Origin of the sequence: Pseudorhodoferax sp. LjRoot39, from assembly GCF_964253035.1 — a bacterium.
Classification (GTDB): domain Bacteria; phylum Pseudomonadota; class Gammaproteobacteria; order Burkholderiales; family Burkholderiaceae_C; genus Pseudorhodoferax.
Map to the genome: position 1 here is coordinate 3,279,016 of NZ_CAXUQL020000001.1, position 56,034 is coordinate 3,335,049.

The 56,034-nt window shown below is 69.2% G+C and carries 50 protein-coding genes and 1 pseudogene (2 of these 51 cut by a window edge); 19 read left to right on the forward strand and 32 right to left on the reverse strand.

All coding sequences use genetic code 11. The annotated features are described in order from the left end of the window. From ACSQ4M_RS15330 to ACSQ4M_RS15350, 5 genes are all read left to right on the forward strand, one after another. On the forward strand, positions 1–825 hold the 3' portion of the coding sequence (locus ACSQ4M_RS15330) for an ATP phosphoribosyltransferase regulatory subunit (protein WP_436190309.1). Its footprint begins 324 nt before the window's first position; the window shows 825 of its 1,149 coding nt (coding positions 325–1,149); its start codon lies beyond the left edge, outside the window; its stop codon occupies positions 823–825. A 27-nt stretch (positions 826–852) separates the two neighbouring features. Further along, a complete protein-coding gene (locus ACSQ4M_RS15335; RefSeq protein WP_436190310.1) occupies positions 853–2,196 on the forward strand; it encodes an adenylosuccinate synthase in 1,344 nt (447 codons plus the stop codon). 28 nt (positions 2,197–2,224) lie between these two features. Beyond that, positions 2,225–2,749, forward strand: coding sequence for a phosphoribosyltransferase (locus ACSQ4M_RS15340; RefSeq protein WP_436190311.1), 525 nt, complete (start codon positions 2,225–2,227; stop codon positions 2,747–2,749). Positions 2,750–2,783: 34 nt separating this feature from the next. Beyond that, positions 2,784–4,004: a PLP-dependent transferase gene (locus tag ACSQ4M_RS15345; RefSeq protein WP_436190312.1), complete on the forward strand. Its 1,221-nt coding sequence runs from the start codon at positions 2,784–2,786 to the stop codon at positions 4,002–4,004. Between the two features lie 92 nt (positions 4,005–4,096). After that, positions 4,097–4,282, forward strand: coding sequence for a hypothetical protein (locus ACSQ4M_RS15350; protein ID WP_436190313.1), 186 nt, complete (start codon positions 4,097–4,099; stop codon positions 4,280–4,282). Positions 4,283–4,322: 40 nt separating this feature from the next. Here ACSQ4M_RS15350 and ACSQ4M_RS15355 read toward each other — a convergent pair whose 3' ends face one another. Continuing rightward, positions 4,323–4,970 carry an arylesterase gene (locus tag ACSQ4M_RS15355; protein WP_436190314.1) on the reverse strand — a complete coding sequence of 216 codons (648 nt, stop codon included), beginning with the start codon at positions 4,968–4,970 and terminating at the stop codon, positions 4,323–4,325. Between the two features lie 16 nt (positions 4,971–4,986). Here ACSQ4M_RS15355 and ACSQ4M_RS15360 point away from each other — a divergent pair, with 16 nt between their 5' ends. The 4 genes from ACSQ4M_RS15360 (at position 4,987) to xdp1 (ending at position 10,372) form a co-directional block, all read left to right on the forward strand. Beyond that, positions 4,987–5,670, forward strand: coding sequence for an ABC transporter ATP-binding protein (locus tag ACSQ4M_RS15360; protein ID WP_436190315.1), 684 nt, complete (start codon positions 4,987–4,989; stop codon positions 5,668–5,670). Between the two features lie 34 nt (positions 5,671–5,704). Continuing rightward, positions 5,705–6,442: a 23S rRNA (guanosine(2251)-2'-O)-methyltransferase RlmB gene (gene rlmB / locus ACSQ4M_RS15365; RefSeq protein ID WP_056667161.1), complete on the forward strand. Its 738-nt coding sequence runs from the start codon at positions 5,705–5,707 to the stop codon at positions 6,440–6,442. A gap of 141 nt (positions 6,443–6,583) precedes the next feature. Continuing rightward, positions 6,584–9,409, forward strand: coding sequence for an XrtA/PEP-CTERM system TPR-repeat protein PrsT (gene prsT / locus ACSQ4M_RS15370; protein WP_436190316.1), 2,826 nt, complete (start codon positions 6,584–6,586; stop codon positions 9,407–9,409). 144 nt (positions 9,410–9,553) lie between these two features. After that, positions 9,554–10,372 (forward strand): exosortase-dependent surface protein XDP1, encoded by an 819-nt coding sequence (gene xdp1, locus ACSQ4M_RS15375; protein ID WP_436190317.1) that lies wholly within the window; start codon positions 9,554–9,556, stop codon positions 10,370–10,372. Between the two features lie 71 nt (positions 10,373–10,443). Here the strand turns inward: xdp1 and ACSQ4M_RS15380 are convergent, their stop codons facing one another. Beyond that, on the reverse strand, positions 10,444–11,691 hold the full coding sequence (locus ACSQ4M_RS15380; protein ID WP_436190318.1) for a CaiB/BaiF CoA transferase family protein: 1,248 nt from the start codon (positions 11,689–11,691) through the stop codon (positions 10,444–10,446). Between the two features lie 2 nt (positions 11,692–11,693). Continuing rightward, the gene (locus ACSQ4M_RS15385) at positions 11,694–12,890 is read right to left on the reverse strand and encodes an acyl-CoA dehydrogenase (protein ID WP_436190319.1); all 1,197 of its coding nucleotides are present in this window, start codon (positions 12,888–12,890) and stop codon (positions 11,694–11,696) included. A gap of 157 nt (positions 12,891–13,047) precedes the next feature. Here ACSQ4M_RS15385 and ACSQ4M_RS15390 point away from each other — a divergent pair, with 157 nt between their 5' ends. Further along, positions 13,048–13,956 (forward strand): LysR substrate-binding domain-containing protein, encoded by a 909-nt coding sequence (locus tag ACSQ4M_RS15390; RefSeq protein WP_436190320.1) that lies wholly within the window; start codon positions 13,048–13,050, stop codon positions 13,954–13,956. Between the two features lie 362 nt (positions 13,957–14,318). Here ACSQ4M_RS15390 and ACSQ4M_RS15395 read toward each other — a convergent pair whose 3' ends face one another. Together ACSQ4M_RS15395 and ACSQ4M_RS15400 are read right to left on the reverse strand one after the other, a co-directional pair. Beyond that, entirely contained in the window at positions 14,319–14,651 is a 333-nt protein-coding gene (locus ACSQ4M_RS15395) for a DMT family transporter (RefSeq protein ID WP_436190321.1), read from the reverse strand. Continuing rightward, positions 14,648–15,202 carry a TetR/AcrR family transcriptional regulator gene (locus ACSQ4M_RS15400; RefSeq protein WP_436190322.1) on the reverse strand — a complete coding sequence of 185 codons (555 nt, stop codon included), beginning with the start codon at positions 15,200–15,202 and terminating at the stop codon, positions 14,648–14,650. The genes ACSQ4M_RS15395 and ACSQ4M_RS15400 overlap by 4 nt, the downstream gene beginning before the upstream one ends. Before the next feature lie 137 nt (positions 15,203–15,339). Here ACSQ4M_RS15400 and tssJ point away from each other — a divergent pair, with 137 nt between their 5' ends. The 5 genes from tssJ (at position 15,340) to tagF (ending at position 22,925) form a co-directional block, all read left to right on the forward strand. Continuing rightward, a complete protein-coding gene (gene tssJ / locus ACSQ4M_RS15405; protein ID WP_436190323.1) occupies positions 15,340–15,849 on the forward strand; it encodes a type VI secretion system lipoprotein TssJ in 510 nt (169 codons plus the stop codon). Further along, a complete protein-coding gene (tssK, locus tag ACSQ4M_RS15410; RefSeq protein ID WP_436190324.1) occupies positions 15,846–17,261 on the forward strand; it encodes a type VI secretion system baseplate subunit TssK in 1,416 nt (471 codons plus the stop codon). The genes tssJ and tssK overlap by 4 nt, the downstream gene beginning before the upstream one ends. Before the next feature lie 12 nt (positions 17,262–17,273). Then, entirely contained in the window at positions 17,274–18,617 is a 1,344-nt protein-coding gene (locus ACSQ4M_RS15415; protein ID WP_436190325.1) for a DotU family type VI secretion system protein, read from the forward strand. Continuing rightward, the gene (gene tssM, locus ACSQ4M_RS15420) at positions 18,614–22,159 is read left to right on the forward strand and encodes a type VI secretion system membrane subunit TssM (RefSeq protein ID WP_436190326.1); all 3,546 of its coding nucleotides are present in this window, start codon (positions 18,614–18,616) and stop codon (positions 22,157–22,159) included. Before ACSQ4M_RS15415 ends, tssM begins: the two co-directional genes overlap by 4 nt. 76 nt (positions 22,160–22,235) lie before the next feature. Further along, on the forward strand, positions 22,236–22,925 hold the full coding sequence (gene tagF, locus ACSQ4M_RS15425; protein ID WP_436190327.1) for a type VI secretion system-associated protein TagF: 690 nt from the start codon (positions 22,236–22,238) through the stop codon (positions 22,923–22,925). Between the two features lie 192 nt (positions 22,926–23,117). Here tagF and ACSQ4M_RS15430 read toward each other — a convergent pair whose 3' ends face one another. After that, a complete protein-coding gene (locus ACSQ4M_RS15430) occupies positions 23,118–23,432 on the reverse strand; it encodes an addiction module antidote protein (RefSeq protein WP_436190328.1) in 315 nt (104 codons plus the stop codon). 446 nt (positions 23,433–23,878) lie between these two features. Here ACSQ4M_RS15430 and ACSQ4M_RS15435 point away from each other — a divergent pair, with 446 nt between their 5' ends. Together ACSQ4M_RS15435 and ACSQ4M_RS15440 are read left to right on the forward strand one after the other, a co-directional pair. Continuing rightward, a complete protein-coding gene (locus ACSQ4M_RS15435) occupies positions 23,879–24,967 on the forward strand; it encodes an IS110 family transposase (protein ID WP_436187902.1) in 1,089 nt (362 codons plus the stop codon). 483 nt (positions 24,968–25,450) lie between these two features. Next, positions 25,451–26,539, forward strand: coding sequence for an IS110 family transposase (locus ACSQ4M_RS15440; protein ID WP_436187902.1), 1,089 nt, complete (start codon positions 25,451–25,453; stop codon positions 26,537–26,539). A gap of 322 nt (positions 26,540–26,861) precedes the next feature. Here ACSQ4M_RS15440 and ACSQ4M_RS15445 read toward each other — a convergent pair whose 3' ends face one another. Next, on the reverse strand, positions 26,862–27,419 hold the full coding sequence (locus ACSQ4M_RS15445; protein ID WP_436190329.1) for a hypothetical protein: 558 nt from the start codon (positions 27,417–27,419) through the stop codon (positions 26,862–26,864). Between the two features lie 126 nt (positions 27,420–27,545). Between ACSQ4M_RS15445 and ACSQ4M_RS15450 the strand changes: the two are divergent. Beyond that, positions 27,546–28,563, forward strand: a pseudogene (locus ACSQ4M_RS15450) (IS110 family transposase). Between the two features lie 1,363 nt (positions 28,564–29,926). Here ACSQ4M_RS15450 and ACSQ4M_RS15455 read toward each other — a convergent pair. From ACSQ4M_RS15455 to ACSQ4M_RS15470, 4 genes are all read right to left on the reverse strand, one after another. Next, a complete protein-coding gene (locus ACSQ4M_RS15455) occupies positions 29,927–30,682 on the reverse strand; it encodes a PP2C family protein-serine/threonine phosphatase (protein WP_436190330.1) in 756 nt (251 codons plus the stop codon). 157 nt (positions 30,683–30,839) lie between these two features. After that, on the reverse strand, positions 30,840–32,270 hold the full coding sequence (tagH, locus tag ACSQ4M_RS15460) for a type VI secretion system-associated FHA domain protein TagH (protein ID WP_436190331.1): 1,431 nt from the start codon (positions 32,268–32,270) through the stop codon (positions 30,840–30,842). A 50-nt stretch (positions 32,271–32,320) separates the two neighbouring features. Then, positions 32,321–32,488: a hypothetical protein gene (locus ACSQ4M_RS15465; protein WP_436190332.1), complete on the reverse strand. Its 168-nt coding sequence runs from the start codon at positions 32,486–32,488 to the stop codon at positions 32,321–32,323. Next, on the reverse strand, positions 32,488–33,774 hold the full coding sequence (locus ACSQ4M_RS15470; protein WP_436190333.1) for a TIGR02270 family protein: 1,287 nt from the start codon (positions 33,772–33,774) through the stop codon (positions 32,488–32,490). Before ACSQ4M_RS15470 ends, ACSQ4M_RS15465 begins: the two co-directional genes overlap by 1 nt. A 132-nt stretch (positions 33,775–33,906) precedes the next feature. Between ACSQ4M_RS15470 and ACSQ4M_RS15475 the strand changes: the two genes are divergently transcribed. Continuing rightward, positions 33,907–34,887, forward strand: a complete 981-nt coding sequence (locus ACSQ4M_RS15475) for a LysM peptidoglycan-binding domain-containing protein (protein WP_436190334.1) — start codon at positions 33,907–33,909, stop codon at positions 34,885–34,887. A gap of 196 nt (positions 34,888–35,083) precedes the next feature. On the opposite strand, the gene ACSQ4M_RS15480 is transcribed toward ACSQ4M_RS15475, so the two are convergent. From ACSQ4M_RS15480 to ACSQ4M_RS15580, 21 genes are all read right to left on the reverse strand, one after another. After that, entirely contained in the window at positions 35,084–35,647 is a 564-nt protein-coding gene (locus ACSQ4M_RS15480; RefSeq protein ID WP_436190335.1) for a hypothetical protein, read from the reverse strand. After that, entirely contained in the window at positions 35,644–36,690 is a 1,047-nt protein-coding gene (locus ACSQ4M_RS15485) for a polysaccharide deacetylase family protein (protein WP_436190336.1), read from the reverse strand. The genes ACSQ4M_RS15480 and ACSQ4M_RS15485 overlap by 4 nt, the downstream gene beginning before the upstream one ends. Positions 36,691–36,694: 4 nt before the next feature. Further along, positions 36,695–38,539: a protein kinase domain-containing protein gene (locus ACSQ4M_RS15490; protein WP_436190337.1), complete on the reverse strand. Its 1,845-nt coding sequence runs from the start codon at positions 38,537–38,539 to the stop codon at positions 36,695–36,697. A 45-nt stretch (positions 38,540–38,584) separates the two neighbouring features. Next, positions 38,585–39,058 (reverse strand): GNAT family N-acetyltransferase, encoded by a 474-nt coding sequence (locus ACSQ4M_RS15495; RefSeq protein ID WP_436190338.1) that lies wholly within the window; start codon positions 39,056–39,058, stop codon positions 38,585–38,587. A gap of 133 nt (positions 39,059–39,191) precedes the next feature. Next, positions 39,192–39,926 carry a hypothetical protein gene (locus ACSQ4M_RS15500; protein ID WP_436190339.1) on the reverse strand — a complete coding sequence of 245 codons (735 nt, stop codon included), beginning with the start codon at positions 39,924–39,926 and terminating at the stop codon, positions 39,192–39,194. Continuing rightward, positions 39,923–40,852, reverse strand: a complete 930-nt coding sequence (locus ACSQ4M_RS15505; protein ID WP_436190340.1) for a type VI immunity family protein — start codon at positions 40,850–40,852, stop codon at positions 39,923–39,925. The genes ACSQ4M_RS15500 and ACSQ4M_RS15505 overlap by 4 nt, the downstream gene beginning before the upstream one ends. Positions 40,853–40,877: 25 nt before the next feature. Further along, positions 40,878–41,774 (reverse strand): DUF4150 domain-containing protein, encoded by an 897-nt coding sequence (locus ACSQ4M_RS15510; protein ID WP_436190341.1) that lies wholly within the window; start codon positions 41,772–41,774, stop codon positions 40,878–40,880. A gap of 22 nt (positions 41,775–41,796) precedes the next feature. Beyond that, complete coding sequence (locus ACSQ4M_RS15515) at positions 41,797–42,879, reverse strand: beta-ketoacyl synthase N-terminal-like domain-containing protein (RefSeq protein ID WP_436190342.1); 1,083 nt, start codon at positions 42,877–42,879, stop codon at positions 41,797–41,799. Positions 42,880–42,881: 2 nt separating this feature from the next. Continuing rightward, positions 42,882–43,937, reverse strand: coding sequence for a DUF2169 family type VI secretion system accessory protein (locus ACSQ4M_RS15520; protein WP_436190343.1), 1,056 nt, complete (start codon positions 43,935–43,937; stop codon positions 42,882–42,884). Between the two features lie 17 nt (positions 43,938–43,954). Then, positions 43,955–44,467: a DUF6484 domain-containing protein gene (locus tag ACSQ4M_RS15525; protein ID WP_436190344.1), complete on the reverse strand. Its 513-nt coding sequence runs from the start codon at positions 44,465–44,467 to the stop codon at positions 43,955–43,957. A gap of 11 nt (positions 44,468–44,478) precedes the next feature. Beyond that, positions 44,479–46,767 (reverse strand): type VI secretion system Vgr family protein, encoded by a 2,289-nt coding sequence (locus tag ACSQ4M_RS15530; protein ID WP_436190345.1) that lies wholly within the window; start codon positions 46,765–46,767, stop codon positions 44,479–44,481. After that, positions 46,686–47,003 (reverse strand): contact-dependent growth inhibition system immunity protein, encoded by a 318-nt coding sequence (locus ACSQ4M_RS15535; RefSeq protein ID WP_436190346.1) that lies wholly within the window; start codon positions 47,001–47,003, stop codon positions 46,686–46,688. The genes ACSQ4M_RS15530 and ACSQ4M_RS15535 overlap by 82 nt, the downstream gene beginning before the upstream one ends. Then, positions 46,976–47,545, reverse strand: coding sequence for a hypothetical protein (locus ACSQ4M_RS15540; protein WP_436190347.1), 570 nt, complete (start codon positions 47,543–47,545; stop codon positions 46,976–46,978). The genes ACSQ4M_RS15535 and ACSQ4M_RS15540 overlap by 28 nt, the downstream gene beginning before the upstream one ends. Next, positions 47,542–48,294: a hypothetical protein gene (locus ACSQ4M_RS15545; protein ID WP_436190348.1), complete on the reverse strand. Its 753-nt coding sequence runs from the start codon at positions 48,292–48,294 to the stop codon at positions 47,542–47,544. The genes ACSQ4M_RS15540 and ACSQ4M_RS15545 overlap by 4 nt, the downstream gene beginning before the upstream one ends. Positions 48,295–48,308: 14 nt before the next feature. Next, complete coding sequence (tssH, locus tag ACSQ4M_RS15550) at positions 48,309–50,981, reverse strand: type VI secretion system ATPase TssH (protein ID WP_436190349.1); 2,673 nt, start codon at positions 50,979–50,981, stop codon at positions 48,309–48,311. Then, the gene (gene tssG / locus ACSQ4M_RS15555) at positions 50,974–52,032 is read right to left on the reverse strand and encodes a type VI secretion system baseplate subunit TssG (RefSeq protein WP_436190350.1); all 1,059 of its coding nucleotides are present in this window, start codon (positions 52,030–52,032) and stop codon (positions 50,974–50,976) included. Before tssG ends, tssH begins: the two co-directional genes overlap by 8 nt. Beyond that, a complete protein-coding gene (gene tssF / locus ACSQ4M_RS15560; RefSeq protein ID WP_436190351.1) occupies positions 52,029–53,921 on the reverse strand; it encodes a type VI secretion system baseplate subunit TssF in 1,893 nt (630 codons plus the stop codon). The genes tssG and tssF overlap by 4 nt, the downstream gene beginning before the upstream one ends. A gap of 17 nt (positions 53,922–53,938) precedes the next feature. Next, positions 53,939–54,577: a hypothetical protein gene (locus ACSQ4M_RS15565; protein WP_436190352.1), complete on the reverse strand. Its 639-nt coding sequence runs from the start codon at positions 54,575–54,577 to the stop codon at positions 53,939–53,941. Continuing rightward, positions 54,552–55,076, reverse strand: coding sequence for a type VI secretion system baseplate subunit TssE (gene tssE / locus ACSQ4M_RS15570; protein WP_436190353.1), 525 nt, complete (start codon positions 55,074–55,076; stop codon positions 54,552–54,554). The genes ACSQ4M_RS15565 and tssE overlap by 26 nt, the downstream gene beginning before the upstream one ends. Positions 55,077–55,091: 15 nt before the next feature. Next, positions 55,092–55,598, reverse strand: a complete 507-nt coding sequence (locus tag ACSQ4M_RS15575) for an Hcp family type VI secretion system effector (RefSeq protein WP_436190354.1) — start codon at positions 55,596–55,598, stop codon at positions 55,092–55,094. Positions 55,599–55,790: 192 nt separating this feature from the next. After that, positions 55,791–56,034, reverse strand: the 3' end of a protein-coding gene (locus tag ACSQ4M_RS15580; protein ID WP_436190355.1) for an Hcp family type VI secretion system effector. Its footprint extends 245 nt past the window's final position; the window shows 244 of its 489 coding nt (coding positions 246–489); its start codon lies off the right edge, out of view; it ends in the stop codon at positions 55,791–55,793.

Below are 56,034 nucleotides of genomic sequence, written 5' to 3' on the forward strand. Positions count from 1 at the left end.
CACACCCGCCCCGACCGTGCCTACGCCACGCGCGAGCCGCTGCAGTTCGGGGCCGAGATCTATGGGCACGCGGGCCTGGAAGCCGACTTCGAGGTGCTGCTGCTGGCGCTGGACTGCCTGTTCGCCGCCCAGCTGCGCGACCTCACGGTGGACCTGTCCGACGCGCGCATCGTGCAGGCCTTGCTGGCCGACAGTGCGCTGGCCCCGGCCGAACTCGCCCGCATCCATGCCGCGCTGACGATCAAGGACGCTGGCGAACTGGCGGCGCTGACCGCCAAGCTGCCGGCCGTGGACCGCGAAGGCCTGCAGGCCCTGCTGCAGCTGTACGGCGACGCCAGCGTGCTTGACGAGGCTGAACGCGTGCTGCCGAACCGGCCCGCGCTGCACCATGCCCTGGCCGAGCTCCGCCGCTGCGCGGCTCTGCTGGGCGAGAGCGCCAATGTGCGCGTGGACCTGGCCGACCTGCGCGGCTATGCCTACTACAGCGGCGTGCGTTTCTCGATCTATGCGGCGCATGGCGACGCCCTGGTGCGTGGGGGGCGCTACGACGAGGTCGGCGCCGTGTTCGGCCGCAACCGGCCGGCCGTGGGCTTCAGCCTGGACCTCAAGCAACTCGTCGCGGCCGTGCCGCCGCGTCCGCTGCGCGCCGCCATCCGCGCACCCTGGGGTGAAGACGGCGCCCTGCGCTCTGCGATCGCAGCCTTGCGCCGCGGCGGCGAAACGGTGGTCTGCGCTTTGCCGGGCCACGAAAGTGAAATCGATGAGTTCCATTGCGACCGCGTGCTGACGCACGAGGGTGGCAAATGGGTCGTGCAAGCCATCTGAACCTGCCCAGCTTTGGGCACTCGAGACATGAACACAGGTAATCGCGCGGCCGCCGGTCGCAACGTGGTCGTCGTTGGCACCCAGTGGGGTGACGAAGGCAAGGGCAAGCTGGTCGACTGGCTGACCGAGAGCGCCCAGGGCGTGGTGCGTTTCCAGGGCGGCCATAACGCCGGCCACACGCTGGTCATCAACGGCAAGAAGACGGCGCTGCACTTGATTCCCAGCGGCATCATGCGCCCGGGCGTCAAGTGCTATATCGGCAACGGCGTGGTGCTGTCGGCCCCCAAGCTGCTGGAGGAGATCCAGGGCCTAGAAGCCGCCGGTGTGGAGGTGCGTTCGCGCCTGCGCATCAGCGAGGCCTGCCCGCTGATCCTGCCGTTCCATGCAGCGCTGGACGTGGCGCGTGAGGCCGCGCGCGAGAAGGTCGGCATCGAGAAGATCGGCACCACCGGCCGCGGCATCGGCCCGGCCTACGAGGACAAGATCGCGCGCCGCGCGCTGCGCGTGCAAGACCTCAAGTACCCCGAGCGTTTTGCCGCCAAGCTGCGCGATCTGCTGGCCCTGCACAACTTCGTGCTGACCGAGTTCCTGCATGCCGCGCCGATCGACTACGACCAGGTCTACACCGAGTCCATGCAGCACGCCGAGCAGCTGCGCCCCATGATCGCCGACGTCTCGCGCGAGCTCAATGCGGCGCACCAGGCCGGCGCCAACCTGCTGTTCGAAGGCGCGCAGGGCACGCTGCTGGATGTGGACCACGGCACCTATCCCTACGTCACCTCCAGCAACTGCGTGGCCGGCAATGCCGCCGCCGGTGCCGGTGTCGGCCCTGGCCTCCTGCACTACGTGCTGGGCATCACCAAGGCCTACTGCACGCGCGTCGGCGGTGGCCCGTTCCCTACCGAACTCGAGTGGGAGAAGCCGGGCACGCCGGGCTACCACATGAGCACCGTGGGCGCCGAGAAGGGTGTGACCACGGGCCGTTCGCGCCGGTGTGGCTGGTTCGACGCCGCGCTGCTCAAGCGCTCTGCCCAGGTCAACGGGCTGTCGGGCCTGTGCATCACCAAGCTCGACGTGCTGGATGGCCTGGAAGAACTCAAGCTGTGCACGGGCTACAAGCTCGACGGCGAGCTGATCGACATCCTGCCCATGGGCGCGGACGAGATCGCACGCTGCGAGCCGGTCTACGAGACGCTGCCGGGCTGGACCGAGTCCACCGTGGGCGTGACCGACTACCACGCGCTGCCGGCCGCCGCGCGGCGTTACCTGGAGCGCATCGAGCAGACCACCGGTGTGCCGATCGCGATGGTGTCCACGAGCCCGGACCGCGACCACACCATCCTGATGCACAACCCCTATCAGGCATCCTGAGCCCCAGGTCTGCCCCACGGAGAACCCCATGCTGACCGAAGACGGCAAACACCTGTACGTGAGCTACGACGAGTATCACAACCTGATCGAGAAGCTCGCGATCAAGGTGCACCAGTCGGGCTGGGAGTTCGACAACATCCTGTGCTTGGCACGCGGTGGCATGCGGCCCGGCGACGTTCTGTCGCGCATCTTCGACAAGCCGCTGGCCATCATGTCCACGAGCTCGTACCGCGCCGATGCAGGCACGCGCCAGGGCTCGCTGGACATCGCGCGCTACATCACCACGCCCAAGGGCGAGATCGCCGGCAAGGTGCTGCTGGTCGATGACCTGGCCGACAGCGGCCACACGTTGAACGCCGTGATCAAGCTGCTCAAGACCAGCTACGCACCCATCACCGAGCTGCGCAGCGCTGTCCTGTGGACCAAGGGCGTCTCACTGTTCACGCCCGACTACTCCGTCGAATTCCTGCCCACCAACCCCTGGATCCATCAGCCGTTCGAAGGCTATGACACCATGGGCCCTGCGCAGCTGCTGGAGAAGTGGAAGGTCTGATCGCGCGCTGGAGGGCGGCGGCTAACATGGCCGCATGCCTTGCTCCACCACCGATCTGATCCACCACCCCTACGTCCCGCCGGTAGAGTTCGCCGCGCCGCAGCCCGGCGTGTTCAAGGCCTCCACCGTCATCTTTCCGAACGTGGCGGCCATGCGCAGCCGCGAGTGGCGGGACAAGTCCGCCTACACCTACGGCCTGCACGGCACGCCGACGACCTTCATCCTGGAGGAGCGCCTGGCCGCCATCGAGGGTGGCCTGCAGTGTCTGCTTGTGCCCAGCGGCCTGGCGGCCATCGCCAACGTGGCGCTGTCGCTGCTGCGCAGCGGCGACGAGGTGCTGATTCCGGACAATGCCTACGGGCCCAACAAGACGCTGGCGCGCGGCGAGTTGCAGGCCTGGGGCATCACGCACCGCTTCTACGATCCCATGGACCCGGGTGACCTGGCGGCCAAGATCGGGGAGCGCACCCGGCTGGTCTGGCTGGAGGCTGCCGGCTCGGTGACGCTGGAGTTTCCCGACCTTGTGGAGCAGGTGCGGATCTGCCGCGCGCGTGGTGTCACGGCTGCACTGGACAACACCTGGGGCGCCGGCCTGGCCTTCGATCCCTTCGACCTCGGCACGCTGGACGCGCCACTGGCCGTCGACATCTCGGTGCATGCGCTGACCAAGTACCCGAGTGGTGGCGGCGACGTGCTGATGGGCAGCATCGTCACGCGCGACGATGTGCTGCACCAGCGGCTCAAGATGACCCATATGCGGCTGGGACTGGGTGTTGGCGTCAACGATGCCGAAACGGTGCTCCGCTCGCTGCCGAGCATGGCCTTGCGTTACCGGGCGCACGATGCGTCGGCACGCGCGCTGGCCAACTGGTGCCATGGGCGGCCGGAATTCGTGCAGGTGCTGCATCCGGCACTCGCGGGTTCACCGGGCCATGCACACTGGGCCGCGCTGTGCGCGCGCGGCGAACCTGCCCGGCTTGGGCGCGCAGCCGGCTTGTTCAGCGTGATCATCGACCCGCGCTATACGCAGGTGCAGGTCGACGCCTTCTGCGATGCGCTGCGCCTGTTCAAGCTGGGGTACAGCTGGGGTGGCCCGATGAGCCTGGTCGTGCCGTACGAGCTGACGCAGATGCGTGCCCAGTGGACGGCCCATTTGGCCCAGGGCACATTGGTCCGTTTCTCCACGGGCTTGGAGGATGCCTGCGACCTGCAGGCCGATCTGGAGCAGGCGGCGGTCGCGGCATTCGCTGCCTGATCGTGTACATGTCAGGCGCAAAAAAACTCCGTATTCACGCGCCTCCCCGCTTGGGGTAGAGTGACACGATCCAACCCACCAGCGAGCACACATTGGCAACTCCCAATTACGGATACGAGAAGCGGCAAAAGGAATTGGCCAAGAAGCGCAAGAAGGAAGACAAGCTCAAGGCCAAGGCCGAACGCAAGCTGCATGGCCCAGGAGAGGATGGCGAGGCGCCGGCTGAAGAGTCCGCAGAGACCGAGGCCGGAGCCACGCCGCCTGCCCAGGACGCCTGACCGGGGCAAGCACCGCCGGTGCGGCACCGGCTTTCGGTTTTCAGCGCAGCTGCTTGCGCAACTCGGGCCAGACGTTGTCCAGCATGGCCGCCTGCGCCTCTTCACGCGGATGGATGCGGTCGGCCTGGAACAGTGCCGCCGCATTGGCCCCGTCGGCCACCCCCTTGAGCAGAAACGGCACCAGCCCGGCCTTGTGCTCGCGCGCCACATCTTCGAACAGCGTGCTGAACTGGCGCCCGTAGTCGGCGCCATAGTTGGGGGGCATCTGCATGCCCACGATCAGCACCTTGGCGCCGGCCTGCTGCGCTGCCTGGGTCATGGCCGCCAGGTTGTCGGCCGTGTTCTTGAGCGGCAGGCCGCGCAGTGCGTCGTTGCCACCCAATTCCAGCACCACGTGGGTGGGCTGGTAGGCCTTGAGCAGGGGCGCCAGGCGGGCGCGGCCACCCGAGGTGGTGTCCCCGCTGATGCTGGCGTTGCGCACCTCGGCCGCGATCTTCTGCCCGGCCAGCCGCTGCTCCAGCAATGCCACCCAGCCTGTGCCCCGCTTGAGGCCGTACTCGGCCGACAGGCTGTCGCCGACCACGAGGATGCGCGCGGCGCTGGCGGTGGCCGCCTTGGCGCTCTGCGCCCACGATGGCCCGGCCAGCAAGGGGATGTACAGGCCCGCGATAAAGTGTCGTCGTCTCAAACCAAGAAGCCTTTCAATGTCCCAATCCCCCGGTGCCGCGCTGGTGTCTGTCCAGCATGTGTTCAAGTCGGTGGCCGACTCGACGGGCACGCTCGACATTCTGCGCGATATCGATTTCGCCCTGGCTGCGCGGGAAACCGCGGCCATCGTCGGAGCCTCTGGTTCGGGCAAGAGCACCTTGCTGTCCATCATCGCGGGCCTGGACACGCCGACGCGTGGCACGGTCCGGATCGCCGGCCACGACCTGTTCGCACTCGACGAAGACCGGCGCGCGGCGCTGCGGGCCCAGCAAGTCGGTTTCGTGTTTCAGAGCTTCCAGTTGATGGGCAACCTGACCGCGCTGGAGAACGTCATGCTGCCGCTGGAACTGGCGGCACGGCGCGACGCGCGCCAGGCCGCCACCGAGATGCTCGCGCGGGTCGGGCTGTCGGAGCGGCTGTCGCACTACCCGAAGGTTCTGTCCGGCGGCGAGCAGCAGCGCGTGGCCCTGGCACGCGCCTTCGTCGTGCAGCCGGCCGTGTTTCTGGCCGACGAGCCGACCGGCAGCCTGGACTTCGCGACAGGCGAGAAGGTCATGGAGCTGATGTTCGAGCTCAACCGTGAACTCGGCACGACGCTGGTGCTCGTCACACACGACCGGGGGATCGCCGCGCGCTGTGAGCGACGCATCACGATCGAGGCCGGTCGCATCGCGGCCTGAAGGCACTCGGAGGGCGCGCCGATAATCGGCCCCTATGTCAGCCCCCAAAGTTTTGTTTGGCTTCCACGCGGTCAGCGTGCGCCTGAAGACCGCTCCGCAGTCCATCGTCGAGATCTACTACGAACCGACCCGGCGCGACGCGCGCATGCGCCAGTTCCTCGACCGCGCCCGCGAAGCCGGCGCGCGCCTGATTGAGGCCGATGGCTTGCGGCTTGCCAAACTGGCAGGCAGCCACGGCCACCAGGGCGTCGCCGCCCGCGTGCAACCGCTGCCGCAGCAACACTCGCTGGACGAGTTCCTCGACGGACTGGACGGACCGCCCCTGCTGCTGGTGCTGGACGGCGTGACCGATCCGCACAACCTGGGCGCTTGCCTGCGCGTGGCCGACGGCGCAGGCGCCCACGCCGTCATCGCACCCAAGGACCACGCCGCCGGCATCAACGCCACGGTCGCCAAGGTCGCCAGCGGAGCGGCGGAGACGGTTCCCTACTTCATGGTCACCAATCTGGCGCGCACCCTGGGTGAACTGAAGGAGCGCGGCATCTGGTGCATCGGCACCAGCGGGGACGCGGACAAGACGCTGTACCAGACGGACCTGGTCGGCCCGGTGGCCCTGGTGTTGGGGGCCGAAGGCGAGGGCATGCGGCAGCTGACGCGCAAGACCTGCGATGCGCTGGTCCGCATCCCGATGCAAGGCGGGGTGGAAAGCCTCAACGTCTCGGTGGCCAGCGGGGTTTGCTTGTACGAGGCGTTGCGCCAGCGCGGCATTTGACGCGTTGCCACCGCCAGTTGCCGTGAAATCGGCAACAAAGGATGGCTGAATTTGCTTGATTTTTAAGCGGAAGCAGGGCTTCCCGTTACAGTTCGCCGCATTTTCCGCTCACGTCGGCCTCGCGCGGCCGGCGCATCCGCCATGTACCCGCACTTGCCCGTCCTGCGCAGCTCCTCGCGCGCCCTGTGCCTGACCCTGTTGTTGGCTGCCACCTGCGCTGGTGCGGTCGACGGCAAGGCCGGGCGTTACTACGAAGACGCGCTCAACCGATATGAGCAACGCGATGTGCCCGGCGCCATCATCCAGCTCAAGAACGCGTTGCAGATCGACAAGAACATGCTGCCTGTGCAGCTGTTGCTGGGCAAGGCGCTGCTGGCCAATGGCGAGGTGGCCGCTGCGGAGGTCGCCTTTGCCGAAGCACTGCGGCTGGGGGTGGACCGGGCCGAAGTCGTCCTGCCGATGGCGCGCGCCTACCTGGCCCAGGGCAAGCACCGCCAGGTGCTCGAGCAGCCGGCCTTCGCCGTGGGCGGCCTGCCCGTGCGCACGCAGATCGAGCTGTGGGTGCTGCGTTCGTCCGCCATGTCCGATCTTGGCGATGCACGCGGTGCCCTGCATGCCGTCGAGCAGGCGCGCGCGCTGGATGCGCGGGCGCCGGATTCGTGGCTGGCCGAGGTGCCGGTGCGGATCCGCGGACGCCAGTTCGCCGAGGCCGCTGCGGCGGCCGACCGTGCGCTGGCCCTGGCGCCGCAACTGGCGGAGGCGCGCTACCAGCGCGGCTCGGTCTACCACGTCCTTGGCGACATGCGCGCTGCGATCGCGGCCTACGACCAGGTACTGGCCCTGGAGGCCGATCATCTGGAAGCACGCGTCGCGCGGGCCGGGCTGTACCTGGACATGCGGCGCCATGCCGACGCGGCCACCGACTTGGCGCACCTGCAGCGGCTGTTCGACAAGGAGCCGCGCGCCGCCTACCTGCGCGCGCTGCTGGCCGAGCGCGAAGGCAAGATGGCGCAGGCCAAAGAGCATCTGGCCCAGGTGACGGCGCTGCTGGATCCGGTTCCGGTGGAGTCCATCCAGTACCGCTCGCAGCTGCTGCTGCTCAACGGGCTGGCCCACCTGGGCCTGGGCGAGGCCGAAAAGGCCCAGGCTTACTTCGAGTCTCTGCAGCGGGTCCAGGGCGGGACGCCGGCCTCCAAGCTGCTGGCGCAACTGCAGATACAGCGTGGCGAGACCGAACGCGGCATCGGTACGCTGGAGGCCTATGTGCGGACTGCACCCGGGGACAAGCAGGCGCTGATGCAACTGGCGGGCGCCTACATGGCGCAAGGCAGGAACGCCCAAGCCATCACGCTGATGCAGGAGGCATTGCGCGGGGAGGACCGGCCCGACCTGCGCGCCGCCCTGGGCATGGGCCTGATCGGCAGCGGCCATACCGGCCAGGGCGTGAACGAACTGGAAGCCGCGCTGCGCAAGGACCCGGGCCAGGCCCAGGCCGGCACCGTACTGGTGGGCCTGTACCTGCGGGCCGGGCAGGGCGCCAAGGCGGCCAAGGTGGCCCAGGACCTGGTCAAGCGCGCCCCGGACAACGCGGTATTCCAGGATCTGCTGGGCATGGCGCAGGCACAGACCGGTGACACGCAAGCGGCCAAAGCCGCATTCGAGCGCGCCATGCAGCTGGATGCGGCCTTGACGGCCCCCAAGCTCCACATGGCGCGCCTGGAGATCGGCACGCGCCAGTACGACGCGGCCGCCAAGCGGCTGCAGGCACTGCTGGCCGGCGACGAGAAGAACATGGACGTCCTGCTCGAACTGGCCTTGCTGGCCGAGCGGCGCGGCCAGCTGCCGCAGATGGAGGAATGGCTGCGCAAGGCCGAAGACCATGCGGGCCCGTCGGAACTGCGTCCGGGCCAGGCGCTGGTGGACCTGTACCTGCGCCAGCGCAAGCCCGGCCCGGCGCTGGAGGCGGCGCGGCGTGTCTATGCCAAGGCACCGCCGGACGACCTGCCGACCCAGATCGCCTACGGGCGGGCCCAGGCAGCCAACGGCGAGCGCATGGGTGCCCGTGCGGCCTACACGGCGGCCTCGCGGCAGGCCGATGCCAATGCGCCGCTGCAGGTGCGCATCGCTTCGTTGCAACTGGCCGTCCAGCACGTCGAGGGCGCGGCCTACAGCCTGGACAAGGCCTTGACGGCGCGGCCAGACTTTCTACCGGCCCAGGCGTTGATGGTGGACGTGGACATCCTGCGCAAGGACCTGGCCGGGGCGGAGCGCCGCGCCCGGCGGATCGTCGAGCAGCATCCCAAGCTCGCCGTTGGCTACAGCCTGCAGGGCGATGCCGCCATGGCGCGCGGGCAGCAGGGCGCTGCCATCGAGTTGTACCGGCGCGCACACCAGACCGAACCCTCCACCGACACATTCCTGCGGCTGTCCGACGTGCTGTGGACTGTCGAGGGTGGCAAGCCCGCGGTGCAGTTCGCCGAGCAATGGTCGCGTCAACGGCCGGGGGATGCGCAAGCGCAGCGGGCGCTCGCCGATGCCTATGCCCGTGCTGGCCAGTTCGCCCATGCGCGGACCGCCTACGAGGCCTTGATCAAAGCCGCGCCGCAGGATGCGGAGCTGCTGAACAACCTGGCCAATGTGCTGCTGCGCCTGAAGGACCCCGGCGCGGTGGCCGTCGCCGAGCGCGCCCTGGCATTGTTGCCGACCGATGCCAGCGTGCTGGACACGCTCGGCTGGGCGCTGTTCCAGGCGGGTGGCGACAAGCAGCGTGAGCGCGCGCTGGGCCTGTTGCGCGATGCCCGCCTGCGTGCGCCGGCAAACCCCACCATCCGCTACCACCTCGCGGCGGTGCTGGCCCAATCGGGCCGCACGGCGGAAGCCCGTGCCGAAGCGCGGGGCGCGCTGGATGCGGGAGAGTCGTTCGAATACCGGACAGAAGTGCAACAGTTGCTCCAAACCCTGCGCTGATTTGTCGGATTTTTATGCATCCAAATGTTTCGTTCACAGTGTGTTATGGCCAACGCATTGATTTGTAAAGAAATTTTTTGTTGGCACGGATTTGGCTTACAAGTTCGCGAATATTGTTTCGAATTCGACCGGAGGACCTTTCAGATGAGCAAGAACAAGCTGCTGCCGCTGTTGACAGGGGTGGCATTGACGGTGATGGCTGGTGGCGCATGGGCCGATTGGTCGTTCAACAACAAGTACCAGTCCAGCAACGTGGCCACCGACCAGGGTGTCACGGCTACGGCCACGGCTTACTACATCGCCAACAGCAGCGGCAACGCCTTCGTGGCGAAGACCGACAAGGTGTCGGCCACGAACACCAAGCTCACCTTCAATGGCACCTCGGGCCTGGGCGTGTCGTCGAACGGCGAGAGCGGCAGCCCCAACCACGCCGTGGACAACACGGCGCGCACGGACATGGTCCTGTTCAGCTTCAGTGGCCTCGTCGAGCTGGACTATGTGTCGCTGGGCTGGACCAGCAACAGCAACGGCTCCAGCACCAGCAACAGCCGCGACGCCGACTTCAGCGTGCTGCGTTACAAGTACCTGGATCTGCCCACGACCAAAGACAACACGCCCTACACCATCGTCGGCAAGACCTGGGAAACGCTGATGACCGAGGGCTGGGAACTGGTCTCCGACGTCGATGGCAAGGACGCCAAGAAGTACGCTGTGAACGGCCAGGACAACACCCAGGTCGAGGACAAGGTCTCCAGCTGGTGGATCGTCAGTGCGTTCAACACCGGCTTCGGCGGCAACAGCGGCCTGTCCGGTGGCAACGACTTCTTCAAGCTGGCCAGCCTGTCCGGCACGGTGCATGAGCGTCCGACCACCGAAGTCCCGGAGCCCACCTCGCTGGCGTTGCTGGGCCTGGCTGCGCTGGGCCTGGCGGCCACGCGCCGGCGCATCCAGCGCAAGGCCTGAGCGGCGGGAGGCTCAGACAAGGAAAAAACGGCGCCCCGCGGGGCGCCGTTTTTCTTTTGGAAGCGGTATCTTCAGACCGTGCCGCTGGCGCGCAGGGCAGCGATGTCGCCGTCCTGCAGGCCCAGTTCGCGCAGGACCTCGTCCGTGTGCTGCCCCAGTGCCGGCGGTGCGTTGCGCAGCACCGGCGGATGCTCCGACAGCCGCAGGGGGCTGGCTACGCCGGCCACCGCCGCGATGCCGTCGCCCGCGTCGCGCGGCAGATCCAGGCGCAGGCCGCGCGCCACCACGTGGGGATCGGCAAAGGCCTGGCCGATGTCGTTGATCGGGCCGCAGGGCACGGCCTTGTCTTCCAGCAGCGCCACCCACTGCGCCGTGCTGCGCTGGCGCGTGAGCTCTTCCATGGCAGGTATCAGCGTCGTGCGGTGGTGCACGCGTGCCGTGTTGGTGGCAAAGCGCGCGTCGCGCGACCACTCTGGCCGGCCCGCCGCCTCGCACCAGCGCGCGAACTGGCCGTCGTTGCCGATGGCCAGCAGCATGGCGCCATCCGCCGTCGGAAAGTCCTGGTAGGGCGCCAGGCTCGGGTGTGAGTTGCCCTGGCGCTGCGGCACCTTGCCGGTGTTGAGGTAGCCGGCCGCCTGGTTGGCCAGGATGGCCATGCCCACGTCCAGCAGGGCCATGTCGACGTGCTGGCCACGGCCCGTCTGCTCGCGCGCGCGCAAGGCCGCCAGCACGGCGGTGGACGCGTAGACGCCCGTGAACAGGTCGGTCAACGCGACCCCGACGCGCACACCGCCGCCGCCGGGCTCGCCATCGGCGCGGCCGGTGATGCTCATCATGCCGCTGGACGCCTGGATCAGCAGGTCGTAGCCCGCACGCTCGGCGTAGGGGCCGGTCTGGCCAAAGCCCGTCACCGAACAGTAGACCAGCCGCGGGTTCAGCGCCGACAGGCTGGCGTAGTCCAGCCCGTACTTGGCTAGGCCGCCCACCTTGAAGTTCTCCACCAGCACATCGGCCTGCTCGGCCAGTTGCCGGATCAGGGCCTGGCCTTGCGGCTTGGACATGTCGATGGTGACGGAGCGCTTGTTGCGGTTGCAGGCGGCGAAGTAGCTGGCCTGGTCGGTGTCCTGGCCCTGCGCATCCTGCAGGAAGGGCGGCCCCCAGTGGCGCGTGTCGTCGCCGGCACCCGGCAGCTCGACCTTGACCACGTCGGCACCCAGGTCGGCCAGGATCTGAGTGCACCAGGGTCCGGCCAGCACGCGCGACAGGTCCAGCACCTTGACGCCGGCCAGCGCGCCGGCTGCAGGAGATGCCTCAGCCATGTTCAGTTGGCGAAGGCCGCGATGCCGGTCTGCGCGCGCCCCAGGATCAGCGCATGCACGTCGTGCGTGCCCTCGTAGGTGTTGACCACTTCCAGGTTCACCAGGTGGCGTGCCACGCCGAACTCATCGGAGATGCCGTTGCCGCCCAGCATGTCGCGCGCCAGGCGCGCGATGTCCAGTGCCTTGCCGCAGTTGTTGCGCTTGATCAGCGAGGTGATCTCCACCACGTTCTGGTGCTCGTCCTTGATGCGGCCCACGCGCAGCGCGGCCTGCAGGCCCAGCGCGATCTCGGTCTGCATGTCGGCCAGCTTCTTCTGCACCAGCTGGTTGGCGGCCAGCGGGCGGCCGAACTGCTTGCGGTCCAACGTGTACTGCAGCGCCGTGTGCCAGCAGAACTCGGCCGCTCCCATCGCGCCCCAGGCGATGCCGAAGCGCGCGCTGTTCAGGCAGGTGAACGGGCCCTTCAGGCCCTGGACTTCGGGGAAGGCGTTCTCTTCGGGCACGAACACATCGTCCATGACGATCTCACCCGTGATGGAAGCACGCAGACCCACCTTGCCGTGGATCGCGGGTGCGGTCAGGCCCTTCATGCCCTTTTCCAGCACGAAGCCGCGGATCGGGCCGAGTTGGCCGCCAGCGGACACTTCCTTGGCCCAGACCACGAACACGTCGGCGATCGGCGAGTTGGTGATCCACATCTTGCTGCCCTTGAGCTTGTAGCCGCCGTCCACCTTGTAGGCGCGCGTGGCCATGGAGCCGGGGTCCGAGCCGTGGTCGGGTTCGGTCAGGCCGAAGCAGCCGATGAACTCACCGCTGGCAAGCTTGGGCAGGTACTTCTGCTTCTGCGCTTCGGTGCCGAATTCGTTGATCGGCACCATCACCAGGGAGGACTGCACCGAGGCCATGGAGCGGAAGCCCGAGTCCACGCGTTCGACTTCGCGCGCCACCAGGCCGTAGCTCACGTAGTTCAGGCCGGCGCCGCCATACTGCGTGGGGATCGTGGGGCCAAGCAGGCCCAGTTCACCCATCTCGCGAAAGATCGAGGTGTCCACCGACTCGTTGCGGAACATGGACTGCACGCGCGGCATCAGCCGGTCCTGGCAGTAGGCACGTGCCGCGTCGCGGATCATGCGCTCGTCCTCGGTCAGTTGCTGGTCGAGCAGAAAGGGGTCTTGCCAGTCGAAGCGCGTGGTGGCCATGGGGTCTCCTCAAGGGGCTGATTGCAAAGGCGCCCATCCTAGCCGCGGCTGAGGGGGGGCGGCAAACGATGATTCTTGATCGAGATATGAGGTCGAAGAATATTTAGCTGCTTTCTCGGCGGTTTGGTGCGCTCTAAATGTGTATATTTCGAATACTTTGCGCCGCAAGCTCCCGTCTACCCAGGCCCTGGTCTGTTTCGAGGCGGCCGCCCGCCACGAAAGCTATACGCGCGCCGCACAGGAACTCGCGCTGACCCAGGGCGCCGTGTCGCGGCAGATCGCCGCGCTGGAGGCGTTCGTGGGCATCGTGCTGTTCCGCCGCACGCGCCATGGGGTGGCCCTGACCGACAGCGGACGCGACTACGCGCGCCAGGTGGCACGGCGGCTCGATGCGCTCGAGCTGGACACCGTGAACGCCATGGCGCGCCAGCACAGCGGCAACTCGCTGGCGCTGGCGGCCGTGGCCACGTTCGCCACGCGCTGGCTGATCCCGCGCCTGCCGGCCCTGGCCCAGCGGCACCCGCAGATCACCGTCAACATCGAGACGCGCACGCGGCCCTTCCTGTTCAGCGACGACGGCTTCGATGCGGCGTTGTACGCCGGCACCCCGGAGCAGGTGCAGAACTGGCCCGGCACCAGTGCCGTGCTGCTCATGAGCGAGGAGGTGCTGCCGGTCTGCAGCGCAGCCTTGCTGCAGGGCCGCAGCGCGCTCACGCCCGCGCAGGTCGCTGAACTGCCGCTGCTGCAGCAGAGCACCCGCCCGGACGCCTGGCGACTGTGGTTCGAGGCCATGGGCGTACAGGCTGCGCACTGGCAGAGCGGGCCACGCTACGAGCTGTTCTCGATGTCGGCCACGGCCGCTGCGCACGGGCTCGGTGTGGCGCTGGTGCCGCGCATGCTCGTCGCCCAGGATCTGGCGCGTGGCGACCTCGTGCTGGCCTGCGACCGTGCCCTGCGCGGCAGCCGCGGCTACTACCTGGTCAGCCCCGAGCGGCGCGATCCGCCCGCCGCGTTGGCGCTGTTCCGCGATTGGTTGATGGAGTGCGCGCAAGCCAACGCGGGCTGAGCCACGCAAGCTCGGGTTTTCCCAGGTGTCGAAGCCACTTACACAGATGGCCCCGCCTTGCAAGTGATCTGTTTCACGCTGTCCGCGCTCGTGTGCAACTTCTTGATTTTTCGTGATTTATTTGGTGGGAGAGTAACTGGCTCGCAGATTGCTATGTGGCATGCATGCTGGAAGTCATCGTTATTTTGTATGTAATTTTCCTGGCGGTCGGGCTTCGCAAGATCCCATGACGGCGCGCAGCACTCGCTCGCGCGCCTGCGCGGCCGGGTCGTAGAGCCGTTGCGCCAGGAAAGCAAGGGAGCAGGCTGGCGGCGACTACGGCCGTGAACGCCTGCATTTCGTCCATGCTGGTCTTCATGGCCTCAGTGGCCCGTGGTCGCAGAGAACAGGTTGATCACCAGCACGCCGGCGACGATCAGGCCCATGCCCGCCAGCGCGGGTGCATCCAGCCGCTGACCGAACAGCACGAAAGCCACCACCGCCGTGATTACGATGCCCACGCCGGACCAGATCGCGTAGGCCACTCCCACCGGCATGCTGCGCAGCACCAGCGACAGGCAGTAGAACGAGGCGGCATAGCCCAGCGCCGTCGCCAGCGCGGGCCCTGGCCGCGTGAAGCTGTCCGAGGCCTTGAGCATCGCCGTGGCGAACACCTCCAGCACGATGGCCGCGCCGAGGAACAGGTAGGTCGTCATGCCTTGGCCGCCTCGCTGCGCGCGAGCAGCGCATCCTGCAGGGCCTGGCGCTCCCTGGCCGACAGTTTGTAGATGCCCAGCAGGTCGGACAGCCACAGGCCGTCCGCCGCCAGCCGCACGATGAGGTCCTGCGTGCCTTCGGCGTTGTCGCGCCGGCAGCTGCCGACCCAGTCGCTCCACTGGCGCGCCAGCGGCCGCTCGACCACGCAGGCCGCGAGCACGGCGCGCCAGCGGCGCGTCACATGGCGCCGCGTGCCTGCGCGCACGGTGGCGCGCAGGTAGCTGGCGGCCCCCAGCGGGCTGCCGCCATGGCGCGCGGCATCGCGGCCCAGGTCGTCCAGGAATTCGGCCTGCGTGCTGTTCCACAGGGCCTGCAGCAAGGCCTCGCGCGTGCCGAAGTGGTGCTGCACTGCGCCCTTGGTCACGCCGGCTGCTTCGGCCACGCTGCCGATGGACAGCGGCGCGCCCTCGGTCAGGAGATCGGCGGCGGCCGCGAGGATGCGGGCGTGCACCTCGACCGGGGCGCGGGTGCGTTTGCGGAGATCGTCCATGGTGCTTTCGAAGAATACGAGTGTATTTTAATGAAGCGCTGATCGGCCGTGCGGCGCGCCTGCGATGACCTTCGTCATGCGTCTGCCCAGGGTCGGCTGGCTATGCTGGCCGCCAGGGTTTCCCTTGGGGGATACGGATGCGCACCGCAGGAAATCGATCGGGATGTTCGACACACCGCAGCCACCCGCTCGGCTGGCTGGTCCGCGTTGCCGCGCTGCTGGCCCTGCTGTCGGCCTGCGGCGGTCCGCCCAAGGTGCCGCCCACCACCGTGGCCGGCAGTGTGGTAGCGGTGGCCGGCGTCAACCCCAGCGTGAGCGGGCGACCCTCGCCGCTGCTGCTGCGCGTCTACGAGCTCAAGACGGCCACCGTGTTCGCCGCCGCCGACTTCGTCTCGCTGTACCAGCGCGACCAGGCCGAGCTGGGCGCCGACCTGGTCGGGCGCGAGGAGATCATGCTGGCGCCGGGCGAAAGCCGCCCCATCAACCGCACGCTGGCACCCGAGACCCGCTTCCTCGCCGTGTTCGCCGCCTACCGCGATGTCGAGCATGCGCGCTGGCGCGCCGTGCTGGCCGTGCGGCCCGGCCAGGCCCAGCGCGTCACGATCCGCGCGAGCGAACTGGCGGTGACGGCCGAGTTGGCGCCATGAGCGCGCAGCCCGACGAAGGGGGCGGCCTTGGCCCGGTTCCCGCGCCCGGCGCGCCGCTGCCGGCCGCCGACAAGGTGGTCTGGACCCAGGGCATGTTCCTGCTCCCGCACCACTTCCAGCAGGAGACGCGCTACCTCGAGACCCTGGTCGACCGCCGCGTGCGCCTGCTGGGCGTGCACGGCTGGGGTTTCAGCGAACTCGTGCTCGACGAGTCGCTGCTGCCCCAGGGCCAGTTGGGCCTGGTGCGCGCCCAGGGCGTGCTACCCGACGGCACGCCGTTCTGCATCCCGCAGGCCGACGCGGCGCCGCTGCCGCTCGCATTGCCCAGCGACGTGCAGAACGAACTCGTCTACCTGGCCGCACCGCTGGCGCGCGATGGTGTCGACGAGGTCGACTTCGACGCGGCCGACACCGGCGCAGCCGACCGCCCGCAGCACCGCTACCGCATCGCCGACCATGCGCTGCGCGACCGCACCAGCGCCGGCGACGATCCGGAGCCCGTGCAGACCGCCGCGCTGTGCCTGCGCCTGGTGCGTGCACGCGAACTCGGTGACGGCCAGGCGGCCCTCGGCGTGGCCCGCGTCGCCGAGCGGCGCAGCGACCGCCAGCTCGTGCTCGACCGCGCCTACACCGCCCCGCAAACACGCCTGGACGCCAGCGGCCAGCTCTCGGCCATGGCCACGCTGCTGCACGGTTTGATCCGCCAGCGCGCCGAGGCCCTGGCCGGCCGCATGGGCCAGCTCGGCCATGGCGTCTCCGAGCTCAGCGATTTCCTGATGCTGCAGACGCTGAACCGCGCCGACCCGCTGTTCCGCCAGCACGCCCGCGCACCCCATGCCCACCCGGAGCAACTGCACCGCGACTGCCTGCAGCTGGCCGGCGAACTGGCGACCTTCGCCACCACCAGCTCCGCCGCGCGCCAGCCGCGCGAGTACCCGCTCTACCAGCACGAGGACCTGCAGGCCAGCTTCGCGCCGCTGCTCGACGCGCTGCGCGGCATGCTGTCCACCGTGCTGCAGCGCCATGCCGAGCAGATCGCGCTGACCGACCGCACGCACGGCGTGCGCACCGCCGTGCTGGCCGATGCCGAGATGCTGCGCAGCGCCAGCCTGGTGCTGGCCGTCAACGCGCAGCTGCCGGCCGAGCAGCTGCGCCTGCGCTTTCCGGCGCAGTCCAAGCTCGGGCCGGTGGACCGCATCCGCGACCTCGTCAACCTGCAACTGCCCGGCGTCGCGCTGCGGCCGCTGCCGGTGGCGCCGCGGCAGCTGCCCTTCCATGCCGGCCACCACTACTTCGAACTCGACCGCGGCGGCGAACTCTGGAAGCAGCTCGAACGCAGCGGCAGCCTGGCGCTGCACGTGGCGGGCGACTTCCCCGGCCTGGAGCTCGAGCTCTGGGCCATCCGGACCTGACGGGCCGACACCATGGATCGCCCGATCGACGACCCCTTCGCCGCGCTCGACGAGCAGCACACCTTCGTCAAGCCGCGCCCGGGCGGCGGGCCTGCGCCGCGCCCGTCCGCCAACCCCATCCCGGCTGCGGCCGCCGAGAGCGAGACCGCCGCACCCGCGCCGGGCCTGAACCCACTCGTCACGCTGGCCAACCGCTTGCTGCTGCTGGTGCCCGCGCTGCGCGCCACGCAGCGCGTGGACGACCCGGCCGCGCTGCGCCAGGCGCTGGCCCAGGGCATCCGCGACTTCTGCGCCGATGCGGCCACCGCCGGCATCGCGCCGGAGCGCGTGATGGCCGCGCGCTACGTGCTGTGCACCATGCTCGACGAGGCCGCGGCCGACACGCCCTGGGGTGGCAACGGCGCCTGGGCGCAGTACAGCCTGCTGGCCATGTTCCACAACGAGACGCGTGGCGGCGAAAAGGTGTTCCAGCTCATGGCCCGGCTGGCCGAGCAGCCGGCCGCCAACCGCGACCTGCTGGAACTCGTCTACGCCGCGCTGGCGCTCGGCTTCGAGGGCCGTTACCGTGTCGTCGACAACGGCGCCGCGCAACTCGAGGCGGTGCGCGACCGGCTCGCGCAGATCGTTCGCAAGGAGCGGGGCGACCATGCCCAGGCGCTGGCTGCGCACTGGCAGGTGGAGCCGCTTGCGCAGCGCCGCTTCTCGGGCTGGCTGCCGCTGGGCGCCACGGCCGCCGCTGCCGCGCTGCTGCTGGCCCTCGTGTACTCGGGCCTGTCGCTGTCGCTGGCCGAGCGCTCCGACCGCGTGTTCGGCCAGATCCAGGCGCTGCGCCTGACGCCGCCCGTCACGGCGCCGCCGCCACCCGCGCCCGTGCCGCGCCTGGCGCAGTTGCTGCAGCCCGACGTGAAGGGCGGCCTGGTGGCCGTGCGCGACGAGGTCGACCGCAGCGTCGTCACCTTGCGTGGCGATGGCCTGTTCGCGCCGGCCAGCGCCACGCCGGCCGCCGGTCAGGAGGCGCTGCTCGGCCGCGTCGCCACGGCGCTCAAGCAGCTGCCCGGCACCGTGCTCGTCACGGGCCACAGCGACAGCAGCCCGATCCGCACGGCGCGCTTTCCGTCCAACTGGCACCTCTCGCAGGAGCGCGCCGAGGCCGTGCAGGCGCGCCTCGTGGCCGACGGCCTGCCGGCCGAGCGCGTGCGCGCCGAAGGCCGGGCCGACGCCGAGCCGCTGGTGCCCAACGACAGCGCCAGCAACCGCGCGCTGAACCGCCGCGTGGAGATCACGCTGATGGTGCTGGGCCGTGCACCGGTCGCCGCGACGGCCGCCGCGCCTGCCGCCTCGGGAGCCACGCGATGAAGAAGCTGCTGGGCTGGATCTTCAACCGCTGGCTGCTGCTGGCCTTGCTGCTCGTCGCGTTGTCGCTCGTGCTCTGGATCGCCGGGCCGCTGCTGGCCATCGGCGAGGTCCGGCCGCTGGAGACCGCGCGCGCGCGCGCCATCGCCATCGTGGTCTTGCTGGTGCTGGTGGCGCTGCGCATCGCCTGGGGCCGCTGGCGCGCCAGGCGCGGCAACGCCGCCGTGGTGCAGCAGCTGATCCAGCCAACCGCGGCGGGCCCCCAGGAGAGCGCCGACATGGCGGCCGTGCGCCAGCAGTTCGAGCGCGCGTTGCACGGCCTGGAGCAGGCGCGCTTCGGCCCGCGCGGCACGCTCAAGGGCTGGGCCGCGCGGCTGGGCGGACGGCACCTGTACGAGCTGCCCTGGTACCTCATCATCGGCGCGCCGGGCTCGGGCAAGACCACCGCGCTGCGCTACAGCGGGCTGCACTTCCCGCTGGCCGAGCTGCTGGGCAAGGAGGCGCTGCGCGGCGTCGGCGGCACGCGGCATTGCGACTGGTGGTTCACCGACCGCGCCGTGCTGATCGACACCGCCGGCCGCTTCACCACCCAAGACAGCGACCCCGACAACGACCAAGCCACCTGGAACGGCTTCCTGCAGATGCTGCGCCGCACGCGCACCCGCCAGCCCGTCAACGGCGTGCTGGTCACGGTCTCGGTCAGCGACCTGCTGGCGCGCCCCGCGGCCGAGCGCGCCCAGCATGCGCAGACCGTGCGTGCGCGGCTGCAGGAACTGCATGGCCAGCTCGGCATGGCCTTCCCGATCTACCTGATGGTCACCAAGGCCGACCTGCTGGCCGGCTTCATGGACTACTTCGCGGCGCTGGACAAGGAGCAGCGCAACACGCCCTGGGGCTTCAGCTTCGCGCGGGGCAACCAGGCGCCGCTGGCTGGCATGCCGGCCGAGTTCGATGCGCTGCAGCAGCGCCTGGTCGACGGCCTGGTCGCGCGGCTGCAGGCCGAGCGCGACCCGGGCCGGCGTGCGCGCATCTACGGCTTCCCGGTGCAGTTCGCAGCGCTGCGCGAGGTGCTGCAGGAGTTCGCCGAAGGCGTGTTCGCGCCCTCGGTGCTGGAAGCCAGGCCACTGCTGCGCGGCATCTACTTCGTCAGCGGCACGCAGGAGGGCGCGCCCATCGACCGCGCGTTGGGCGCCGTGGCGCGCCGCTTTCGGCTGGAGCAGGCGCTGGTGCCGCCGCAGCAGGCCAGCGGGCGCAGCTACTTCCTGCAGCGCCTGCTGGAGGAGGTGGTCTTCGCCGAGGCCGGCCTGGCGGGCCTGCGCGGCGGCGCCGAGCGTCGGCGCCGCTGGGCGCTGGCGGCCGGCTACGGTGCCGTGGGCCTGGCCACGGCCGGCCTGCTCGCGGCCTGGACCCTGAGCTGGCTGGACAACCGCCGCTACGTCGATGCTGTTGCCGCGCGCGCCGGCCCGGTGCAGCAGCTGCTGGCCGCCACGCCCGACCGCGCCACGCCCGACCTGCTGCCGCTGCTGCCCGCCCTGGAGGCCACGCACGCTTTGGCCCAGCCCGAGGCCGCGCCGGGCGGCTTCGGCCTGTCGCAGCAACGCAAGCTCGACAGCGCCGCCCAGGCCGCCTATGCACGCATGCTGACCGACGCGCTGCTGCCGCGCCTGGCCCTGCGCATCGAGGAGCAGTTGCGCCAGGGCGTGGGCGCGCCCGAGGTGCAGTACGAGGCGCTCAAGGTCTACGCCATGCTGCATGCGCCGCAGCACTTCTCGGCCGAGGCCTTGCGCCGCCATGTCGAGGCCGACTGGCAGGCCACGCGCCGCGAACTCACGCCCGCCCAGCGCGAGCAGCTGCAGCGCCACCTGGACGCGCTGCTGGCCCAGGGCGGCGTGGCCTCGCCGCTGCAGGCCGACAACGCGCTCGTCACCGCCACGCGCGCCCAGCTGGCCAGCCTGCCGCTGCCCCAGCGCGTCTACAACCGGCTGCGCAACCAGGGCCTGGGCCAGGAGTTCGCGCCGTTCACGGTGGCGCGCGCGGCCGGCCCCAATGCCGCGCTGGTGTTCACGCGGGCCAGCGGCGCGCCGCTGACACAGGGCGTGCCCGGGCTGTACACGCGCGATGGCTATCTGCGCGGCTTCCAGCGCGAGGTCGGCCAGGTGGCCGACCAACTGGCGGCCGAGCAACCCTGGGTGCTGGGCGTGGCCGACGAGCCGCGCGACGCCGCCGCCCGCGTGCGTGCCAACGCGCCGCTGGTGGACGACGTGCGCCGCCTGTACCTGAGCGACTACGCCGCCACCTGGGAGGCCTTCATCGCCGACATCAAGCTGCTGCCCATGGGCCAGCTCGCGCAGTCGGTCCAGATGTCGCGCCTGCTGTCGGCCTCCGACAGCCCGCTGGCGCCGCTGCTCAAGGCGATCTCGCGCGAGACCACGCTGGCCAGCGGCGGCGGCGCGGTCGAGACGGCCGAGCAGCGCGCCCAGGACATGGTGCGCCAGGGGCGCGAGAAGCTGGCCGGCGTGCTGGGTTCGGGCGGCGCGGCGCCGGTGGCGGGCGCGCCCTCGCTCGAAGAGCAGCTGGTCGACGCGCGCTTCGCCGGCCTGCGCCACTTCGTCACCGCGCCAGCCGGTGGCCGCGCGCCGCTGGACGACACGCTGGCCCTGGTGGCCGAGGTCAACCTCTTGCTCAACGCCGCACAAACGGCGCTGCAGGGCGGGGCGGCGCCACCGCCGTCGCCGCTGCCCAACCGCGTCAAGGCCGAGGCCGCGCGCATGCCGCAGCCGCTGCGCACCATGATGGAGACGCTGTCGCAGAGCAGCGCCAACATCGCCCAGGGCCTGCTGCGCCAGACGCTGGCGCAGGAGGTGCGCTCGCAGGTCAGCGAGTTCTGCCAGCAGGCCGTCGCCGGCCGCTACCCGCTGGTGCCGGGCTCCGCGCGCGACGTGACCCAGGCCGACTTCGCCGCGCTGTTCGGCCCTGGCGGCAAGATCGACCAGCTGTTCCAGCAGAAGCTGGCGCCCTATGTGGACACCAGCACGCGGCCCTGGCGCTTTCGCGCGGTGGAAGGCACGCCGCTGGGCGCCGACGGTGGCCAGTTGCCGCAGTTCCAGCGCGCCGCCGCGATCCGCGAGACCTTCTTCCCCGGTGCCGGTGCGCCCGCGCTGCGGCTGGACTTCAAGCCCATCGAGATGGACGCCTCGATCCAGCAGTTCATCCTCGATGTGGACGGCCAGATCGTGCGCTACGCCCATGGTCCGCAGATCCCGAGCTCGGTGCAGTGGCCCGGCCCGCGCGGCAGCTCCGAGGTGCGCGTGCAGCTGAGCCCGCCCAGCGCGAGCGGCGCCTCGGGCCTGGTGGATGGGGGCCCCTGGGCGCTGTTCCGGCTGTTCGACCGCGTGCAGATCGACCCCACCGGCGCGCCCGAGCGCTTTCGCGCCACCTTCGACATCGGCGGCCGCAAGGCCGTGTTCGAGGTCACCACGAGCAGCGTGCGCAACCCGTTCCGGCTGCGCGAGCTGCGCGAGTTCGGCTGTCCGGCGGGGCTGTGATGCGCGCCGCGCCGGGCCGCCCCAAGCAAGCGCGCTCCCGCTCGGCGGGACAGGCCGCAGGCCGAAGGGTGCCGTCATGAACCTGGAACCCGACACCATCACCATGCCGGCCGTGGCCGTGGCCGCGCCACCGGCCTGGTACGGCAAGCTCTCCATGCTGGGCGACTTCGCCCAGCGCCGGTTGCCGCAGGAGGTGGCCCAGGCCTGCGACCGCTGGCTGGCCGCCACCATGCACGCGCTGCCCCAGGTGTTGGGCGAGCGCTGGCCCTGGGCCTACCTGGAGGCGCCGCTGCTGCGCTTCGCCTGCGGGCCCGGCGTGCTGTCGGCGCAGTGGTGGTTCGGCGTGCTGATGCCCAGCTGCGACAAGGTGGGACGCTACTTTCCGCTCTGGGTGGGGCAGGGCACGGCGCAGCCGCCGCGCGATGCCATGGGCCTGGCCGGCCTCGTGGCCTGGTACGAGGCGCTGGCGCGTGCGGCCGTGCGCACGCTCGAAGACGGCGCCACCGTGGCGGGTTTCGAGGCCGAGCTGTCCGTCCTGCCGCCCTGGTCCGCAGCGATCGGCCAGCCCGCGGCCGCGTCGGTGTTGCCCGACGCCCTGGCCTCGCTGGCGGCCGATATGCTGGTGGCCCGGCTGCACGGTTGCACGCTGTGGTGGCCTGCGGTGCGCCAGGCCGCGCACCCGGTGCAGCTGCAGCTGGCCCAGGGCCTGCCCGGGGCCGAGGTGCTGGCACAGCTGCTGCTGGCGGAGCAGCCTGCAGGCCGCTGAGCGCCGGCCCTCATGTTGGGTGATACGGAATGTGAGTGGTGCAAGGCCCAGGGCTGCACGGAAAAACGAGAGAAAAGAAACGGGGCTTCGTCGAGCGAGCCGACTTGTCGAACCGCCCACTGCGGACCCGCACGGTGGTTAGGGTGGGGGCTGGGAGTTAGAAACTCCCGGCTACCCGATTCGGCATCATGCTTACGCCGCCGCCGCGTGCAACTTGACCCCAAGTGCCCGCGCGACCTTCAACACGGTGGCAAAACTGGGGTTTCCCTCCGCGCTAAGGGCTCGGTACAGACTCTCTCGGCTCAGTCCGGCATCCTTCGCAACCTGCGTCATGCCCCTTGCCCGTGCAATGTTGCCCAGGGCTCGTGCAATGCCGGCGGCGTCTTCAGGCGCTTCCTCCAACCAAGCATCGAGATATGCGGCCATCTCTTCAGGTGTCCGCAGATGTTCGGCCACGTCATAAGACGACGTCTTTGTCTTCTGCGAGCGCATGGAGACCTTGGGCATCACTACTCCTTGTAATTGCGCGCGAGCAAGATGGCTCTCGCGATGTCTTTCTGCTGTCGACTTGTCGCCTCCGATGAGCAGCAGGAGGAGGCGAGAGCCTCTTTGCGAGTAGTAGACCCTGTATCCGGGACCCACATCGATCTTCAATTCGGAAACGCCATCCGTGAGGTCGCGATGCTGGGCCGGGATTCCCATCGATCAGGCGATCAACACGGACAAGGATGCGCGCCCTGCCCGCACGGTCCTTGAAGGCATCGATCCAATCTCGGTACTCGTCCGTCTTCTCGACGCGCATAGCCAAGTGTAGCCCATGAGCTACGGAATCTCAACCCAGCGTACCTGCTGATGCTGAACGAATACGAAGGGACTTCCCCAATCCCAGCACGGTGTCCAGGCACCAAGATTGACTCGCGGAAGTTCAATCTGAAACAGGAAAGGGGAAGTCCATGGCAGAGATTACACGGGCGCCGGTGGCGCGGGTAGGGGTCGATCTGTCCAAGCGGGTCTACCAGGTTCACGCGGTCGATGCGATTGGGCGCGTGGTCGTAGCCCGCGCGTTGCCGCCGGACCGCTTCTTCTCTTGGTGCGCGGAGTTGCCGGCCGGTTGCATCGTGGCGATGGAGACCTGCGGTGGCGCACACCATGTGGCCCGCCGGTTGCGCGTGCTGGGCCTGGATGCGCGGCTGATCGCAGGCCACTTCGTCACGCCCTACCGCATGGCTGGCAAGAGCGGCAAGAACGACGCCAATGATGCCGCTGCCATCTGCGAGGCCGCAGCTCGCCCGCACATGCGCTTCGTGCCGGTCAAGACGGCCGAGCAGCAAGGCCAGCTTGCCGTGCACCGGCTGCGCGAAGGTTTCAAGGAAGAGCGCACAGCGTTGATCAACCGCATCCGCGGCCTGTTGACCGAGTTCGGGCTGGTCTTCGCGCAAGGTCCGGACGCGCTGCGCCTGGTGCTGGCCAGCGTGATCGAGGACGCCAGCAACGAGTTGCCCGGCGTGGCACGGTTGGCGCTGCAACGCGCGCATCTGCACTGGATCGACGTCGACCTGCAGATTGCCTGGTGCGACGAGCGCATTGCCGCCCACGTGCGCGCCGATGCGCGGGCGGCCAAGGCAGCCACTCTGCTGGGCATCGGTCCGACCACGGCGTCGGCGCTGGTTGCCAGCGTGGGCAACTTTGGCCAGTTTGCCAACGCGCGGCAGTTCGGCGCCTGGCTCGGCTTGGTGCCCAGCCAGAACTCCACCGGCGGCAAAGCCAGGCTCGGGGGCATCACCAAACGCGGCGACGACTACTTGCGCACGCTGCTGATCCAGGGCGCCAAGTCGGCCGTGATGAGCGCGGCCAAACGCAGCGACCGCATCAGCCAGTGGCTGGTGCAACTGAAAGAGCGCGTGGGCTGGCAAAAGGCCGTGGTGGCGCTGGCCAACAAGAACGCGCGCATTCTGTGGGCGGTGCTCACGCGCGACGGTGCATTCGACCCCGACCATGTGCCCCAAATACCGGCGGCGCGGCAGAAGCCGCAACTGGCATGAACTGATTCTCTGAGTTGGACGTGCGATAGCAGATAACCACCACAGGTCAGACCGGCAGCAGGTGAGCTCGATAACTCGTCCGTGCTTCAAGCACGACGAATGAATGGAGTCCTGCTGAGCGGTTCGTATCTGGGGCCTCGGACCAACTGGCCGACAAAAGCCCGCCTGTAGATGTGCAGTCTGTCCTTTTGCGGTGGCTTCTGAGTTCATCGTGCGTCCGCGATCAATGAATGCGAATACCGTTTATCAGGAAGAAAACCTATGAGCCGCTGTTGACGAAAGGGGAAGTCCCTGTAGTCCGAGTTAACCGGAGCAGTGGGGTATGGCGGCGTTTGGGCCACAATGAAATGAAGGCCCAAACAACGGCATGCCTCACTGCTTTCGGTTGAACGAATACGAAGGGACTTCCCCAATCCCAGCACGGTGTCCAGGCACCAAGATTGACTCGCGGAAGTTCAATCTGAAACAGGAAAGGGGAAGTCCATGGCAGAGATTACACGGGCGCCGGTGGCGCGGGTAGGGGTCGATCTGTCCAAGCGGGTCTACCAGGTTCACGCGGTCGATGCGATTGGGCGCGTGGTCGTAGCCCGCGCGTTGCCGCCGGACCGCTTCTTCTCTTGGTGCGCGGAGTTGCCGGCCGGTTGCATCGTGGCGATGGAGACCTGCGGTGGCGCACACCATGTGGCCCGCCGGTTGCGCGTGCTGGGCCTGGATGCGCGGCTGATCGCAGGCCACTTCGTCACGCCCTACCGCATGGCTGGCAAGAGCGGCAAGAACGACGCCAATGATGCCGCTGCCATCTGCGAGGCCGCAGCTCGCCCGCACATGCGCTTCGTGCCGGTCAAGACGGCCGAGCAGCAAGGCCAGCTTGCCGTGCACCGGCTGCGCGAAGGTTTCAAGGAAGAGCGCACAGCGTTGATCAACCGCATCCGCGGCCTGTTGACCGAGTTCGGGCTGGTCTTCGCGCAAGGTCCGGACGCGCTGCGCCTGGTGCTGGCCAGCGTGATCGAGGACGCCAGCAACGAGTTGCCCGGCGTGGCACGGTTGGCGCTGCAACGCGCGCATCTGCACTGGATCGACGTCGACCTGCAGATTGCCTGGTGCGACGAGCGCATTGCCGCCCACGTGCGCGCCGATGCGCGGGCGGCCAAGGCAGCCACTCTGCTGGGCATCGGTCCGACCACGGCGTCGGCGCTGGTTGCCAGCGTGGGCAACTTTGGCCAGTTTGCCAACGCGCGGCAGTTCGGCGCCTGGCTCGGCTTGGTGCCCAGCCAGAACTCCACCGGCGGCAAAGCCAGGCTCGGGGGCATCACCAAACGCGGCGACGACTACTTGCGCACGCTGCTGATCCAGGGCGCCAAGTCGGCCGTGATGAGCGCGGCCAAACGCAGCGACCGCATCAGCCAGTGGCTGGTGCAACTGAAAGAGCGCGTGGGCTGGCAAAAGGCCGTGGTGGCGCTGGCCAACAAGAACGCGCGCATTCTGTGGGCGGTGCTCACGCGCGACGGTGCATTCGACCCCGACCATGTGCCCCAAATACCGGCGGCGCGGCAGAAGCCGCAACTGGCATGAACTGATTCTCTGAGTTGGACGTGCGATAGCAGATAACCACCACAGGTCAGACCGGCAGCAGGTGAGCTCGATAACTCGTCCGTGCTTCAAGCACGACGAATGAATGGAGTCCTGCTGAGCGGTTCGTATCTGGGGCCTCGGACCAACTGGCCGACAAAAGCCCGCCTGTAGATGTGCAGTCTGTCCTTTTGCGGTGGCTTCTGAGTTCATCGTGCGTCCGCGATCAATGAATGCGAATACCGTTTATCAGGAAGAAAACCTATGAGCCGCTGTTGACGAAAGGGGAAGTCCCTGTAGAATGGTTAGGCCGCTCGGTCGCAAATCATTCACTTTCCGAAACCGGCGGAAGAAACTCTCTCCACTTTGTCCATGTGTTCTCGTCAACTTGCGAGATAGACACCATATCGGCATATATAACAAACGTGTAGAAGGCTGCAAGTATTGCGTAGAAATATCGACTGCCGCTCCCTCCTAGACTTGCCCATAAGTGGAATCTTGAAATAAGGGAAACAATGGCCAATGCGCCGATCACAATAAACCACCAGTCATCCAAGTATGTCAGCGGTATAGCAAAGATTGCCGCAAATAAAGTTCTAGCGAGCACCAAAAATACTTTGTCGCCCAGCCATTCCGAAAATGTATCTGTTTTCATCGCACCAAAGAGTACGGGTGTGATTACGACAGATAGAGCAAAGACCAAACAAATATTGAAAATGGGCGATTCAGGGGCATGGATGAAAACAATGGGTAGGGTTCCAAGGAGAACAGATATGACCATTCCAAGAATCCCTGCTGGTTCCATGGGTGTGCGGGGATCAACGAGCGCGACTCGTAACAGGAGAAATAGTGCAAGCGGCAGCGTCGCGAAAAAGAGATGCATGCTAAAGACGGCCTAACGAATGAAAGGGACTTCCCCGTCCCGAACTAGCCGCATTGCGGCGAATGGCAACGCAGTGCCACGATGGGAAGTGCGATCTCTCATCAACTCATTCGGAAGGGGAAGTCCATGGCTATTCTGACCGTCGGTATTGATCTCGCCAAGAACGTATTCGCGGTGCATGGCATCAACGAGGCGGGCAAGCCAAAGCTTGTTCGCCCGGCCGTGGCGCGCGAGAAGCTGCACGGGTTGATCGCCGCACTGCCGCCGTGCGTGATCGGCGTGGAGGCGTGCTCGGGCGCGCACCATTGGGCACGGCTGTTTTCCGCCAGCGGCCACACCGTGCGCCTGATCGCGCCGAAGTTCGTCACGCCCTATCGCATGAGCGGGCGACGCGGCAAGAAACGATGCGGCCGATGCCGCTGCGATCTGCGAGGCGGTGCAGCGCCCACACATGCGCTTTGTGCCGGTCAAGAACCTGGCGCAGCAGTCCCAGTTGATGCTGCACCGTGCGCGCCAGGGATTCGTGGAGCAGCGCACGGCCACCCTCAACCGCATCCGCGGCCTGCTGTCGGAGTTCGGCATCGTGCTGCCGCTCAAGGCGGCCACCGTGCGCCGGCGTGCCTGCGAGTGCCTGGAGGACCTGCCCGGTTGGGCCAACACAGTGATTGGCGATCTGCTCAGCGAAGTCAGCCACCTGGACGAGCGCGTCACGCAGTACGACCAGCACATTCGGCAGGAGGCACGCGCCGACACCCGCGCCAAACGACTCATGCAGCTCGGTGGTGTGGGAGAAACGACCGCCACCTGTCTGCTGGCCATGATCGGCAACGGCCACGAGTTCGACTGCGGACGCCAGTTCGACGCCTGGCTTGGCCTGGTGCCTGGACAGTACAGCTCGGGCGGCAAGGCGCGGCTCGGACGCATCACCAAGGCCGGTGATCCCTACCTGCGCAGCTTGCTGGTGATGGGTGCCAGGGCCGTATTGGCGGCAGCGAAGAACAAGACCGATTCGATCAGCCGCTGGGCGCTGGCGGTGCAAGAGCGCCGCGGCTACTGGAAAGCCGTGGTGGCCATCGCGGCCAAGAACGCGCGCATGGCCTGGGCGGTGCTCAGGCGAGGAGAAGACTTCGCGTTGCCGGCATGAGCACGCCGACACCAAGCGCCAACCACAGAGAGTTTTGAAACCGACCGCCGCGTGACGGCAAGCGTTGATGTCGACAGGTTTGGACCTGCGCGGGAAGTGACCGATCAATTCGATGGCAGCATCTGCGTCGCCGACTAACGAATGGGTCTCCCGCGTGCGTCCTTCATCAGGGTCCGCAGCCATTGAACGGCTGCATCGATGACCGGTTGTAGTCTGGCCAGTCCGCACCTTGTTGACCTCAGTGTTTCTGCTGCGTCCGGCAGTCAGTGATCAGGAGAAAACCTATATCCCGCTGCGCGGGCCGAGACGATTTTTGCTTGACGAATGGGGATGCCCTTGTAGAAGAATTGAGCATCTTCCAACGGCAGTCCAAGAATTGCGGTCGGAAGCCAGTCGTCATTCAGAGCACCCCCATACGCCTCGAATACGAAGAGTAGATGGGTCAGCACCTGGCCCAGGCGCAGCGCGTCGCCATGCTCTTTGACGTCGAAATTCAGCGGGCGGCGAAGCTGTCCATTGCAATACGAAGGGGCTTGCAGATGGGTTAGACCAACCGGCCCTGTTGTACATAGATTTCATGCCAAAGAGATATTTTTTCAGAATCATTAAATCTGACCAAGAGCATGGCGAAGAAATTTTCAGCGGCGTGGTCAGATTTGCAGATCTGGACTTGCATTGAGAAAACTACGGATTCCTCGTCGGCCACAGTATGTGTAACTTGATACCGAATGGAGTCCATAGTGCTTTTCATTCCATCCAGGAACTCCTTGTATGTTCTACGGGTCGCCTCGTACCTTCGGCCGTTCGGCTCCACAATAAATTGATCTGCAAAGCACTCTCCAACGAGCGCCTCTGTGAGAACTGAATCTCTATTGAGATATGTCTGATTCCATTCCAGCACAGCGTGCGCGAGTTGGATGTTTCGTTCTTTTTTCGTCTGCATAATTAAGCTGCTAAAGTGGCCCAACTTTAATGTATCTGGATCGTTAAGAATTTCCGCCCAACATTTGAGCATGCGCCCCTACCGCGCGGCAACCGCTTCCGAGCGCGGTGCGCGCGCCGAACAGCGCCGCGTTGGCGGCCTGGTGAACGGGGCACCGTTCGTGGTGCTCCTGGACCAGCGGCAGCCGTTCGACTGGCGCTCTACCTGCAGTGGCCTCACCTGGTCACTGCATTTCGAGCCAAACCCACGGGACGTGCGGCAGTGGCGTGTGTTCCACGACGGGGCCTGTGGATGTGCGCCGGCCTGGCGCGCGCGTGGCGGGAGAGTGCACCTGCGCTGGCACGGCGCCATTGGCGCCGCCCAGAAGCCCTCCCATGACCTGGAGGCGGGACTTCTTCCCTTGTTCTGCCATCCAACACCTCAGGCGGCTGCCGCCTCGACGATCCATACCGCGATGGCGCTGTAGTTGTCCTGGTCGCGCCGGCCCTGTGCCACGATGGCATCGCGCATGGCCGCCAGCCAGGCCTGCGGCGAGTCGGCGTCCACCAGGCTGGCGACGATGCCGGCATCGCCCACGCTGGCCCACCAGCCGTCACTGCACAGCAGGAACACGTCGCCGCTGGCCAGCGGCTGCTCGGCCGTGGTGTGCGGCTGCAGCTCGCCGTCGATGCCCAAGGCGGCCGCCAGGTGGTGCTTGTGCGGGTGGTGCCGGGCCTGCTCTGGCGTCAGCACGCCCGCGTCGATGAGGCCTTGCACCAGCGTGTCGTCGCGCGTCACCTGGTCGATGCTGTCCCCGCGCAGCCGGTACAGCCGGGAATCGCCCACATGGCTCCACAGCGCGACGCCGCGGCGCGGGTCCAGGCACAGCGCCACCACGGTGGTGTGCATGGGCGCTTGCGTGCGCCGGCCCCCGCGCACCTCGGCATGGGCGGCCAGCACCGCATCGTTCAGCAGTTCGGGCCGCCAGGGCAGCGTGGCGTCGCCCAGGCCGGCCTGCAGGCTGCCGACGGCGCGGCGCGCGGCTTCTGCGCCATCGGCATGCCCGCCCGCGCCATCGGCCAGCACGGCAAACCAGGCCGGGCCGTTGTCGCGCATGAGCACCACGTCCTCGTTGATGGCGCGTGTTCCCTGTTCGCTGCAGGCCGCCACCTGCAGGCGCAAGGCCGGTGCCGTCATGGGTGCACCTTTCGGCCTGCGGCCTGTCCCGCCGGGCGGGAGCGAGCTTGCTTGGGGCGGCCCGGCGCGGCAGACGTGGCCCCCACGCTCCCCGCTACGCGAGGTTCGCTGCCCCCCGAGGGGGCGCGAGCTTGCTTGGGGCGGCCCGGCGCGGCGCTCATTGCTTGTCGCCGGCATGCCGGGCCAGGCGCTGCAGCTGCTCCTCGTAGGCCTCCAGGAAGGCCTTGCCGAACAGCGCGTGGAAGTCCTCGCGGGCCTCCTCGCGCAGTGCCTCGAAGTGGCGCAGGTACAGCTCCCAGAGCCGCGCCTTGCGGTTCTGCGGCAGCACGCTGTCGAGCACCGAACGGCCACTGAGCTTGGATTCCAGCACGGTGGGCTCGAAGCGGGCCAGCACGCCCTCCAGTGCGGCGCGGGTGCCGGCCATGCTGCCGATGGTGTGGCCCACCAGGTCCTGCATGGCGTCGTGCATGGCCTCGCCCGCGGGCAGGAAGCCGCGCAGCGGCGGGCGCAGCAACTGCTCCAGCACCGACTGCGCGTCCGGCGAGAACTTGAGCGGGTTGTTGTCGCGCGCGCGGATCATGGTCACGTTGGCGCGCAGCTCCTGGCGCGTGGCCGCGCGCACGGCCAGCATCTGCAGGGTGCCGTCGACAGCGGCGCGCAGCAGTTCGCCGACCAGCTGCATGCGCGCGGTGCCGCTGCCCTGGGCCGGGTCGGGTCGGATGCCGGCGCCGGCGCAGAAGGCGGCCCAGAGCGGGTCGTCACCGTCCAAGACGGCCGGCGACGGTGCGAGCACCGGCACAGCCCTCGGCACCGGAGCTGGGGCCGGCTCCGGTGCCGACACGGGGCGTGGCACGAAGGGCGTCTGCAGCAGCGGGGCATGGTCTGGCTGCGTGGCCGGCGCGGGGGCCAGCCGCGGCGTGGTGTCGGTGGCGCCGGCCATGAAGCCGGCCATCGCATCGTGCGTGGGCGTGCCTGGCGACAGGCCGAACATCTCGTCGAGCGAGCGGCCTTCGCCGGCGGGCAGCAGGTCGCCGAAGGGGTCGTTGGCGGTCGCTGCCGGCGTGGGCGCCGCTGGGCGAGCGCTGTCGGCGCGCGCGGCGAAGGGGTCGAAGTCGTCGGGCAGCAGCGCGGCTGCCGGCACCGCGCGCGCGGGCGGTGTCCAGGGCGGCGCTGTGCCGCCGCCGAGCAGGTCCGCGAAGGGATTGCCCGCGCCGACCGGCATGGCCGGCGCGGCCGGCCGCAACAGCGTGGCGCCCGCATCGGGCTCCAGGCCGGCCACCACCTCCAGCCGGTAGCCGCCGATGCGTACCTCGTCGCGTGCCTGCAGCGGCGCCGACTCGCCCTGCAGCAGTGGCTGGCCCGCGACCACGATGGGGTTGGCGCTGCCGATGTTGCGGATCAGGAAGCCGCCCTGCGGCCGGGCCTGGATCTCGGCCTGCTGGCGCGAGATGTGGCGCTCGGGGTCGGGCAGGGCCAGCGTGTTGTGGTCGGCCCGGCCGATGGTGCCTCCGCGGTCGTCGAACTGCGCCGTGATGGGCTGGGTCAGCGGCAGTTCGTTCAGCGACACCGCGCGCAGGGTCAGGGTCATGGTGATGCGCTCCTTCGGCCCGGCCATGGTGGGGCCGCGGGGCGCCAGGCTCAATGTCCGAAAGTCATGGCCAGCCAGGCGGCGACGGCGCCGAACACCAGCGCCAGCCAGGCCCAGGTGCGCACCGCCCCGTCGGCGCGCCGCAACCGCAGCGCGCGCAAGGCCGCCGCGACGAGGAAGGCGCAGGCCAGCAGTGCGAACACCAGACCGGTGTGCATCAGCCACCGCGGCCGGGCAAGCCGAGCAGGCGGCGTTGCCGCCAGGTCGGCGCCGCCACGTTGAACAAGGCCTGGCCCGGCTGCGCCAGCACCAGTTGCTGGCCCGCGAGTGCGCGCTGGCGCTGCGAACCCGTGCGCAGCACCTGGCCCAGGTGCTCGGCGGTGGGCGCTGCGCCGACGAAGCAGCGCGTGGCACCCGCCAAGGTGCCGGCCTGCGCCTGCCACCAGCGCTGCACGCGCGCCGGGTCGGGCCAGGGCAGGTTCTCGTCGTCGTCGAGCGCCACGTTGTCGTCGTCCGGATCGTCGTTGGGGCCGGTGGCAAGGTCCGCGGGCGCAGGCCGTTCCAGGTCCAGCGCCGCGAGGTCGGCGCCGGTGATGGTGCAGAAGGCCTCGCCGGCCACGCGCGCCAGCGCCACGTCTTCCATGCGTTCGATGAGCCAGGGCACGAGCCGCGCATCGCCGAGCCAGCCGATGGCGCGCACGGCCTCACGCGGCGCCACGGGCATCAGCTGGCGCAGCTGCGCGCGTGCCTGTTCGGGCGGCAGCGCTTGCACGGCCAGCGGGCGCAGCAGGTCGCAGGCGGCGGGCGTGGCGAAGGCGGCCTGTTCGAGGGCGCGCAATGCCGCGCCACGGTCGCCGAGCAGGCAGGCCGCATGGGCGGCGGCTGCGTCCTGGGGGGCGGACTCCAGCGCGGCCAGCACCAGCGGCAGCAGGTCGCAGCGCCCCAGCGCCGCCGCCGTGCGCAGCGCGGCCAGGCGCAGCACTGGATCGTCCGCGCGCAGGGCCGCGGCCAGCGCCGGGCCGGGGTCGACACGGTGCAGCCGGCAGGCATCCAGGCCCAGCGCGCGTTGCCATGGCGACGTGGCGGCCAGCAGCGCCCGCACGGGCTCGCGCAGCAAGGGCGCGCTGGTCCAGCCCAGCGCCGAGACGATGCCGCGCCAGGCCTCGGGTGCGGCAGGCGCGAGCGCCAGCACGCGCTGCTGCATGGCGCTGTCCTGCGCCTGCAGCGCGGCGGCGAAGGCCGCGAAGACCTCGCCGCAGCCGGGCTGCTCCAGCGCCGCCTGCGCACGCGCGAGGCCGTAGGCACCGGCCACGGCCAGCCCGTCCAGGTGGGCGTCCAGCCGCTCGTCGAGCCGGCCGAGCTGCAGCAGCCGCACATGCGGTGCGCGCACCAGCACCGAGCGCACGTGGCGCAGGTGCAGCGCATCGTCCGCATGCTGCTGCACGATGGCCGGGATCGGTGGACGCTGCAGCGCCCGCAACGGGGTCGTGGGCTCAGCCTGCATGCGGATGGGAGCGAAGGGCGCTTGCACCGGGACATGCTGCGCGGGGCGCCGGCCCCGGGCAATGTCCGAAAGTCACCTGCGCAATGCGCGCGCCGCTCCCATACTGCAGGCGTCGCATCGAGAGCGTCTTCCATGCCGAAACCATCCCTGGTCTTCGTGGCGGTGCTGGTGCTGCTGGCCGGCTGCGCCACACCGCCTCCACCGGCACCCGCGCAGGTGCCCACCATGCCGGCGCCGCCGCCACCGCCGCCCGAGCCCGAGCCCACGCCGCCGCGCGCGCCGCAGCGCCCGGCCACGGCGGCGGAGGCGGCGCAGGCGCAGAAGATCGCGCGCGCCGTGATCGACCTGCTGGAGGCCGGCAAGGAGGACGAGGCGCGCGCCGAACTCGAACGCGCCCTGGCGCTGGACTTCAACAACAAGCTGGCCGTCAACCTGATGCGCCAGATCACCATGGACCCGGCTGAACTGGGCCGCGAGTCCTTCAACTACACGGTGCGGCCCAGCGACACGCTGTCGCGCATCGCCCAGCGCTTCCTCAACGACCTCTACGCCTTCTATATCCTGGCACGCTACAACGGCATCGCGGTGCCCAAGCAGATCAGCAGCGGGCAGGTGCTGCGCATCCCGGGCAAGCCGCCCGCGGGCGGCACCGCTGCGGTGCCCGAGCCCGCGACACGACCGCCTGCACCCGCGCCCAGCCGGGCCGCCGCAGCCCCCGCGCCTGTCCCGGCCGAGCCGCCCGCAGCCGCGCCCGCACCGGTGCCGCCGCCCCCGCCGGCACCGGCACCCGCGCCCGAGCCCTCGCCGGGCGAGCAGGCCCTGCGCAGCGCAGAGGCGGCCGAGCGCGCAGGCCAACTGGAGCGTGCGCTGACGGAATACGAACGTGCGGCAACGCTCGACCAGCCCGGTGCCAAGGCCCGTGCGGAGGCCGTGCGCAAGCGCCTCGTCGAACGCCACAGCCTGGCCGCGCGCTCGGCCTTCGCGCGTCAGGACCTGGCAGGCGCCGTCCGCGGCTGGGACCGCGTGCTCGGGCTCGAACCGGCGAACGAGACCGCGCGGCTGGAGCGGCAAAAGGCCCTGCAGCTGCAGGAGCGGGCCGACAAGCTGAAATGAAACCACCCCCGTTTTGACTTCTCACTTCGTGTAGAAGTCCCATCCCCCCTCAAGGGGGCGCACCCGGCGGCCTGGCAGAGCCAGTTCCGCGGCTGCGCTGGCATGGCCTGCTCCGCGGCCTTCTGAACCGCTGCTTGCGAGCCGGTTTCGTGCACTGCGGGTGGCGTGCAGTGCCTTCGATGGGCAACCGAGGTGCTCAGTGCGCCTCGCCCCTGGCTCCTGCCGCAGGCCTGGGGGGCGGCCGCCGCGGCGGCGGCGCCTCTAGTCCGTCGCGCCGCTGGATCGTGAGCCGCGAGGGCTTGCCCAGGTACAGGCGCCGGTTGCGCTCGCGCTCGAGCGCGCGCAAGGCGTCCGCCGCCTGCGCATGGTCGGGCTGCAGCGCCAGCGCGCGCAGGTAGTGGGTGGCGGCCTGGTCCGCCGCGCCGCGCCGCTGGGCCGCTTCCGCGCGCTCGAGTTGCTCGGCCACGGCGGCGGCGATGCGCTGGCGCAGTGCGGCGGCGCGTTCGCGGTAGGGCGCGTGCGCGGGACGCAGCACCACCAGCACCTCCCAGGTCCAGGCCGCGTCGGCCCACTGGCCCTCGTCTTCCAGCTGCAGCGCGCGCACGCGCTGCAGCCCTTCGAAGCGGCCGATGGCCTGCTCCTGCTGGCCGGGAGACGGGGCGGCTGCAGGGGCCTCGGCCGGGCCGGAGGAGGGTGGGCTGGTGCAGCCGGAAAGCACCAGCACGCAGGCGGCCAGCAAGGGTGCGGACGCTGCCCTCATGGCTGCGCGCCGATGCGCCGGCTGGTCTGCAGGCGGGCCCGGAACGCCTCCATGTCGTGGTCGCCGAAAATCATGGTCCGGCGCAGCATGAGGGGCTGGGCGAAGAACGGGTTGCCGCCCGGCGTGACGGTGACGGCCAGGGTGTAGTGCTGGCGCGCCAGCAGCTCCAGCACCTGCTCGTTGGCATCGCCGAACGGGTAGGCGTAGTGCTGCACCGGCGTGGGAAGGCGCTGCTGCAGCAGTTCGCGCGGCACGCGGATCTCCTGGTCCAGGCTCTGGCGGTAGCGCTCGTCGCTCTCGCCGGCCTGGCGCTCGATCAGGTTGCGGTGCGTCTTGGAATGCACCTGCACGTCGACCAGGCCCGAGGCCGCCAGTTCCTGCAACTGCGGCCAGCCCACGGCGAGCCCGGCGCCGATGAAGTCGGTGTAGACGAACAGCGTGGCCGGCAGGCCGAGCCGGCGCAGCACCGGCCAGGCATGCTGGTGGAACGAGGCGTAGCCGTCGTCCACGGTGACGACCACGGCGCGCGGCGGCAGCGCGGCCCGGCCCGCGAGGTAGTCGCCCAGTTGCGCGAGCCGCACCACGCGGTAGCCGTTGTCCACCAGCCATTGCATCTGCTCGGCAAAGCGCGTGGGCGTGACCGACATGCGCCCGCCGCCACTGCCGAAGCGGTGGTAGCACAGCACGGGAACGGTCTGGTAGCTGTCGCTGGCGATGCCGCCCGGGTTGGGGGCCTGCAGCGGCACCACCAGCGGCATGCCGGGCTGGGGCTGCGCGATGCCGCCGTTGGCCGCGGCGATCTGCCAGTCCTGCTCCGCGCTGCCCAGCCATTGCGCGGCGATGCTGCGCAGCGTGTCGCCGCTGCGCGGCAGGTAGACCAGCAAGCGCTCGCCACGCGCGAGCACGCCGTCCTGCGACGCCTGCGTCGGGGCCACTGGCGCGGGTGCGGTCGCCGGCGGTGCCGGCTGCGGCGTGCCGCAGGCCGCCAGCAGCGCAGGCACCAGGACCACAGCGGCGCGCAGCGGGCAGGGCAGCAGCCACATGCCGTCAGCCCGCTTGTTCGCTTGCGGGCGAGGCCTCGGCGGGCGGCGGCGCGGCGCGCCCCTGCAGCGCCTGGGCCATGCGGTCGAAGGCCGCGTAGAGCTGGCCGAACTCGTCCTTGCGCTGCTCGCGGATGCGGAAGTCCAGCCGCCCCGCGGTGATCTCGTCCATGGCCTCGCCGACCAGCCGGATCGGCCGCGCGAACCAGGTTCCCACCAGGTACATGGCCAGCGCCACGGCCGCCACCGTGACCAGCGCCAGCACCGCCATCAGCCATTGCGACTGGCGCGCCACCGCGGCCAGCGCGCGCTCGGGCAGGCCCAGCACGACCTGGCCCACGGCCTTGCCCTGGAAGGTGATGGGCGCGGCGAAGCCCAGCACGGTCTCGCCGCCAGCCTCATAGCGCGTGCGCTGCACGCCGCCGGCCTCGCCCAGCGCCTCGCCACTGGGTGCATGCCAGGGCTGGCCCACCAGTTCGGGCCGGCTCGCGGCACGCACCACACCGCCGCGGTCGGTCACGGTGATGCTCTCGAAGTCGCGCGTCTGCATGAGGTTCTGCAGCGCCACGTCGACGACCACCCAGTCCTCGGACAGCGCCGGCACCGCGTTCTGCGCCGCGATGAAGCGCGTCAGCGCCGCGCCGGAGTCGCCCACCTGCGCCATCAGCGCGGCCTGCTGGCGCTGCACGATCAGCGAGGCCGTGATGGCCATCACCACGGCCACGATCAAGGCCATCAGGCCGGCCCACTTGAGCCGCAGCGGCACGCCGCGCGCCTGCGTGCCTTCGCCCGCGCGCGCCTGCTCGTCGATCTCCGCCAGCACGCGCTGCAGCGCCTCGGCCAGCGCGGCGCCGCTCTGGTGGCGCCGCTCGGGCGCCTTGGCCAGGCAGCGGTCGACCACGCGGCGCAGCGCGGGCGGTACTTCGGGGCGCAGCTTCTCGATCGGCGTCGGGTCTTCCTTGGAGATCTTGAGCGCCAGCGTGACCACGCTGTCGCCCTGGAACGGGCGCTGCCCGGTCAGCATCTGGTAGAGCACGATGCCGGCCGTGAACAGGTCCGAGCGGCCATCGATCTTGCCGCCCTGCATCTGCTCGGGCGACATGTACTGCGGCGTGCCCAGCACGTCGCCCACGCGCGTGCGCTGCTCGCCCGCCGAGGTGGCCGCCATGTGGGCGATGCCGAAGTCCATCACCTTGATGGTCTGCCCGCCGTGCAGCCGCGCGATGTTGCCGGGCTTGATGTCGCGGTGCACGATGCCGCGCTGGTGCGCATAGTCCAGCGCCTGCGCCAGCTGGATGCCCATGACCACCACGTCGCGCACCGGCAGCGGCTGGCCGCCTTGCAGCAGGTCGGCCAGCGGATCGCCGTCCAGCAGTTCCATGGCCATGTAGGGCCGGCCGTCGATCTCGCCCACGTCGTGCACGGTCACGATGTGCGGGTGCGACAGGCCGCCGGCCGCACGTGCCTCGCGCAGGAAGCGCGCGCGGTACTCCTCGTCCTCGCACAGCGAGGCGTGCAGGAACTTGATTGCCACGTCGCGGCCGATGTCCGGGTCGTGCGCGCGGAAGACCGTGGCCATGCCGCCGCGGCCGAGCTTGGCGAGGATCTGGTAGCGGCCGACCTGGCGCACCTCGAGGTCGGCGGCATGGGCGCTGCCGCCGGGCAGGGTCAGGCCGCTGCCGCGGGTGTGGGTGTTGGTCTGGGTGTGCAGCCGGGTGTGGGTCGGCGGTGTGCGTGGGCCGGCCGTGCGCGGGGCGATGCGGGTGGCGTCGGCGTCGAGCGGCGCGGCCTGTGCGTCCGCATCAGGCGGGGCGGACACGTGCAGGGTCTCGTCGCGGGAGGCTTCGGGCATGGGGCCATGCTGAACGCGGTGCGGTGCGGCGGCAATGAACGAAAGTCATGGCGCAGTGGGTGACGCGCGCAGCAGGCCGGCGTAGATGCCGGGTGTGGAGTTCGGGATCTCGATGGCGCCGGCCACGCGGCGGAAGAAGTCGGGCGCGCCGACGGCGCCAGCCACCGCATAGCCGTAGCCCATGGCGCGCATGTCGTGCAGGCAGGCCAGCAGCAGGGCGGCGCCGATGCCGCCGCGACGGGCGCTGTCCAGCACGCCGATGGGGCCGACGAAGCCGCGGGCGGTGGCGTCGTGAGCGCAGAAGCCCACGGGTTCGCAGGGGAGGCCTCGGGTGGCGACGAAGAGCGTCAGAGGGCGGTTGGCAAGGGCGAAACGGGCCTCGCTGGCCCAGGCCAGTGAGAAATGATGCGCGACCCAGGAAGCGATCAGGTCGTGTTCCGGACCGATGGGCTTGCGGATCTGCAAGTCCGGCAGGGCGGGCGCCGCGGGCAGCGTCGGAAGGGCGATCAGCATGTCCATGTGGCAGCCTGGAGGTTGGGTGCGCGCGGTCAGGCGCCGGTTTTGCGCCATCGAAACGGCAGCACCAGCGTGACTGTCGGTTGCGCTGAGCAGCAAGCGACAGCCGCCATCGCACGGGCGATTTTCGGGGGCATCACGCCAGCGTGACCCGCTCGATCTGCAGGACCCGCCCGTGCAAGCCGTGCAGCGCGTTGAGCAGGCATTGCGTGCCAGCCCTGCTCATGCGCAGCCGCTCGTGAAAGAAGCGTATCTCGCCTTCCAGCGACAGCGGAGCCTCGGTGATGAGCACCTGCGCATCGGCCAGCTCTGCCTCGTCAGTGCTGAAGGCGCCCAACTGCCCCAGAGTCACCCATGCGGCCCAGACCTCACGGACGCGCCGGTGTGCCTCGGCAGGGGCAGGCTCGGCCAGTTCGATCTCCAGGACCATTGAACGGCTGCCTTCGCGCCAGTCGTCGACGGGAAACGGCGGTGGCGTCAGCCCCCCTGGCGCATGGCCCCGCGCGTCGAAGGCGTCGTCGGCCACACAGTGCACCCCCGCGATGGCAGCCTGGTCAAGGCTGAAGCGGCTCAGTGCCTTGAGCAGCACGCCCAGCACGCCGGGATCGGCTTGGACTTCGGCGAAGCGCACGGTCCAGTGGCCATCGGCCGCCACTGCCACCGGGTCCTGCATGAAGCCGGCCGGAGCAGGCTTCAGACGGGTACCCGCGAACCCGCCCCAATGCCCGAACACGGCAAAGGCCGAAGCCAGGGCGGCAAGTGCCTGGGCAGTCTCGGCGGCGGCGTGCGGAGCCGCGAAGTCGATGTGCACCTCGATGAGGCCGGACGCCGCCACCGACGCCATTTGTAGCGGAAAAGGCTGCTTGGTCACGCCGGATTCCAGTCGCGCGCCGGCATGGTGTCGAAACGCGCGAGCCAGGGACCAGGTTCGAACTCCGGGTCGCCCAGGCCGGTCAGCCGCACGCGGGTCGGCTGCAGCAGGCGTGCGCAGTCCGGCATCAGCCCCACGTCGGGCGCCTGTCGATTGACGTCGCCCACGGGCGGCCGCAACGCGTTGCGAATGAAGCAGCCGCCGCCCGCCAACTCGCGCACGTCCGCGCCGGGCAGCGCCGCCGCGATGTGCCCGATGCCGCCCAGGCGTTGGGCCAGGCCGCTGCCCAGGAGGTTGATCCAGTGTGCCCAGGCCGTGCGGCCCCGCAGGTACTTCTGGACGTTCTGGTAGCAGGGATCGAAAGCCAGGTACCGTGGCAGCAGGCGGTTGACATGTTCCGTGGCCGTTCCCTCCGTCCAGGACGTTCGCTTGAAGGTGAGCCCCGCATTGCCCGATTCGATGGGAAACAGCGCCGCCAGGCGCAGCAGGAAGTCGCAGAAGGCGTCGATGCCGACCTGGTCCGCGAAGGCCGCCGGAAAGTCGAGTCGGAGCAGGTTGTCGCTGGCCGGACCGTGTTCGACCACGGTGAAGTCCGTCGCATACAAGAGCAAGCCGAAATCGCCCACCCAGCCTTGGGGGTCTGCGTCGTACTCAAGCCATGCTGCCGCGAGCTCGGCAGGAAACTGGCGCAACTGCTTGAGGTCCTTGGCCAGCTTGCGCGCGGTCAGCGGTCGCAACTCGCCGTTGTTGCCCACGCAGACCTTGAGTGCTTGTGCGCCGACGAACCGGATGTACGCGTCGATGGCATCGGCGGCATGGGGGCCGAGCCGATGCACCGGCATGTCGCTGTAGAGGAACACGCTCAGCGTCGGCCTGGCCAGGCAGTGGCCCTTGCGGGTCGTGGCTATCAGATGGTCGAGGTTCATGGCCTGGCTTGTCGTCCCTGGGATGCTAGCAATTGGTGTTCGATATCTTGCGGGGCGGAAATCTCTCGGGATCCTTGCCCCAGCGACGCGTGAGATTTTCGTAGGCCGTCTTCTGCGAGGTCCCGTTTCGCTTGCGGCCCCAGGCCGGCTCGCCTGGATACGTGGACGACGGGCACTTGAACTTGAAGTCGAAGATCTGTTCCGGGTTGCCGCCGGCATCGAAGGACACGGCATCCGGCCAGTCCGTGCCGCTCCGCACCGAACGGTACGTCTTCTTGCGCTCGAAGGGCAGCATCACCGGCGGCCTGTCGGCCGTCCAGCCGGCTTCGTTGCCGAGGGTCGGCTTCTCCCCCTTCCCGTTGTGCTGCTGGATCTTCTTGTCCACGCACGTGTGCTTGCGATCGCCCAGCGCCATGCAGTCGGTTTCATTGGGAGTCTTGCGGTCTTCCTCTTCATCGCAATCGCACACCATCTTCTGCAAGGCTTCCTCCGCAGCGGTGATGGGTACGGGCAGGCCGCCCGCACCCATCATGTCGGCTGTGTTCTCGTGGTTCTGGAACTTCTTGTCCGTGAGGCGGCAGGCATTCTTTCCCTCCATCTTCACGTCGAAGGAGTAGAGGAGCCAGGTCGATTCCTTCTTGAACGTGCTGGACTTGACACCGCCCGCCACACCGGGCTCGTCGCCCTGGCTCAGGGAGAATTCGGAGCCCTTGATGGCAACCATGTTTCCGCCGTCGGCCTTGACTGTGGTCGTGCCGTTGGCCAGGCTGCTGGACATGGAGACGTTCGGATAGGGCAGCGGGATGGGCCCGCCCGGTGATGGCGTCTTGCACACGTCGGGCATCGTTGCCATCGAGAAATGGCCGCTGCCTTTGTGGACGAGGGAGTTGACCGTGCCGTTGACCTTGACCGTGACGGGCATCGGATCGCTCCCTGGTCCACCGTCACGCGGCCTGTTGCCGTGCGGCCTGTGCGCAGGCGCACGTGGCCGCGATCAGCACTGCAGCCCGTTCGCCGCTTTCAGAGCTGCCCCAGATGAAAGCCAGGGGGCCGCGCGCATAGCGCTTGGCCTTGGCCGCACAGGCCAGGACCAGGTGCAGAACTCCGCCGGCCGCTGCCACGTCGCCCCAGCAGTCGGCAGGCGCCACGAAGTCACTGGCCGATGCGAAATGCCCGTTGAGGCGAAGCGCCGTGAAGCCGTACTCGTCGGCGCGGTAGGGCTCCCCATTCATGTCGCAGTAGACATCGGTAACGCGGCGACCTGCGGGCAGTGCCACCAACGCCTGGCCGCAAGCCTGTGTCAGACCCTCGCCCAGGCACACCGTCTCGGTGTTGATGCGCCTGGGCTCGCTGGCCGCGCCGGTGCCCAGCACGGTGGCCAGCGGCGGCAGCCCGCACGCGCGGGCCACGGATTCGCGCATCAGAACGATGGCGCCGCTCGCCTCTCCCGGAATGAAACCCCAGGCATGGTTGAGCAGGCCGGCGCCATGGAGCTGGTCACGGGCCTCCAGGGCTTCCAACGTTTCGGGTTCGAGGTGGCTGTCCACGCCTGCGATGAGGTAGGCATCCAGCTCGCCGCGGCGCAGTGTGGCGCAGGCCGCGTCGACGCCCAGCAGCGCAGAGGCATGCCCTGCCGCGAACACCGACTGCGTCTGGAACGCATGCGCATGCCGTCGCGCAATGCCCTGCAGCAGTTGCTCCGGCCATTGCGTGGCAACGCCGGCCCGCGGACAGGACACCGCCAGGGCCAGTCCAACGCGCGGCGGCGTGCGGTCGCGGGCGGACAGTGGCAGCAAGGCTTCAGCGAGGCTCGGGTGCAGCAAGGCCTCCAGGCGGTCCACGCCCTGCAGCGTCGGATCGATCGATGGCGACATGGCCACACGCATCGGCTGGCCTGCCGTGTCGACCATGTAGGGGTGGTGCGTGAAGGCGCTGATGCCCGCACGCACGGCCGCTGCCGTCGACCAGGCGTCGTTGCCCAGCGGGGTGCTGGCACCCATGGCGACGATGCAGATGGTTTCACCCATGTTCAGGCACGTCCTTCCGCGGCCTCCACACCGACGGGCCGCGCGGCGTTCAGCGACATCTTGAGCGTCACGACGGTGCAGTCCAGCTTGTGTACCTTGAAGTGGCAGGGCAATGCGCTGTGCCAGACCAGCGACATGCGGGGAAAGTCCGGCTCCAGGATCACCGTGTGCAGGCGCCGGTTCCTGTGGATCTCTCGACTGCCATCGGTAAAGCGGGTTTCGAAGCCGAGATGGATGCGCGGCAGTCGGAAGTGCATGTCGGCGCCACCCGGTGCCATGCGCAGCACCGCCGCAGACTCGCCGCCGTGCAGGAACTCGGGCGCTTGCTGATCGGCCGGCGCGCACTGGAAGAACCGGTCGTCGAGGTCTTCCGCGAGCAGCGGCTGCCGGGTCTTCAACCAGCGCTCGTCGTGCGTGCCGGCAAAGCCCACACGTGGCTGCCAATGGCTGGCCACCGCGCCGAAGCCGGCAGGAGCCGGACGGTCGCGCCACGAGCGGATCAGGTCGCCGGCGTGTTCCACATTGGGCAAGGCAAGCCCCGCAGCATTGCCACCCGACACGGCGAAGCCGGTGCCCACGGGGTTGCGCCACTCCCAGTCCTTGTCTGACCTGTCGGACTGACGGTCCACGCCGCCATAGGCGCGTTCGTACACCAGCGGCATCTTCACGAAAGGCTCCGCGGCACTGGCTCCGGTGGCGCCCCAGTGCCGATTCCCGATGACACGCAGCATCTTCTGCGCGGGGCCGACCTGGAAGCCCACATCCAGCTCCGTGACCGGCAGGCCGCCCGGCGCATGCGCGTGGCCCACCACGATGATGTCGGTGGTGCGCTTGGTCAGCACCAGGTCGTTCTCGTACTTGATGCTGCTCTGGCCCGGCTCGCCGTGGTGCTCGGCCACGCGCAGCACGGGTGGCTGTACCGGACTCACGGCGGTGTTGCCGTCCGGCAGGATGTCGAAGGTCGCCTTCACAGCCACCAGCCACATCTCCGACCCGTCGCGGTCGCGCACCCAGCCGCGGTCGGCGGCGAAGGGCGTCTGGTTGTCGACCTGCCACATGATCTTGCGAGAGCACCTCAGTTGATGTCGATCGCGGCGCCCTTGATCTTGTTGTAGCCCCTGGAGCGGCTCAAGATGTAGTTGCCCTGGATGATGACCTTTCCCGCGCGGGTCAGCGTGATGCTGGCATCGCCGCACCGCAGGACGATCTCTCGCTCCGCCTCGATGAGGTGACGCTCACCGTCCGCCACCATGGTGACGCCGCTCTCCGGTGCTGTCTTCGCTTCCCGCAACGCGCGCGCCTCCACCACGCCGACGACAACGGGTGACTGCAGGTTCCCCTCGGCGAACAGCACCAAGACCTCCCGCCCCACCATGGCTCGCCGCAGCGGCACGATGCTGCGTGCAGCCACCACTTGACCAGGGCACGCCGAGAGGCCGACCAGCATCGGCTGATCCAGTTGGTCGAAGCCTTGCAGGCGTCCAATGGCAGGCGCCGGATGGGCGGTGGCGTGGCGGGTTGACCAGCCTAGGTCGTCGACCAGTTCTTCTGCCGCGAGGCGGACGCTGGGGTCTTGCAGGCGGTCCATGTGGATGTCCCCTAGTTCAGCCCGATCTTCGAGCCCTTGACCACCACGTCCCCGCTCGCCTTCACATTGATCTTCCCCGAGCCACTGACCGTGATGTCCTTGCCCTTGATGGCGATCGTGCCGTCCTTCTTCATCGTGATGCTGGCGCTGCCGGTCTTCAACGTGATGGAGTCGCCCGCGTCGATCACGATGTTCTTGCCCGCCTTGAGTGCATCGTCGTCGCCCACCGACACGCTGCGCCCCTTGCCGACCTTCGTGCTCTGCGCGCCGCCCACCTGCACGCTGCGGTCCGAGCCCACGTCAGTGCTCTGCTTGGCGCCCACGCTGGTCGACTGGTTCGCCCCCACCGTGATCGTCTGCGCCGCACCCACCGCCACCACCTGCATCGCGCCGATCGCGATCTCTTGCGCCGCACCGATGGCAATCGTCTCGTTCACGCCCACCGTGTGCGTGCGCTGCAGTGCCACGGTGGCGGTCTCGCTGGCGCCCACGGTGATGGTCCGGTTCGAGCCGATGGAAATCGTCTCGTTGGCGCCCACGGTCTCGGTGCGGTTGGCGCCGACCGTGATGGTCTCGTTGCTGCCCACGGTCTCGGTGCGGTTCACGCCGATGGAAATCGTTTCGTTGTTGCCGACCTGCTCGCTGCGGTCCACGCCGATGGTGATGGTCTCGTTGTTGTCCACCGTCTCCGTGCGGTCGTGCTTCACATGCACCGTCTCGTCGTGGTCGATGGTCTTGGTGCGGTCGTGCCCCACCCAGTGCGTCTCGTCGTTCTCGACCTCGATGTCCTGGTTCTTCTCGGCATGCAGCCAGACCTGCTCGCTGCCCTTCTTGTCCTCGAAGCGCAGCGCGTTCGCGTTGGCCGCGCTGCCGCCCTTGCTGGAGCGCGTGAGGATGCCGCTCTGCGTGGCGTTGGCCGGCAGTTCCCAGGGCGGCATCTGCTCGGCGTTGTAGACACGGCCGGTGATGAGCGGCTGGTCCGGGTCGCCCTCCAGGAAGTCGACCACCACCTCCTGGCCGATGCGCGGGATGTGGATGGCACCGTAGTTCTTGCCGGCCCAGGGGTGCGACACACGCACCCAGCACGAACTCTTCTCGTCCTTCCTGCCCAGCCGGTCCCAATGGAACTGCAGTTTCACGCGGCCGTACTTGTCGGTGAACAGTTCCTCGCCACTGGGGCCGGTGACCACCGCCGTCTGCGGCCCCTGCACGAAGGGCTTGGGCGTGCGGCGCGGCGGGCGGAACTGCTGGCCCGCGGGGATGGCGGAGAACTCGCACTGCCAGCTGCCGGCACCGCCGCCGCCATCGCCGGTCTCGTAGGCATCGTTGCGCGCATGCACCGTCGTCTGCGTGACCAGGTACTCGGCATTCTGGTTCTCGCGCGGATGGCGCTCCAGCGTGAGCAGGCGGCCGGCCTCGATGCCGTGCGCGTTGCTGCTTGCGTGCGCAGTCTCGTAGCGGGTCTGCCGCTCGTCCAGCCGGGCCTCGGCCCACTGCGTGCCGTCGGCCGACTGCACGTAGTCGCCCTGCCAGTCGTACTGCTCCAGCGCGCCGATCTTGTAGGGAGGCTTGGTTTCGGCCTTGACCTCCAGCGGCGTCGATGGGCGCTCGAAGTCGTAACTGCGCAGCAGCGTGTGGTCGGTCTCCACGGCGCTTGCGAACTGCCAGCCCGAGATGCACTCGACATCGGGCGGCGCCTCGCCCGGGTTCTCGTAGTAGGGCAGGGTCTTGCAGTCGGGCGCGGCGTCGTGCGCGCTCTTGGAATCCACCAGCACCAGCTTGTGTTCGCCCTCGCCGTGTTCCACGTACCAGTAGATGCCCTCGTGCTCGAGCAGGCGGGCGACGAAGTTGTAGTCGCTCTCGCGGTACTGCACGCAGTAGACCCACTTGCGGTAGCTGCGGAACAGGTTGAACTTGAAGCTGGCGCCGCCATGGTCCTCGAACACCTTCTTCACGATGTCGGGCACGCTCAGGTCCTGGAAGATGCGGCAGTCCGTGGTGCGCGTGAGGAACCACAGCCAGGGCCGCACGCTGGCCTGGTAGCCGTAGTAGCGGCCGCTGCGCGCGCCGATGGAAAAGCGCGTCACGTGACCATGGAAGTGGCGCTTGGCCTCACCCTGCAGCTGTACCGTCACGCCCACGGTCTTGCCGAGCAGGTCCTGCGGCTTGAGGTCGGGCTTGGCGCTGACCAGGGCCAGCTGCATCTCGCCGAGCAGGCTCAGGCCTTCGGAACAACGCATGGACTCGAACAGCAAGTCCTCGGGCGGCAGCGGGGAGGTGAGGGTGATCGGGGCCGGCATGGTGCTGGTGCAGTCCATGCAACGGTAGGGGGCGGGGGCGAGGCGGGCAACAGACTAAAGTCATCGACCAGGGGCGCGACGAGCGCAGCGTCGCTTTCGGCCTTGAACGCCGCGACCACTTCCTCCAGGGAGTCGCCGTGGAGGTCGGAATCCTGATGGAACCAGCCGCCCATGAAGGAGGCCAAGTCAGGAAACGGCCGCCTGGGCATCACCGGAGCAAGGGCGCGCCCAGGCATGCGGACAGACGGTCCAGCGCCACGCAGGTCGTGGCGGGCTGCCCATCGTATTGCCTGGCCAACTCGCCGAGGCAGGCCGCCGTGGTGCCTGCGCGCCGCCTCAGCTCTGCGTTCGGCTCGCTCGCACGCCCTGGCGCCGGATGCAGCGCGAGCCCACGTTGGAAATGCTCCTCCAGGCTGCGCCGCAGGTCGCTGGGAAAGTGTTCGTTGGCAACGCGGCAGCGGCCTGCCTCGTCGCCCGACCGGCCCTGGTGGGAAGCCAGCACCGCACGCCAGTACGCATCCCCCGACATCAGGTAGGCGTAGGGGTTCGGAAAGTTCGGGTAGGAGGCCATGTAGGCCTTGAGCGCCTCGTTGAACTGTCCGGCCCGGTAGGCTCTGTCGCCCAGGGCGTTGAGCATGCGCGCGGCACGCTGGTCTTGCGCGGTGTAGTTCCCAGGCGCTGCCGGCGCACTCTCCGCGCATGCGCAGAGCGCGTGCGACAGGCATGCGATGAGCATGATTCCCGACACTGCCGTCCTGTGTTTGCGCATCGACGTCATCGCTCTCTTTGAGGCTTCCCCTTGACCGTCAGTTGTGCCACGCTCTTGCCATCGGGAGACCGGTGGCTCAACAGTGCTTCGTGGATGGCAGGCCACTTGGCGAAGTCCATCACCGTCACGCAGCCATCCGACAAGTTGCCGATATGGACATACCTGCTGTTGTCGCCATGTTGGATCGGAAACCAGACCTGGTCAAACACCAGCGCTGGCTCGACCCTGCGGTAAGGGCGGGTCATGTTGGCCCCATGCGGTACGTCAGGCAGCAGCACCTTGTACTGCCCAGGCGGCAAGGGAGTGAAGCCTGTTCCCCAGACCGAGTTCATCGTGACAGCAGCAACAACCGCGTCGATCTCCAGCGTGGCCAGTTGCTGGTCCAGCTTGTCGCCGCGCGCCTCCGAATACCAGCCGGATTCGTACTTGCCATACGTGACGGTGAGTTGCGCGGCCTTGGCCGTCGGCGCTCGATTGCCGAGGTACTCCTGTGCATTGGCCTGCGCCAGGCTCAGCGTGCGCCCCTGATGGACGCCTTCGGCCGCCTTGAAGTAGATGCGCCCGCCGCGTGTTTGCACGTTGGTGAGCCGGGTGTACTTGAACAGGGACAGCCGCTCGCCGGAGTCCTCTGCCCGCGCCTGGAGCCAGCCGTCGCTGGCCACCTTGTTGACGTAGAGGACGGCCGGCGCCGGCGTGGACCGTGTCGGCTGGGTGGTCTGGATGACTTCGCCGGTGGCGGGGATGCGCGCGGAGGGCATGCCGACACCCCGTCTCAATCGAACCCGTAGCTGAAATCCCCCTCCCGTACCCCCAGCGTGATCCGCTGCAGGCTGCCCCCCGCGGCCAGCCGCGTCAGGTACTCCAGCGAGACGCGCGGCAGCACCGTGTTCGTCAGGATCGCATCGATCACGCGCCCACCCGATTCCGCCTCGGTGCAGCGCGAGACCACCAGCCGCACCACGTCGTCGTCGTACTCGAACGGAATGCCGTGGTTTTCCTGCACGCGCCGGGCGATGCGGCCCAGCTGCAGCCGCACGATGTCGCCCATCATCGCGTCCGACAGCGGGTAGTAGGGCACCACCACCAGCCGGCCCAGCAGCGCGGCCGGGAACACTTGCAGCAGCGGCGCGCGCAGCGCGGTGGCGATCTGCTCGGGGTCGGGCGTGGGCGCGGCGCCCTTGCACAGCCGCATGATCAGCTCGCTGCCGACGTTGCTGGTGAGCAGGATGATGGTGTTCTTGAAGTCGATGCCGCGGCCTTCGCCGTCTTCCATCCAGCCCTTGTCGAAGACCTGGAAGAACAGCTCGTGCACGTCGGGGTGGGCCTTCTCCACCTCGTCGAGCAGTACCACGCTGTAGGGACGGCGGCGCACCGCCTCGGTCAGCACGCCGCCCTCGCCGTAGCCCACGTAGCCGGGTGGCGCGCCCTTGAGCGTGGAGACGGTGTGCGCCTCCTGGAACTCGCTCATGTTGATGGTGATGACGTTCTGCTCGCCGCCGTACAGCGACTCGGCCAGCGCCAGCGCGGTCTCGGTCTTGCCCACGCCCGAGGTGCCGCACAGCAGGAACACGCCGATGGGCTTGCCCGGGTTGTCCAGCCGCGCGCGCGAGGTCTGCACGCGCCGCGCGATCATCTCCAGCGCATGCTTCTGGCCGATGACGCGCTGGTTGAGCGTGTCGGCCAGTCGCAGCACGGCCTCGACCTCGTTCTTGACCATGCGGCCCACGGGCACGCCGGTCCAGTCCTGCACCACGCTGGCCACGGCCTGCTCGTCCACGGTGGGCAGGATGAGCGGGGTGTCGCCCTGCAGTTCGCGCAGGCGGGTCTGCAGCGGGCGCAGCTCGGCGAGCAGGGTGTCGCGCTCGGGCGCGGGAGGGGCGGCAGCAGCGGCTTCGGATGCCGGCGCTACAGGTGCCCGCAGCAGCGCCCGCAGTGCCAGGATGCGGTCGACCACGCCCTTTTCCTCCGCATGCCGGGCCTGCAGCTGCGCCAGCCGCGTCTGCTCCGCGTCGATGGCCTGGGCCGTGCGCTGGCGGCGCGCGTCGGTGTCGATGCCGATGGCCGCCTCGCGGTCGATGATCTCCTGCTCCACCTGCAGCGCCTCCAGCCGGCGTTGGCAGTCTTCCAGCGCCGGCGGCGTGGCATGCTGGCTCACGGCCACGCGCGCGCAGGCGGTGTCCAGCAGGCTCACGGCCTTGTCGGGCAGTTGCCGCGCGGGGATGTAGCGGTGCGCCAGCCGCACGGCGGCTTCGATGGCCTCGTCCAGCAGCGCCACGCGGTGGTGCTTCTCCAGGACGCTGGCCACGCCGCGCAGCATCTGGATGGCCTTGGCCTCGCCGGGCTCGGCCACCTGCACGACCTGGAAGCGCCTGGTGAGCGCCGGGTCCTTCTCGATGTACTTCTTGTACTCGGCCCAGGTGGTGGCGGCGATGGTGCGCAGCTTGCCGCGCGCCAGCGCCGGCTTGAGCAGGTTGGCCGCATCGCCGGTGCCGGCCTGGCCGCCGGCGCCCACCAGCGTGTGGGCCTCGTCGATGAACAGGATGATGGGCTGCGGCGAGGCCTGCACCTCGTCGATCACGGCGCGCAGCCGGCTCTCGAACTCGCCCTTCATGCTGGCGCCGGCCTGCAGCAGGCCCACGTCCAGCATGTGCAGGCGCACGTCCTTGAGCTGCGGCGGCACGTCGCCGCGCGCCAGCCGCAGCGCGAAGCCCTCGACCACGGCCGTCTTGCCGACGCCGGCCTCGCCGGTCAGGATGGGGTTGTTCTGGCGCCGGCGCATCAGGATGTCGACGATCTGGCGGATCTCTTCGTCGCGGCCGGCCACGGGGTCGATCTCGTCCTTGTGCGCGCGCTCGGTCAGGTCGATGGCGAAGCGCTTGAGCGCCTCCTGCTTGCCCATGGCCGCGGGCGCGATGGCGCCGCTGGCCTCGCCGGGCGCGGCACCGCTGGCGGTGGCGGCCTGGCCGTCCTCCGGCGAGCCGGCGACGATCTTCGCGAAGTCCTGCGCCAGCGCGTCGGCCTGGATGCGCTCGAACTGGCGCGAGATCGAGACCAGCACCGCGCGCAGGCCGGTGGTCTTGAGCATGCCCAGCAGCAGCGTGCCGGTGCGCACCTGCGTGTCGCCGAACATCAGCGAGCCGTAGACCCAGCCGCGCTCGACCGCGCTCTCCACCCAGCTGGACAGGTCGGTCACCGAGGAGGCGCCGCGCGGCAGCCGGTCGAGTGCTGCCGTGAGGTCGGTGGCCAGCGCGCCGGTGTCGATGCCCACGTGCTGCACGATGCGGTGCAGGTCCGAGTCCTGCCCGTTGAGGATCTGGTAGAGCCAGTGCTGCAGCTCCACCACCGGGTTGCCGCGCAGCTTGCAGAACACGGTGGCGCCCTCGATGGCCTTGTAGGCTGTGGCGTTGAGCTTGCCGAACAGCGCGGTGCGGGAGATGTCAGGCATGGTGGTCTCCATGGCGGTGCACGAACGAGGCGGTGGGCCGCAGGCGCAGGTCGCCCCGGTCGCGCGCGGGGTGCTGCCGGCCCAGCCAGGAGACCACGCCCAACGGCACGCGCTGGCCCAGCCGCGGCTCGGGCAGTTCGGCCTGCGCCAGCACCAGTTGCACATCCCATTGCAGGTCCAGCCCCGCGTACTGGCGAATCCAGTCGCGCAGCGGCGGCCAGGCCGGGCCGCCAGGCAGGAAGCCCAGGTACTGCGCCAGCGTCAAGGGCCCCAGCACCACGCGGAACTTGAACTGTCGGTCGTGCACGGCGCGGCCGGCGTTGGCGTTGCGGCCCAGCTGCGCGGCGGGCAGGGCCGCGCGCTGCGGCCGGTTGCGCGCATGGCCCAGGCGGCTGCGGTCTTCGGGAGCGATGGGCAGCCGGTGCGCGACGTGTTCCTCGATGCGCACCGGCACGCGGAAGTGCTGCGCCAGCAGCTTGGCCAGGCCCTCGGGGTGGCGGCTGCGCGCGCCCAGCAGGCCGGCCTGGAACAGTTGGGCCTGGCGCGGCAGCGCACCCTGCAGCGGCGCCGTGCCGGCATGGCCGAAGCCCGCGCCCAGCCAGGCGGCGAAGCGGTCCTGCGCCGGGCGGTCGTGCTGCACCGTGGGCTGGGCGTCGGCCCAGGCGCGGTAGAACAGCGCCAGCATGCGGTGGTGGAAGATGTCCAGGAAGCGCGCGGCCGTCGGGTCGTTGCGCCAGCGCTGGCGTTCGCGCACGTACTCGGTCAGGTGCAGCGGCATCGGCCCGTGCGGGCCGAGCAGGCCGAAGAAGCGCACGCCCAGGCGGGGCGCGGGCATGTCCTTCTCGTGGGCGAAGCTGGCGAGCGGGGCGGGCGCGAAGTCGAGCTCCGGCTCCTGCCCCAGGCGCACGGGCTCCTGCGCGGGGCGCAGCGCGCGGCCGATGCGCGGCGCCTCCGGGTGCAGGGCCTCCAGGCGGCGCAGCAGTGCGAAGAAGTCGTGCGCCCAGGGCGCGGCGCGCACCGACGCGAACAAGGCCTCGCGCTGCGGCGTCACAGCGTTTCCCGTTGTCCGATGCGCGGCGCCCAGCGCATCAGCTCGCCGCGCTGGGGTGTGCGCAGCACCAGCTGGGTGAACGCATTGATGGCCGCATGGCGCGCGAAGAAGCGTTCCAGCACGCTGGCGAACAGGAAGGCGCTGGTGCCCTGGTAGGCCAGTTCGTCCAGTTCCAGCACGATTTCGATGCCGCTGCCGAAAGCCATCGGCCCCTTGAAGGGCAGGCGGCGCACGATGGGCTGCACCCGCAGCGCGAGCACGCCGGCCACCTGGCGCGCCCAGGCAGCGTCGTTGGGCGGGGCGTACAAGGCCAGCGTGGTGCGCAGCGCCGCTGCAGCGTCGGCCGGCGATGCGCCGACCAGCGACAGGTGGTTCAGGCTCAGGTGGCTGACGAGCTGCCAGCCGGGTTCGCCCGCCGGCCTGCGCGTGACCGGCCGCGTCGGCCCGCGCAAAGCATCCACGCGCCGCACGGGTCCGGCCGCGTCCAGCCGCCAGACCGGCTTCTGGTTCGGATCCGCGCCCTGCGGCAGCAGCATCGGCAGGTCGCGGTTGCTGACCCAGGCCGCCACCGACAGCTGGCGGATGTCCTCGCGGTAGGGCGCATGGCGCGGATCGACCAGCGCCAGATACACCTCCTGGCCGATGTACGAGGAACGCGCGCCCTGCGTCATCTGCCGCTGCGAGCGCAGCCGGGGCTCGCGCCGCAGCGTGTAGAAGCCATGGGCCTGCGCGGCATCGCCGGTGCCTGCGGCCTGCTGCGTCGCGTAGAGCGGCTCGAAGCGCTGCTGGCCCACGGCCCCGTTGCCGTAGCCCGTGACGGTTTCCAGGCTGTGCACCTCGAAGTCCATGGGCCGCGTGCGGTCGGGCACCACGTGGTATTCCCAGGCGCCGGGGCCGAGCTGGATGCGGTCCAGCCGCTTCCTGAACAGGTTGATGGCCGGCGTGCAGTGCAGTGCCAGGCTGTGGCGGTCGACCAGTGCTTCCAGCGGCGCATCGCCGCGGCGCAGCAGCACGACGAGCTCCACCTCGTCGCCGACCACCTGCGCCAGCCGGGCGGCCAGGTCGCCGATCTCGAAGAACAGCAGGCGCTGCGGCATGGCGGCCGCCTCCTGCAGCAGCCGGTAACCCGAGAAGGCGCGCAGCGATTCGGGCAGCAGCGCCTCGTCGGCGGCGAAGCCCAGCGGCAGCAGGCTGTCGGGGCCGCGCCAGGCCGGCGGCGTGCCGGCCTGGCCGGTGAGCACCAGCGTGCCGGTGCAGGCGCTGTGCAGCAGTTCGTGCAGGCGCAGGGCCACCTCGTCGGGCGCGCTGAGGTAGAAGGCCAGCCGGTCCAGTCCCAGCTGGCGAAAGCCCAGGCCACCGCCGGTGCGCAGCCGGATGCGCAGGCCGCCCTGCGTGCCCTGGGCCTGCGGCAATCGGCCCAGCGGCAGGTCGGGCGCGTGCGTGAAGTACTGCACCGACACCAGCTCCACGGGCCACAGCGTGACCGCGTGCGCGGTGCGGAACTCGCAATGCGTGTCCTGCCCGCGCGCCGGCTCGGCCGTGACAGCGCTGCCGCGCGGCACCACGTGGCCGCGCGTGAGGTTCGGGTCCAGCAGGTCGGCGTCGAAGCGCGCCACCATCATCGATGGCACGGGCGCGAGGAAGTTCGGGTAGCTGGCTTCGAGCAGCTGGGCGATGAGCCGCGGCTGCTCGGCCTCGATCTTGAGCTGCACGTGCGCGGCCATGAAGGCAAAGCCCTCCATGAGCCGCTCGACATACGGGTCGGTGACCTCCATGCCTTCCATGGACAGGCGCGACGCGATCTTGGGGAAGGCATGCGCGAACTCACTGCCGACCTCGCGCAGGTGGGTCAGCTCGTCGCTGTAGAGGCGCAGGAGGCGGGGGTCCATGGAGTTTGCGCGCCTCGTCAGCCGGTGGCGATGTCTTCGTGACCTAGAAGGGTCATCAGCGAGGAGAACTGGAAGTGCGGCTTGCCGAGCCCAGGAACATACAGCTGATAGACCTCCAGCGAACCCTGCATCGGCGTCATTCGGCTGTCGCGCGTCGCGCCTTTGCCCGTCAGCGCACCGTGCTGAACGACATTGCGATCACGCGCGTCGCTCGCCGCTGAGCCCGATGGCACTGCGATCTGCTTGCCTTTGCCCTTCCAGACGTGCAGCGGCTTGTCCACACGAGCACGCACCACGCAGTTGACCTCGCTCCAGTCGTACAGGATGGCGGCGAACAGCCGTGCGGCGTAGCCGAGTGAATACCCGTGGCGCGAGGCAAAGTGCTTCACTGCCTGAAAGTGCTCGTACTCGAGCCACCATGCGCCATCCGCTCCCCTGGCTGGCGTGCACCGTGTGGCGTCCACGAACCGGTAGAGCACCGTGCCTTCGGCAACGTCGTACTCGCGTGGCCACAGTCCCTCGGCAGCGTGTCGTCGGCTGCCTGCAAAGTAGGGGTCGTTGCCATATGCCATCGGAGCCTCCACTTGTTTTGCGCTCGGAATGTCGTGGTCGTGAAATCGGCGAGATGGCTCAAGCGCCAGTTCTGGACCGTCCACCCACCCCATCCCGCACCTCCACCTGCCCCGCCTCCAGATCCATCTGCGTCCTCAGCAGGATCTCCAGCGGCACCGGCTGCGACCACAGGTGGCCGCTGATCTCGAACTCGATCACGTTGTGCGTGTCCAGCACGCTGCCGGGCTCCACCGCGCGCACCTGCAGGCTGTCGGCCAGGATGCGCGGCTCGTAGCGCAGGATGGCCTGGCGGATGGCGCGCTCCAGCACGCTCACGTCCAGCTTGGACGCGAGCTGGCCCGACAGCGCGGGCAGGCCGAAGTTCAGCACGCTCGCACCGACCTGCGGGTAGGCGTCGGCGGCGGCGCCCAGCGGCTGCACGGTGTTGAACAGCGCGCTCAGGTCGCGCAGCACGGCCTGGCGCAGCCGGGCCTTGGACATGACGCGGTGGTCGTCCGCCTCCTGGCGTTCGCCCGGCGCGTCGTCGGTGAGCCGGTCCAGCAGGGCCGGCTGCAGTCGGTTGCGGGCGTCCACGGTGGCCATGGCGCACCCCGGCCCTCAGGCGGGCAGGACCTCGTCGTCGAAGCTGAACGTGCCCGAACCCAGCCCCGCGTTCTGCTGCGGCTGGTAGGCGATGCCGATCTTGGTGAAGGCGATGGACACGCGCTCCAGCGGCCGTCCGTCGTCGCCCACCTCGATGTCCAGCCCCACCACGCGCGCGCCTTCCAGCGTCATCGTGAAGTAGTCCAGCGCCTCGCCGCCGGCCTTGCGCATGGTCAGCACGGCTTCCTTGACCTCGTCGTTGGTGGCCAGCGCGCTCAGCAGCGCGGTGGACGCCGCGTCGATGCCCTTGGTCACGACGAGGTGGCGGTACACGCGCCGCGCCGTGCGCTCGGTCGAGCCGATCGCCGTGTTGGCGCTGACGCCCCAGTTCCAGCGCAGCAGCTGGATCTCCTCCTCGTGGCCCTCGGTCGTGACCTCGCCCTTGACCTTGCCGGCGCGCTTGGTCTGCACGCTGAGGAACAGGTCGGACGCGCCGTCGCTTTGCCCGGACAGGGGGACCATGTCAGTCTTCCGTTGTGCCGTGCGCCGCCGTCACGGTCCGGCACCGGGCCGCAACGCACTGATCCGAAGTCCGCGGAGCAGGCCATGCCAGCGGACGCCGCGGAACGGGCTCTGCCCGGCCGCTGGCGGCGCCCCTGGAGGGGGATGGGATGTCTACACGCAGTGAGACATCCAAACGGGGTGGATTCAACTTCACACCTTCTTGTTGGTGGTCACGTCCCAGCCGCCGACGACCTCGCCGCCCAGGCCGCCCTTGCCGTCCTGTGGCTTGTACTTGAACTCGATCTTTCCGTAGTTCAGCGCCACCTGCTCCATCGGGATGATGTCGGCGCCGGCCGAGCCGCTGTTCTGGTAGCTGCTGACCATCACGGGCGAGAGGATCACGGTGAGGAACTCCTCCTGCTCGCCGCCGGCCTTGCGGCACACCAGCGTGGCG

Excerpts from the sequence above, each read along its gene's own strand:
- ACSQ4M_RS15455 (WP_436190330.1), bottom strand. The coding sequence starts at position 30,682 with ATGACGGCACCGGCCTTGCGCCTGCAGGTGGCGGCCTGCAGCGAACAG.
- ACSQ4M_RS15490 (WP_436190337.1), bottom strand. The coding sequence starts at position 38,539 with ATGCCCGAAGCCTCCCGCGACGAGACCCTGCACGTGTCCGCCCCGCCT.
- ACSQ4M_RS15415 (WP_436190325.1), top strand. The coding sequence starts at position 17,274 with ATGGATCGCCCGATCGACGACCCCTTCGCCGCGCTCGACGAGCAGCAC.
- ACSQ4M_RS15475 (WP_436190334.1), top strand. The coding sequence starts at position 33,907 with ATGCCGAAACCATCCCTGGTCTTCGTGGCGGTGCTGGTGCTGCTGGCC.
- ACSQ4M_RS15360 (WP_436190315.1), top strand. The coding sequence starts at position 4,987 with ATGTCCCAATCCCCCGGTGCCGCGCTGGTGTCTGTCCAGCATGTGTTC.
- tagH (WP_436190331.1), bottom strand. The coding sequence starts at position 32,270 with ATGACCCTGACCCTGCGCGCGGTGTCGCTGAACGAACTGCCGCTGACC.
- tssM (WP_436190326.1), top strand. The coding sequence starts at position 18,614 with ATGAAGAAGCTGCTGGGCTGGATCTTCAACCGCTGGCTGCTGCTGGCC.
- ACSQ4M_RS15465 (WP_436190332.1), bottom strand. The coding sequence starts at position 32,488 with ATGCACACCGGTCTGGTGTTCGCACTGCTGGCCTGCGCCTTCCTCGTC.
- ACSQ4M_RS15440 (WP_436187902.1), top strand. The coding sequence starts at position 25,451 with ATGGCAGAGATTACACGGGCGCCGGTGGCGCGGGTAGGGGTCGATCTG.
- ACSQ4M_RS15435 (WP_436187902.1), top strand. The coding sequence starts at position 23,879 with ATGGCAGAGATTACACGGGCGCCGGTGGCGCGGGTAGGGGTCGATCTG.
- ACSQ4M_RS15395 (WP_436190321.1), bottom strand. The coding sequence starts at position 14,651 with ATGACGACCTACCTGTTCCTCGGCGCGGCCATCGTGCTGGAGGTGTTC.
- tssE (WP_436190353.1), bottom strand. The coding sequence starts at position 55,076 with ATGGCCACCGTGGACGCCCGCAACCGACTGCAGCCGGCCCTGCTGGAC.
- ACSQ4M_RS15480 (WP_436190335.1), bottom strand. The coding sequence starts at position 35,647 with ATGAGGGCAGCGTCCGCACCCTTGCTGGCCGCCTGCGTGCTGGTGCTT.
- prsT (WP_436190316.1), top strand. The coding sequence starts at position 6,584 with ATGTACCCGCACTTGCCCGTCCTGCGCAGCTCCTCGCGCGCCCTGTGC.
- ACSQ4M_RS15575 (WP_436190354.1), bottom strand. The coding sequence starts at position 55,598 with ATGGTCCCCCTGTCCGGGCAAAGCGACGGCGCGTCCGACCTGTTCCTC.
- ACSQ4M_RS15470 (WP_436190333.1), bottom strand. The coding sequence starts at position 33,774 with ATGCAGGCTGAGCCCACGACCCCGTTGCGGGCGCTGCAGCGTCCACCG.
- tssK (WP_436190324.1), top strand. The coding sequence starts at position 15,846 with ATGAGCGCGCAGCCCGACGAAGGGGGCGGCCTTGGCCCGGTTCCCGCG.
- ACSQ4M_RS15400 (WP_436190322.1), bottom strand. The coding sequence starts at position 15,202 with ATGGACGATCTCCGCAAACGCACCCGCGCCCCGGTCGAGGTGCACGCC.
- tagF (WP_436190327.1), top strand. The coding sequence starts at position 22,236 with ATGAACCTGGAACCCGACACCATCACCATGCCGGCCGTGGCCGTGGCC.
- ACSQ4M_RS15445 (WP_436190329.1), bottom strand. The coding sequence starts at position 27,419 with ATGCATCTCTTTTTCGCGACGCTGCCGCTTGCACTATTTCTCCTGTTA.
- ACSQ4M_RS15385 (WP_436190319.1), bottom strand. The coding sequence starts at position 12,890 with ATGGCCACCACGCGCTTCGACTGGCAAGACCCCTTTCTGCTCGACCAG.
- ACSQ4M_RS15525 (WP_436190344.1), bottom strand. The coding sequence starts at position 44,467 with ATGGACCGCCTGCAAGACCCCAGCGTCCGCCTCGCGGCAGAAGAACTG.
- ACSQ4M_RS15345 (WP_436190312.1), top strand. The coding sequence starts at position 2,784 with ATGCCTTGCTCCACCACCGATCTGATCCACCACCCCTACGTCCCGCCG.
- tssH (WP_436190349.1), bottom strand. The coding sequence starts at position 50,981 with ATGCCTGACATCTCCCGCACCGCGCTGTTCGGCAAGCTCAACGCCACA.
- ACSQ4M_RS15530 (WP_436190345.1), bottom strand. The coding sequence starts at position 46,767 with ATGCCGGCCCCGATCACCCTCACCTCCCCGCTGCCGCCCGAGGACTTG.
- ACSQ4M_RS15380 (WP_436190318.1), bottom strand. The coding sequence starts at position 11,691 with ATGGCTGAGGCATCTCCTGCAGCCGGCGCGCTGGCCGGCGTCAAGGTG.
- ACSQ4M_RS15510 (WP_436190341.1), bottom strand. The coding sequence starts at position 41,774 with ATGCCCGTCACGGTCAAGGTCAACGGCACGGTCAACTCCCTCGTCCAC.
- ACSQ4M_RS15515 (WP_436190342.1), bottom strand. The coding sequence starts at position 42,879 with ATGGGTGAAACCATCTGCATCGTCGCCATGGGTGCCAGCACCCCGCTG.
- ACSQ4M_RS15430 (WP_436190328.1), bottom strand. The coding sequence starts at position 23,432 with ATGCCCAAGGTCTCCATGCGCTCGCAGAAGACAAAGACGTCGTCTTAT.
- ACSQ4M_RS15535 (WP_436190346.1), bottom strand. The coding sequence starts at position 47,003 with ATGCCTGGGCGCGCCCTTGCTCCGGTGATGCCCAGGCGGCCGTTTCCT.
- tssF (WP_436190351.1), bottom strand. The coding sequence starts at position 53,921 with ATGGACCCCCGCCTCCTGCGCCTCTACAGCGACGAGCTGACCCACCTG.
- ACSQ4M_RS15495 (WP_436190338.1), bottom strand. The coding sequence starts at position 39,058 with ATGGACATGCTGATCGCCCTTCCGACGCTGCCCGCGGCGCCCGCCCTG.
- ACSQ4M_RS15335 (WP_436190310.1), top strand. The coding sequence starts at position 853 with ATGAACACAGGTAATCGCGCGGCCGCCGGTCGCAACGTGGTCGTCGTT.
- ACSQ4M_RS15545 (WP_436190348.1), bottom strand. The coding sequence starts at position 48,294 with ATGCCCTCCGCGCGCATCCCCGCCACCGGCGAAGTCATCCAGACCACC.
- ACSQ4M_RS15485 (WP_436190336.1), bottom strand. The coding sequence starts at position 36,690 with ATGTGGCTGCTGCCCTGCCCGCTGCGCGCCGCTGTGGTCCTGGTGCCT.
- ACSQ4M_RS15540 (WP_436190347.1), bottom strand. The coding sequence starts at position 47,545 with ATGACGTCGATGCGCAAACACAGGACGGCAGTGTCGGGAATCATGCTC.
- tssJ (WP_436190323.1), top strand. The coding sequence starts at position 15,340 with ATGCGCACCGCAGGAAATCGATCGGGATGTTCGACACACCGCAGCCAC.
- ACSQ4M_RS15340 (WP_436190311.1), top strand. The coding sequence starts at position 2,225 with ATGCTGACCGAAGACGGCAAACACCTGTACGTGAGCTACGACGAGTAT.
- ACSQ4M_RS15505 (WP_436190340.1), bottom strand. The coding sequence starts at position 40,852 with ATGAACCTCGACCATCTGATAGCCACGACCCGCAAGGGCCACTGCCTG.
- ACSQ4M_RS15520 (WP_436190343.1), bottom strand. The coding sequence starts at position 43,937 with ATGTGGCAGGTCGACAACCAGACGCCCTTCGCCGCCGACCGCGGCTGG.
- xdp1 (WP_436190317.1), top strand. The coding sequence starts at position 9,554 with ATGAGCAAGAACAAGCTGCTGCCGCTGTTGACAGGGGTGGCATTGACG.
- rlmB (WP_056667161.1), top strand. The coding sequence starts at position 5,705 with ATGTCAGCCCCCAAAGTTTTGTTTGGCTTCCACGCGGTCAGCGTGCGC.